This window comes from Cribrihabitans neustonicus, from assembly GCF_048820895.1.
In the GTDB taxonomy this organism is placed as follows: Bacteria; Pseudomonadota; Alphaproteobacteria; order Rhodobacterales; family Rhodobacteraceae; genus Cribrihabitans_A; species Cribrihabitans_A neustonicus.
The window spans coordinates 276,893-332,744 of record NZ_JBMERQ010000002.1 but is presented as its reverse complement, the minus strand read 5'-3'; the positions used below and the strand labels follow the sequence as shown (position 1 = coordinate 332,744).

Annotated in this window: 52 protein-coding genes (2 of these 52 cut by a window edge); 20 read left to right on the top strand and 32 right to left on the bottom strand. The window is 65.3% G+C overall.

The window, feature by feature from the left end:
- Positions 1–202, bottom strand: the 5' end (the start) of a protein-coding gene (gene cysQ, locus ACOHWE_RS06720) for a 3'(2'),5'-bisphosphate nucleotidase CysQ (protein WP_420665910.1). It extends 596 nt beyond the left edge of the window; 202 of the gene's 798 nt are visible here — the first part of the coding sequence; its start codon is at positions 200–202; the stop codon falls past the left edge of the window.
- A 132-nt stretch (positions 203–334) separates the two neighbouring features.
- Here cysQ and ACOHWE_RS06715 point away from each other — a divergent pair, with 132 nt between their 5' ends.
- Positions 335–1,156, top strand: a complete 822-nt coding sequence (locus ACOHWE_RS06715) for an ABC transporter permease (protein ID WP_420665161.1) — start codon at positions 335–337, stop codon at positions 1,154–1,156.
- 114 nt (positions 1,157–1,270) lie between these two features.
- Here the strand turns inward: ACOHWE_RS06715 and ACOHWE_RS06710 are convergent, their stop codons facing one another.
- Complete coding sequence (locus tag ACOHWE_RS06710; RefSeq protein ID WP_420665159.1) at positions 1,271–1,873, bottom strand: alpha-ketoglutarate-dependent dioxygenase AlkB family protein; 603 nt, start codon at positions 1,871–1,873, stop codon at positions 1,271–1,273.
- A 212-nt stretch (positions 1,874–2,085) separates the two neighbouring features.
- On the opposite strand from ACOHWE_RS06710, the gene dnaK reads away from it, so the two are divergent.
- The 3 genes from dnaK (at position 2,086) to radC (ending at position 6,302) form a co-directional block, all read left to right on the top strand.
- Entirely contained in the window at positions 2,086–4,011 is a 1,926-nt protein-coding gene (gene dnaK / locus ACOHWE_RS06705) for a molecular chaperone DnaK (protein WP_420665157.1), read from the top strand.
- A gap of 78 nt (positions 4,012–4,089) precedes the next feature.
- Positions 4,090–5,250, top strand: coding sequence for a molecular chaperone DnaJ (dnaJ, locus tag ACOHWE_RS06700; RefSeq protein ID WP_420665155.1), 1,161 nt, complete (start codon positions 4,090–4,092; stop codon positions 5,248–5,250).
- 287 nt (positions 5,251–5,537) lie between these two features.
- Positions 5,538–6,302, top strand: a complete 765-nt coding sequence (gene radC / locus ACOHWE_RS06695; protein WP_420665153.1) for a RadC family protein — start codon at positions 5,538–5,540, stop codon at positions 6,300–6,302.
- A gap of 164 nt (positions 6,303–6,466) precedes the next feature.
- Here radC and ACOHWE_RS06690 read toward each other — a convergent pair whose 3' ends face one another.
- The 3 genes from ACOHWE_RS06690 to secA all read right to left on the bottom strand — a co-directional run bounded on the left by ACOHWE_RS06690 (position 6,467) and on the right by secA (position 11,901).
- Positions 6,467–8,020 (bottom strand): phosphate ABC transporter substrate-binding/OmpA family protein, encoded by a 1,554-nt coding sequence (locus ACOHWE_RS06690; protein ID WP_420665152.1) that lies wholly within the window; start codon positions 8,018–8,020, stop codon positions 6,467–6,469.
- A gap of 24 nt (positions 8,021–8,044) precedes the next feature.
- Complete coding sequence (locus ACOHWE_RS06685) at positions 8,045–8,965, bottom strand: hypothetical protein (protein WP_420665151.1); 921 nt, start codon at positions 8,963–8,965, stop codon at positions 8,045–8,047.
- Positions 8,966–9,207: 242 nt separating this feature from the next.
- Positions 9,208–11,901, bottom strand: a complete 2,694-nt coding sequence (gene secA, locus ACOHWE_RS06680) for a preprotein translocase subunit SecA (RefSeq protein WP_420665150.1) — start codon at positions 11,899–11,901, stop codon at positions 9,208–9,210.
- A 177-nt stretch (positions 11,902–12,078) separates the two neighbouring features.
- On the opposite strand from secA, the gene ACOHWE_RS06675 reads away from it, so the two are divergent.
- From ACOHWE_RS06675 to ACOHWE_RS06660, 4 genes are all read left to right on the top strand, one after another.
- Positions 12,079–12,930, top strand: coding sequence for a peptidylprolyl isomerase (locus tag ACOHWE_RS06675; protein ID WP_420665148.1), 852 nt, complete (start codon positions 12,079–12,081; stop codon positions 12,928–12,930).
- 2 nt (positions 12,931–12,932) lie between these two features.
- Positions 12,933–14,159 carry a bifunctional glutamate N-acetyltransferase/amino-acid acetyltransferase ArgJ gene (argJ, locus tag ACOHWE_RS06670; RefSeq protein ID WP_420665147.1) on the top strand — a complete coding sequence of 409 codons (1,227 nt, stop codon included), beginning with the start codon at positions 12,933–12,935 and terminating at the stop codon, positions 14,157–14,159.
- 8 nt (positions 14,160–14,167) lie between these two features.
- Positions 14,168–14,566, top strand: coding sequence for an 8-oxo-dGTP diphosphatase MutT (mutT, locus tag ACOHWE_RS06665; RefSeq protein ID WP_420665908.1), 399 nt, complete (start codon positions 14,168–14,170; stop codon positions 14,564–14,566).
- Positions 14,567–14,707: 141 nt separating this feature from the next.
- Positions 14,708–15,439, top strand: coding sequence for a phosphatase PAP2 family protein (locus ACOHWE_RS06660; RefSeq protein ID WP_420665145.1), 732 nt, complete (start codon positions 14,708–14,710; stop codon positions 15,437–15,439).
- Positions 15,440–15,573: 134 nt separating this feature from the next.
- Here the strand turns inward: ACOHWE_RS06660 and infB are convergent, their stop codons facing one another.
- From infB to pip, 6 genes are all read right to left on the bottom strand, one after another.
- Positions 15,574–18,069 (bottom strand): translation initiation factor IF-2, encoded by a 2,496-nt coding sequence (infB, locus tag ACOHWE_RS06655; RefSeq protein ID WP_420665143.1) that lies wholly within the window; start codon positions 18,067–18,069, stop codon positions 15,574–15,576.
- An 8-nt stretch (positions 18,070–18,077) separates the two neighbouring features.
- Positions 18,078–18,698: an RNA-binding protein gene (locus ACOHWE_RS06650; protein ID WP_420665141.1), complete on the bottom strand. Its 621-nt coding sequence runs from the start codon at positions 18,696–18,698 to the stop codon at positions 18,078–18,080.
- Between the two features lie 24 nt (positions 18,699–18,722).
- Entirely contained in the window at positions 18,723–20,342 is a 1,620-nt protein-coding gene (gene nusA / locus ACOHWE_RS06645) for a transcription termination factor NusA (RefSeq protein ID WP_420665140.1), read from the bottom strand.
- Positions 20,342–20,932 carry a ribosome maturation factor RimP gene (gene rimP / locus ACOHWE_RS06640; protein ID WP_420665138.1) on the bottom strand — a complete coding sequence of 197 codons (591 nt, stop codon included), beginning with the start codon at positions 20,930–20,932 and terminating at the stop codon, positions 20,342–20,344. Before rimP ends, nusA begins: the two co-directional genes overlap by 1 nt.
- Positions 20,933–21,137: 205 nt before the next feature.
- A complete protein-coding gene (locus ACOHWE_RS06635; protein WP_420665137.1) occupies positions 21,138–21,983 on the bottom strand; it encodes an ABC transporter substrate-binding protein in 846 nt (281 codons plus the stop codon).
- Complete coding sequence (gene pip, locus ACOHWE_RS06630; protein ID WP_420665135.1) at positions 21,983–22,960, bottom strand: prolyl aminopeptidase; 978 nt, start codon at positions 22,958–22,960, stop codon at positions 21,983–21,985. Before pip ends, ACOHWE_RS06635 begins: the two co-directional genes overlap by 1 nt.
- A gap of 50 nt (positions 22,961–23,010) precedes the next feature.
- Here pip and ubiG point away from each other — a divergent pair, with 50 nt between their 5' ends.
- Positions 23,011–23,757, top strand: a complete 747-nt coding sequence (gene ubiG / locus ACOHWE_RS06625; protein ID WP_420665134.1) for a bifunctional 2-polyprenyl-6-hydroxyphenol methylase/3-demethylubiquinol 3-O-methyltransferase UbiG — start codon at positions 23,011–23,013, stop codon at positions 23,755–23,757.
- A 356-nt stretch (positions 23,758–24,113) separates the two neighbouring features.
- On the opposite strand, the gene ACOHWE_RS06620 is transcribed toward ubiG, so the two are convergent.
- The 4 genes from ACOHWE_RS06620 to ACOHWE_RS06605 form a co-directional block, all read right to left on the bottom strand.
- Entirely contained in the window at positions 24,114–24,566 is a 453-nt protein-coding gene (locus ACOHWE_RS06620; RefSeq protein WP_420665132.1) for a MarR family winged helix-turn-helix transcriptional regulator, read from the bottom strand.
- Positions 24,566–25,396, bottom strand: coding sequence for a carbon-nitrogen hydrolase family protein (locus tag ACOHWE_RS06615; protein ID WP_420665130.1), 831 nt, complete (start codon positions 25,394–25,396; stop codon positions 24,566–24,568). Before ACOHWE_RS06615 ends, ACOHWE_RS06620 begins: the two co-directional genes overlap by 1 nt.
- 16 nt (positions 25,397–25,412) lie before the next feature.
- A complete protein-coding gene (grxC, locus tag ACOHWE_RS06610; RefSeq protein WP_420665128.1) occupies positions 25,413–25,670 on the bottom strand; it encodes a glutaredoxin 3 in 258 nt (85 codons plus the stop codon).
- 80 nt (positions 25,671–25,750) lie between these two features.
- Complete coding sequence (locus ACOHWE_RS06605; protein ID WP_420665126.1) at positions 25,751–26,479, bottom strand: double zinc ribbon domain-containing protein; 729 nt, start codon at positions 26,477–26,479, stop codon at positions 25,751–25,753.
- Positions 26,480–26,492: 13 nt separating this feature from the next.
- On the opposite strand from ACOHWE_RS06605, the gene ACOHWE_RS06600 reads away from it, so the two are divergent.
- The 3 genes from ACOHWE_RS06600 to ACOHWE_RS06590 all read left to right on the top strand — a co-directional run bounded on the left by ACOHWE_RS06600 (position 26,493) and on the right by ACOHWE_RS06590 (position 31,558).
- On the top strand, positions 26,493–27,317 hold the full coding sequence (locus ACOHWE_RS06600; protein ID WP_420665125.1) for a methyltransferase domain-containing protein: 825 nt from the start codon (positions 26,493–26,495) through the stop codon (positions 27,315–27,317).
- Between the two features lie 106 nt (positions 27,318–27,423).
- Positions 27,424–28,485, top strand: coding sequence for a ferrochelatase (gene hemH / locus ACOHWE_RS06595; RefSeq protein WP_420665123.1), 1,062 nt, complete (start codon positions 27,424–27,426; stop codon positions 28,483–28,485).
- A 70-nt stretch (positions 28,486–28,555) separates the two neighbouring features.
- Positions 28,556–31,558, top strand: a complete 3,003-nt coding sequence (locus ACOHWE_RS06590) for an aminotransferase class III-fold pyridoxal phosphate-dependent enzyme (protein ID WP_420665121.1) — start codon at positions 28,556–28,558, stop codon at positions 31,556–31,558.
- Between the two features lie 96 nt (positions 31,559–31,654).
- Here ACOHWE_RS06590 and ACOHWE_RS06585 read toward each other — a convergent pair whose 3' ends face one another.
- Both ACOHWE_RS06585 and ACOHWE_RS06580 read right to left on the bottom strand, forming a co-directional pair.
- Positions 31,655–31,837 carry a hypothetical protein gene (locus ACOHWE_RS06585; RefSeq protein WP_420665120.1) on the bottom strand — a complete coding sequence of 61 codons (183 nt, stop codon included), beginning with the start codon at positions 31,835–31,837 and terminating at the stop codon, positions 31,655–31,657.
- A 140-nt stretch (positions 31,838–31,977) separates the two neighbouring features.
- The gene (locus tag ACOHWE_RS06580) at positions 31,978–32,592 is read right to left on the bottom strand and encodes a L,D-transpeptidase (RefSeq protein ID WP_420665118.1); all 615 of its coding nucleotides are present in this window, start codon (positions 32,590–32,592) and stop codon (positions 31,978–31,980) included.
- A 167-nt stretch (positions 32,593–32,759) separates the two neighbouring features.
- Here ACOHWE_RS06580 and dalA point away from each other — a divergent pair, with 167 nt between their 5' ends.
- The gene (gene dalA / locus ACOHWE_RS06575) at positions 32,760–33,254 is read left to right on the top strand and encodes a divisome-associated lipoprotein DalA (RefSeq protein ID WP_420665117.1); all 495 of its coding nucleotides are present in this window, start codon (positions 32,760–32,762) and stop codon (positions 33,252–33,254) included.
- A gap of 136 nt (positions 33,255–33,390) precedes the next feature.
- Here the strand turns inward: dalA and ACOHWE_RS06570 are convergent, their stop codons facing one another.
- The 8 genes from ACOHWE_RS06570 to hslO form a co-directional block, all read right to left on the bottom strand.
- Positions 33,391–33,918, bottom strand: a complete 528-nt coding sequence (locus ACOHWE_RS06570) for a L,D-transpeptidase family protein (RefSeq protein WP_420665116.1) — start codon at positions 33,916–33,918, stop codon at positions 33,391–33,393.
- Between the two features lie 66 nt (positions 33,919–33,984).
- Positions 33,985–34,794, bottom strand: coding sequence for an ion transporter (locus ACOHWE_RS06565; protein ID WP_420665115.1), 810 nt, complete (start codon positions 34,792–34,794; stop codon positions 33,985–33,987).
- Between the two features lie 2 nt (positions 34,795–34,796).
- The gene (locus ACOHWE_RS06560; protein WP_420665112.1) at positions 34,797–36,044 is read right to left on the bottom strand and encodes a class I SAM-dependent RNA methyltransferase; all 1,248 of its coding nucleotides are present in this window, start codon (positions 36,042–36,044) and stop codon (positions 34,797–34,799) included.
- A gap of 47 nt (positions 36,045–36,091) precedes the next feature.
- Complete coding sequence (locus tag ACOHWE_RS06555) at positions 36,092–37,939, bottom strand: ABC transporter ATP-binding protein (RefSeq protein ID WP_420665110.1); 1,848 nt, start codon at positions 37,937–37,939, stop codon at positions 36,092–36,094.
- On the bottom strand, positions 37,936–39,774 hold the full coding sequence (locus ACOHWE_RS06550) for an ABC transporter ATP-binding protein (RefSeq protein ID WP_420665108.1): 1,839 nt from the start codon (positions 39,772–39,774) through the stop codon (positions 37,936–37,938). The genes ACOHWE_RS06555 and ACOHWE_RS06550 overlap by 4 nt, the downstream gene beginning before the upstream one ends.
- A 206-nt stretch (positions 39,775–39,980) precedes the next feature.
- Complete coding sequence (locus ACOHWE_RS06545; RefSeq protein ID WP_420665107.1) at positions 39,981–41,141, bottom strand: CCA tRNA nucleotidyltransferase; 1,161 nt, start codon at positions 41,139–41,141, stop codon at positions 39,981–39,983.
- A complete protein-coding gene (locus tag ACOHWE_RS06540) occupies positions 41,141–41,749 on the bottom strand; it encodes a CoA pyrophosphatase (protein ID WP_420665105.1) in 609 nt (202 codons plus the stop codon). The genes ACOHWE_RS06545 and ACOHWE_RS06540 overlap by 1 nt, the downstream gene beginning before the upstream one ends.
- Positions 41,742–42,728, bottom strand: a complete 987-nt coding sequence (gene hslO, locus ACOHWE_RS06535; protein ID WP_420665103.1) for an Hsp33 family molecular chaperone HslO — start codon at positions 42,726–42,728, stop codon at positions 41,742–41,744. The genes ACOHWE_RS06540 and hslO overlap by 8 nt, the downstream gene beginning before the upstream one ends.
- 77 nt (positions 42,729–42,805) lie before the next feature.
- Between hslO and ACOHWE_RS06530 the strand changes: the two genes are divergently transcribed.
- The gene (locus ACOHWE_RS06530; protein WP_420665102.1) at positions 42,806–43,261 is read left to right on the top strand and encodes an NUDIX hydrolase; all 456 of its coding nucleotides are present in this window, start codon (positions 42,806–42,808) and stop codon (positions 43,259–43,261) included.
- 38 nt (positions 43,262–43,299) lie between these two features.
- On the opposite strand, the gene ACOHWE_RS06525 is transcribed toward ACOHWE_RS06530, so the two are convergent.
- Positions 43,300–44,556 (bottom strand): PP2C family protein-serine/threonine phosphatase, encoded by a 1,257-nt coding sequence (locus ACOHWE_RS06525; RefSeq protein WP_420665100.1) that lies wholly within the window; start codon positions 44,554–44,556, stop codon positions 43,300–43,302.
- Positions 44,557–44,744: 188 nt separating this feature from the next.
- On the opposite strand from ACOHWE_RS06525, the gene ACOHWE_RS06520 reads away from it, so the two are divergent.
- A complete protein-coding gene (locus ACOHWE_RS06520; protein ID WP_420665098.1) occupies positions 44,745–45,068 on the top strand; it encodes an Hpt domain-containing protein in 324 nt (107 codons plus the stop codon).
- Between the two features lie 32 nt (positions 45,069–45,100).
- On the opposite strand, the gene ilvA is transcribed toward ACOHWE_RS06520, so the two are convergent.
- Entirely contained in the window at positions 45,101–46,327 is a 1,227-nt protein-coding gene (gene ilvA / locus ACOHWE_RS06515; protein WP_420665096.1) for a threonine ammonia-lyase IlvA, read from the bottom strand.
- Between the two features lie 82 nt (positions 46,328–46,409).
- Positions 46,410–47,165 (bottom strand): hypothetical protein, encoded by a 756-nt coding sequence (locus tag ACOHWE_RS06510; RefSeq protein ID WP_420665095.1) that lies wholly within the window; start codon positions 47,163–47,165, stop codon positions 46,410–46,412.
- Positions 47,166–47,301: 136 nt separating this feature from the next.
- Here ACOHWE_RS06510 and ACOHWE_RS06505 point away from each other — a divergent pair, with 136 nt between their 5' ends.
- The 3 genes from ACOHWE_RS06505 to ACOHWE_RS06495 all read left to right on the top strand — a co-directional run bounded on the left by ACOHWE_RS06505 (position 47,302) and on the right by ACOHWE_RS06495 (position 49,353).
- Positions 47,302–48,528 carry an argininosuccinate synthase gene (locus tag ACOHWE_RS06505; protein WP_420665094.1) on the top strand — a complete coding sequence of 409 codons (1,227 nt, stop codon included), beginning with the start codon at positions 47,302–47,304 and terminating at the stop codon, positions 48,526–48,528.
- Positions 48,525–48,989 (top strand): DUF1810 domain-containing protein, encoded by a 465-nt coding sequence (locus ACOHWE_RS06500; RefSeq protein ID WP_420665092.1) that lies wholly within the window; start codon positions 48,525–48,527, stop codon positions 48,987–48,989. The genes ACOHWE_RS06505 and ACOHWE_RS06500 overlap by 4 nt, the downstream gene beginning before the upstream one ends.
- Before the next feature lie 79 nt (positions 48,990–49,068).
- Positions 49,069–49,353 carry an SCP2 sterol-binding domain-containing protein gene (locus ACOHWE_RS06495; protein ID WP_420665091.1) on the top strand — a complete coding sequence of 95 codons (285 nt, stop codon included), beginning with the start codon at positions 49,069–49,071 and terminating at the stop codon, positions 49,351–49,353.
- Positions 49,354–49,457: 104 nt separating this feature from the next.
- Here ACOHWE_RS06495 and ACOHWE_RS06490 read toward each other — a convergent pair whose 3' ends face one another.
- Both ACOHWE_RS06490 and ACOHWE_RS06485 read right to left on the bottom strand, forming a co-directional pair.
- The gene (locus ACOHWE_RS06490; protein ID WP_420665089.1) at positions 49,458–50,171 is read right to left on the bottom strand and encodes a sulfotransferase-like domain-containing protein; all 714 of its coding nucleotides are present in this window, start codon (positions 50,169–50,171) and stop codon (positions 49,458–49,460) included.
- Positions 50,171–51,079 (bottom strand): D-amino acid aminotransferase, encoded by a 909-nt coding sequence (locus ACOHWE_RS06485; RefSeq protein ID WP_420665088.1) that lies wholly within the window; start codon positions 51,077–51,079, stop codon positions 50,171–50,173. The genes ACOHWE_RS06490 and ACOHWE_RS06485 overlap by 1 nt, the downstream gene beginning before the upstream one ends.
- A 149-nt stretch (positions 51,080–51,228) precedes the next feature.
- Between ACOHWE_RS06485 and msrA the strand changes: the two genes are divergently transcribed.
- Positions 51,229–51,894 (top strand): peptide-methionine (S)-S-oxide reductase MsrA, encoded by a 666-nt coding sequence (msrA, locus tag ACOHWE_RS06480; protein ID WP_420665087.1) that lies wholly within the window; start codon positions 51,229–51,231, stop codon positions 51,892–51,894.
- A 72-nt stretch (positions 51,895–51,966) separates the two neighbouring features.
- On the opposite strand, the gene ACOHWE_RS06475 is transcribed toward msrA, so the two are convergent.
- Positions 51,967–52,839, bottom strand: a complete 873-nt coding sequence (locus ACOHWE_RS06475) for a ribokinase (RefSeq protein WP_420665085.1) — start codon at positions 52,837–52,839, stop codon at positions 51,967–51,969.
- 5 nt (positions 52,840–52,844) lie between these two features.
- Complete coding sequence (locus tag ACOHWE_RS06470; RefSeq protein WP_420665083.1) at positions 52,845–55,100, bottom strand: NADP-dependent malic enzyme; 2,256 nt, start codon at positions 55,098–55,100, stop codon at positions 52,845–52,847.
- 351 nt (positions 55,101–55,451) lie between these two features.
- Here ACOHWE_RS06470 and ACOHWE_RS06465 point away from each other — a divergent pair, with 351 nt between their 5' ends.
- On the top strand, positions 55,452–55,852 hold the 5' portion of the coding sequence (locus tag ACOHWE_RS06465) for a flagellin N-terminal helical domain-containing protein (protein WP_420665081.1). Its footprint extends 445 nt past the window's final position; 401 of the gene's 846 nt are visible here — the first part of the coding sequence; it begins with the start codon at positions 55,452–55,454; the stop codon falls past the right edge of the window.

Below are 55,852 nucleotides of genomic sequence, written 5' to 3'. Positions count from 1 at the left end.
CGGTCACCAGCATCACGTCCGGGAAAGCCGCCCGCAAGCCGTTTGAGATCAGCGCATCCGCCGCCTCATCCGCGGCGGTAACAGGGCTTTCGTCCGATTTCACCTTCACGCCGAAGTCCTCGGAATTGTAGATCTCCATGATGGCCTTGCCTGCCTCGATGGCAAGGCGGCGGATCACGGGCACCAGCTCTTCATATGTCACGCTTTTGGGCACGGTGGCTCTCCCCAAACCGGGTTTAATTGAAAATTTGCCTGGGCCCCCTTATGCTGCCCCGGCGGCCAAACGGCAAGAAGCCGCAGCATTCAGAGCAGAGATCACAGGCCCGCAGGTTTCATGTTTCAGCCCCGCCCCCAGCGCTCGCGCCTCTCCGGCCTCCTGATGATGGGGGAGGTTGTATTCCACGCGGTGGTGCGCAGCGTGCGATCCAAGCACAACAACGCACTCCTGGCGCTTGGGCTGAACCTGATGCAGGCGGTCCTCTTCGTGCTGGCCTTCTATGTGATGTTTGCGGTGCTGGGCTTGCGCGGTTCAGCCATCCGTGGCGACTTCCTGCTCTACGTAATGTCGGGCATCTTCCTGTTCCTGATCCACACCAAAACGGTGAGCGCGGTAGCCAGCGCCGAAGGGCCCAGCAGCCCGATGATGCAGCATGCGCCGATGAATACGGTGGTGGCGATCCTGTCGGCAGCGATCGGGGCGCTCTACATTCAGGTGCTGTCGCTGTTTATAATCCTCTTTGTCTACCACGTGGCCTTTACGCCCCTGCATATCGAGGAGCCCGTGGCAGCATTCGGCATGGTGCTTTTGTCCTGGTTCACCGGCGCGGCGGTGGGGCTGGTGTTCCTGGTACTGAAACCCTGGGCGCCCAGCGTGGTCGGAATCCTCACGATGATCTATCAGCGGGCCAACATGATTGCCTCGGGCAAAATGTTCCTGGCCAATACGCTGCCCAGCTTCATGCTGGCGATGTTCGACTGGAACCCGCTGTTCCACTGCATCGACCAGGCCCGCGGCTTTGTCTTCATCAATTACAACCCGCACTTCAGCTCCTGGCACTATGCAGTCTCGGTGGCGATGGTGCTCCTGATGATCGGCCTGATGGGCGAATTCTACACCCGCCGCCATGTCTCCATCAGCTGGAGCGCCAAGCGCTAGCGGCGTGCGCCGGAAGGGACAGCAGGACAGCCCCCTGGATCCAAGCGGTGAGCCGCGCCCCGCCGGCGAGATTCGGCAGCCTCACGCCCTTGTTCCGCGCGGGGGCCAGGCCTCTCAGGTCACCACTCGCAGGGTGAGGTTGATCCGCCCGCCCTTCGGCAGCAGCCGCGAGGACTTGAAGCGGATGCGGTCAACCCCGTGATAGGTGAGCCGTGCCCCGCCCCCCATCACCACCACATCTCCCGAGTTGAGCCAGACCGATTCCGTCTTGCCGCCACGGGTCCGGTTGCCGATGCGGAACAGCCCGTCGTCGCCCAGCGAGACCGAGACCACGGGATAGGAGAAATCCGCCTCGTCCTTGTCCTGGTGCAGCCCCATGCGGGCCCCTTCGCCATAGTAGTTCAACAGGCAGCACTCAGGCCGCCGCTCGAGCCCGGTCACCTCATCCCAGATTTCGAGCACCTCAGCCGGAATCTCCGGCCAGTCCTGCCCGGCCGGGTGCTGCTCGGCATAGCGGTAGCCCGTGGCATCCGCATACCAGCCGAAGCGGCCGGCCGAGGTCATCCGCACCGACATCTGCCCGCCCCCCGGCACCCGGGGCGAAAACAGCGGCGCGGCTTTGAGGACTGGCCGCAGCGCCTCGATCAAGGCGGCCTGCCGGGCCGGGTCCAGGCAGCCCTTATGTATCTCGAATCCGCGCACATTCAGAACAGGCATCACCATTCATCCGTTGTTAACCGTACCCCGTGCAAAAAAGCGCATTGAATCGCGGCTGGCGGCTCAATCTGGCGGTTGCAGGGGCGTTTTCTGCTCCCTATATACGCCGGGACGCGGGGAGGTGCAGGCCAAACCGCAACAGGATCGGGGCCGGAATGCCACAACGGGTTCACGCCTCGGGTAATCGCCTTGAAACGTAAAAGGGATCGAAAATGAGCAAAGTTATCGGGATCGACCTGGGTACGACGAACTCGTGCGTGGCCATCATGGACGGCTCGCAGCCCCGCGTGATCGAGAACGCCGAGGGCGCACGCACCACACCGTCGATTGTTGCCTTCACCGAGGACGAGCGCCTGGTGGGCCAGCCGGCCAAGCGCCAGGCCGTGACCAACCCCAACAACACCATCTTTGGCGTCAAGCGCCTGATCGGCCGGCGCATCGACGATGCGGCCGTAACCAAAGACAAGAAGATGGTGCCCTACTCCATCGTCGACGGCGGCAATGGCGACGCCTGGGTGGAAGCGCGCGGCGAGAAGTATTCGCCCTCGCAGATTTCTGCCTTCACCTTGGGCAAGATGAAGGAAACCGCGGAATCCTATCTGGGCGAGGAAGTCACCCAGGCGGTGATCACCGTGCCCGCCTACTTCAACGACGCCCAGCGTCAGGCCACCAAGGACGCGGGCAAGATCGCTGGCCTTGAAGTGCTGCGCATCATCAACGAGCCGACCGCAGCCGCGCTGGCCTATGGCCTCGACAAACAGGATACCCACACCATCGCGGTCTACGACCTCGGCGGCGGCACCTTCGATGTCACCATCCTGGAAATCGACGACGGCCTGTTCGAGGTGAAGTCGACCAACGGCGACACTTTCCTGGGCGGCGAAGACTTCGACATGCGCATCGTGAACTACCTTGCAGAGGAGTTCAAAAAGGAGAACGGTGTCGATCTGTCCAAGGACAAGATGGCCCTGCAGCGCCTGAAGGAAGCTGCCGAAAAAGCCAAGATTGAACTGTCGTCCACCTCTCAGACCGAGATCAACCAGCCGTTTATCTCGATGGGCGCCGACGGCCAGCCGCTGCACCTGGTGATGAAACTGACCCGTGCAAAGCTGGAAAGCCTGGTTGCAGACCTGATCAAGCGCTCGATGGATCCCTGCAAGGCGGCCCTGAAGGACGCAGGCCTCTCCGCCTCCGACATCGACGAGGTGGTGCTGGTCGGCGGCATGACCCGCATGCCCAAGGTCATCGAAGAGGTGACCAAGTTCTTCGGCAAGGAGCCGCACAAGGGCGTGAACCCGGATGAGGTGGTTGCCATGGGTGCCGCCATCCAGGCCGGCGTTCTGCAGGGCGACGTGAAAGACGTGGTGCTGCTCGACGTGACGCCGCTGTCGCTCGGGATCGAAACCCTGGGCGGTGTCTTCACCCGCCTGATCGACCGCAACACCACCATTCCGACCAAGAAGAGCCAGGTGTTCTCGACCGCAGAAGACAACCAGAACGCGGTGACCATCCGGGTCTTCCAGGGTGAGCGGGAAATGGCAGCCGACAACAAGATGCTGGGCCAGTTCAATCTGGAGAACATCCCGCCGGCGCCGCGCGGCATGCCGCAGATCGAAGTCACCTTCGACATCGACGCCAACGGCATCGTCTCGGTGTCCGCGAAGGACAAAGGCACCGGCAAGGAGCAGAAGATCACCATCCAGGCCTCCGGCGGTCTCACCGACGAGGATATCGAAAAGATGGTCAAGGACGCCGAAGCCAACGCCGAGGCGGACAAGGAGCGCCGCGAGCTGGTGGAAGCCAAGAACCAGGCCGAATCTCTCATTCACTCGACCGAGAAGTCGATCGAGGAGCACGGCGACAAGGTCGACCCCTCCACCATCGAGGCGATCGAGCTGGCCGTGGCCGCGCTGAAGGACGATCTGGAAAACGAAAAGGTCAAAGCCGACAAGATCAAGTCCGGCATCCAGAACGTGACCGAAGCCGCCATGAAGCTGGGTGAAGCGATCTACAAGGCCCAGGCCGATGAGGCCTCCGGCGAAGACGAGCCGGCCGCTGCCGACGAATCGGCAGCCGGTCCTGGCGACGATGACATCGTGGATGCTGAGTTCGAAGACCTGGACGACAGCAAGCGCTAACGCCTGAAACCAGGCCGCAGCGGGCCGGTCCGGACCCCGGACCGGCCCATTTTACGTTGAGGCTGATGGGGTTAACCGATGTCAAAACGCGACTACTACGATATTCTAGGGGTGTCCAAGGGCGCCTCTCCCGACGAGATCAAGAAGGCCTACCGCAAGAAGGCCAAGGAACTGCACCCCGACCGGAATAAGGACAACCCGGAATCGGAGGCGCAGTTCAAGGAGGCCAATGAGGCCTATGAAGTCCTGAAAGACGCGGACAAGAAAGCTGCCTACGACCGCTTCGGGCATGCGGCCTTCGAAAACGGCATGGGCGGCGCCCGTGGCGGGGCCGGCGGCAGCCAGGGCTTTGGCAGCGGCGACTTCTCCTCCGCCTTTTCAGATGTCTTCGACGATCTGTTCGGGGATTTCATGGGCGGCCGCGGTGGCGGCGGCGGGCGGCAGCGCGCCGCGCGGGGCGCCGACCTGCGCTATAACCTGCGCGTCACGCTGGAGGAAGCCTTCTCCGGCCTGCACAAAACCATCCGCGTGCCCACTTCGGTGGCCTGCGGCTCCTGCGAGGGCACCGGTGCCGAAGGCGGGGTCGAGCCCTCCACCTGCCCGACCTGTTCCGGCATGGGCAAGGTGCGGGCGCAGCAGGGGTTCTTTACCGTCGAACGCACCTGCCCGACCTGCTCGGGCCTGGGCCAGATCATCAAGAACCCGTGCAAGACCTGCCACGGCCACGGCCGCGTCGAGAAGGACCGCTCGCTGTCGGTGAACATCCCGGCAGGGGTGGAAACCGGGACCCGCATCCGTCTCGCCGGCGAGGGCGAAGCGGGGCTGCGCGGCGGTCCTCCGGGCGATCTCTACATCTTCGTGGAGGTGGCCGCGCACAAGCTGTTCGAGCGTGACGGCAACAACCTCTACTGCCGGGTTCCGGTGAGCATGGCCAAGGCCGCGCTTGGCGGCGCCATTGAGGTGCCCACGATCGACGGCGGCCGCGGCCGGGTGCAGATCCCCGAGGGCAGCCAGTCCGGCCGCCAGATGCGCCTGCGCGGCAAAGGCATGCCCGCCCTGCGCGGCGGTGCGCCCGGTGATATGTTCATCGAGCTGGCCGTGGAAACTCCGGTGAGCCTCACCGCGCGCCAGAAGGAGCTTCTGCGCGAGTTCGAGGACATTTCGGAAGACGCCACCAACCCCGAATCCCGCAGCTTCTTCTCCTCGGTGAAAAGCTTCTGGGATGGCATGAAGGGCTGAGCAAGCTTCCCGGGACGCTCCGGGGATCGTTTGGTCTGCAAACGGGCCAGCCTTGGGCCTTGCCTGCAATTAGCTAGATTAAAAAACGCCCCGCCCGGGGCGTTTTTCTTTTCCTCCCGCCTCGGAACCCGGGCCGGAGGCGTCTGGCTGGCAGCGACCAGGCGGCAATGGTGCGGCGCAATGGCTGCACGTATCGGCCAACTGGCGTGCAGGGAACGGTCGGCTTTTTACGCAGCCTTACCGCAGCGGTTAACCAGACGGAAACCATAGCGCAGCCACCCTGCCCCATGCCCAAGCATCGCGCCTTCGAGGAAGCCACCCTGCCGCTGTTTCCCGACAGTACCCCGGCCGCGCCGGTGCTCCCCGCCGGCAGCCGCCTGCCTTCCTACATCCGCGACCACCGCGCCCGCCTGCGCAGCCGCTTTATGCAGGGCGGTGCCACGGCGGTACCCGATTACGAGCTGCTGGAACTGGTTCTCTTCCGTTCCATCCCGCGGCAGGACGTGAAACCGATCGCCCGCCGGCTCATCGACGCCTTTGGCGATTTCAACCGCGTCATCACCGCGCCGCCGGAGCGGCTGGCCCAGGTAAAGGGCATTGGCGAGGCGGTGATTACCGACCTTAAGGTGCTGGAGGCCGCCGCCCACCGAATGGCCCGTGCGCGGATCATGAAACGGCAGGTGATCTCCAGCTGGGACGCCCTGCTTGACTACTGCCATACCACCATGGCGCACCGCGAGACGGAGCAATTCCGCATCCTGTTCCTGGACCGCAAGAACGTGCTGATTGCCGATGAGGAACAGGCCCGCGGCACAGTCGACCACGTGCCTGTCTACCCCCGCGAGGTCGCCAAACGCGCCCTGGAACTCAACGCTAGCGCCTTGATCCTGGTGCACAATCACCCTTCAGGCGACCCCACGCCTTCGGACAGCGACATCTCTATCACCGGCCAGATCCAAACCGCGCTCTCGGCCCTCGGTATCGTGCTGCACGACCATCTCATCATCGGCAAATCCGCCGAGCTGAGCTTCCGGGCGCAAGGCTATCTCTGACCTGCCGAGCCTCACTCGGCAAGCCGCGCAGTCCGCCCCCGCCTGCTGGTCCGCTGTCTGCGCTGGCGCTCCATGGACGCCTTGGGCAGCGTTGCCGCGCGCGGAAATACGGGCGCAGCCGCCTCAGTGCGGCGCACCCCGGGCGGAGAGCAATCGCTCACCGGTCATCGCACCCAGACCTCAACCCGGCGGTTGACTTGCCGGCCCCAGGCGCTGTCGTCGCAGGCCATCGGCAGCGCCTCGCCAAAGCCCTCGACGCGGATGTCCACCCGGCTCAGATCTGCCGTCTCCGCTGCCTCCAGCACCGCATCGCGCACTGCCCCCGCGCGCTCCAGCGCGATCTCGCGGTTACGCTCCGCGGGGCCTTCGCCGTCGGAGAAGCCGGCAAACACCAGCTCGCCCGCGTCAAATGCTCCCGTCTCCAGTGCCTGGGCCAGCTGATCGATATTGCCGCGGGACTGGGCATCCGGCCGGGAGGAACCGGGCTCGAAGCGGAACGACAGGCTGAGACGCTGCAGCCCGTCGAAGGCCCGCAAGAGCCGCTGCAATTCACCAAGCCCGCTTCCGCCCTCCGCGGCCAGAATCGCATTGGACAGCCGGCTCCCCTGTACCGACAGAGGGATCCGCTCTGCCGCCTGATCGATGAAGCCTGCACGCCGGATCACCAGCTGCGCTGCAGGCCCGCGCGCATAAGAAAGGAAATCCCGCGCCACTTTCGGCAAACGCCGGGCCGGCAGATAGAGGAACATCGGCGCGTTCAGCGGGTAATCTTCGGTTTTCACCGCACGCCGCCCCGCCTTCAGAGCAAATCCGCAAGGCCCCGCCAGGGTCAGCACCCGGGCGGTGCCGGTCTCGGCAAAGCTGCCCACGCCAATGGCAAAGGGGTCGGTCGCCACCGCCCGCACCAGCGCGCTGCTTCGGTCATGGCGGCGGGCCGCGGAGGAGAGCCGTGCGCCATAGGGTGTCATCAGCCGGTCCTCTATGGTCTGCGCCAGGCCTGAACCGGCAACCGGCAGGTGCAGCGCCACCGGCGCGTCCGGCCCGCCAAGGTGCTTCCAGTTCGCGATCTCCCCCGACAGAACCGCCGCCAGCTGCGGCAGGGAGATCTCCCGCACGGGGTTCGCGGGCGCCACCACCGGCACCAGCGCATCCAGCGCGAGCACACGGCTTCGGCCTGGACCGGTCAGATCGCCCAGCCCGGCCCCGCGCGCCATCGCCTGCTCCTGCACCCGGATCTCGCGCAGCGCCATCACGATATCGGCCTGATCCGCCAGCAGCGAGGCGAAGCCTTCGTCGGTGGTGCTGATGTCGAAGGTGAAACGCGCGGCGGGCGCACCGTCGCGCAGGAGGACATAGCTGAAATTGCCGCCCGAAAGCGTCTCCCGCTCGGTCTTGTAGCCGTTGCGCAGGGCAAAGCCCTCGATCAGCGCGGGCAGCAGCACTTCCGCCATCGCCGAGGCGCCGGCGAAGGTGAGCTCCGCCACAAAATCCGACAAGCTGGGGCAGCCCGGCCCCTCGCAGCTTACTCCCGAGCCATCCACCGTCAGCTCGCCAAACTGCGTATGTACCCGATAGAACTCACCGTCAAAGCCCAGAAGATCGCCAGTGATCTCCACCGTCCCGTCCGGCGAGGACAAGGTCACGTCCTGTGCCGCAAGCGGACGGCCCAGCGCGGTCATGAAAAGTGCGGCACAGAGGGCCGCACGCAGAAAGGTCATGGGATTACCTGAGTTTGCCGCAATTCAATTGGCGGCGAGTTTCAGGTTTTCGGCCAGATTATTCAACACCAGAAAGCTACCAGACGCCTCGCAGCCGGGCACCGCCAGAGACAGCTCGCGGCTTTGGAGGCGGCCGCCCTGCAAGTGCAGCGCTTCGGCAAAAATCTCGCGGCCGCAATTGCCGGGCGTCACTTCGGCTTCGGCGGTGAGGGCGGTGCCGGCGGCATTCGCCGCGCTCCGGGTGTAAACCTCGCTGATGCGCGCGCCCGGCTGGCTGCTGCTGCCGAGGCGAATCAGACGCGGCGGAGCATCGCTCGCCCCCGCCTGGTCCGCGCCGTGCCAAAGATGCCCCGCGCTGCCATACGCTGCGCCGTTCTCGCGGGCGTGCATTTCGAACCCGCTGCCGGCCCGCCATTGCAGCACGATGCGCTCGACGCTGTCCACATCCGGGACCTGCACGCGCGCTGTGGCTCCATCGCCACTGCCAGTTTCGACGACAAACACCGCGCGCCCGGCCAGCGCAGGTACCCGCGCCTGGTAGCGGCCGGAGCCGTCTAGCGCGGCAGTGAACATCATACCCCGGTGGTGGACGGTGAACGTTTCGCCCGCGCGGCAAGGCGCTTCCACCGACAGATCAACGGAGGCGCCGGCAGCAGGAGCCGCCGCCGCCATGAATGCACAGGCGGGTTTCAGGGCCGCGAGCGGCTCCGCCGCGCGCGCATGCCGGTCCGCGGGGGCGCTCATTCCAGGCCCGGGCGGCACGGAGGTCAGGGTGATGTTCTCGATGGTGAGAGCGGCAGGGCCGGCTTCCGCAGGCAGAAGCGGCACCGCGGGGCGGCTCTGCTCGCGCGCGGTCCCGGCCCCGGCAAACTGCATGAAGGCGCCGATTCCCAGGGCACAGACGAGGGTCGCGGCACCGCTCAAGAGCACGTGTTTGTTCAGCATCATGGCCTCCTGTCCCAAGGGTGGTCGAGGCATCCTCGCACAAAATTCCGGCCAGACTGTGGCCAAGGACGGGTGTGTTTCGGGCAAATTCGGCGGCCAGCCCCGTTTTGTCCCCGATTTGGAAACAACGCCAGCCCGCGCGCAGTGCGCATCAGCGCAGCGGGAACCGGGCGCAAAGTGCTTGGGTGACGGGCGGAAAGGCCCCGGCGCGGCGGGCGCGCCAGAGCCTCATCCGAACAAATTCAGACCAGGCTGCCGTGGCAGTGCTTGAACTTCTTGCCGGAGCCGCAGGGGCATTTGTCATTGCGCGAGGGGTTGCCCCAGGTGGAGGGGTCGTTTTCGACAAAGCCCGGAGCGGGTTCCTCGGCTGCTGGGGCTGCCCGGGCGGCCGCCATCTGCTGCATTGCGGCCTGGCGCGCGGCCATCTCGTGCAGCATCTGCTGCTGCTCTTCCTCGGTCATCGGGCGCACGCGGCTGAGCTGCTGGGTAACCTCTTCGCGCAGGCTGTCCAGCATGCCTTCGAACAGCTGGAAGCTTTCATTCTTATACTCGTTGAGCGGATCGCGCTGCGCATAGCCGCGGAAGCCCACGACCGAGCGCAGGTGCTCCAGCGTCAAAAGGTGCTCGCGCCACTTTTTGTCGATGGTCTGCAAGAGAACCTGCTTTTCGATATTCCGCATGTTCTCGGGCCCGAAGGCCTCGGTCTTCTCCGCCATCAGCTTGTCGGAGGCCTCGACCAGGCGTTCCCGGATCTGCTCGTCATCGACGCCTTCCTCCGCGGCCCACTCTGCCACCGGCAGGTCGAGGCCCAGCTTCTCGCGCACCTGCTCCTGAAGCCCCGCGGTGTCCCACTGGTCGGCGTAGGTCTTGGGCGGCATGAAGGTGTCGGTCAGTTCGTCGATCACGTCATGGCGCATGTCGCCGACGATCTCGGACAGGTCCTCGGCCGCCATGATTTCGCGGCGCTGGCCAAAGATCACCTTGCGCTGGTCGTTCATCACGTCATCGAACTTCAGCACGTTCTTACGCATGTCGAAGTTGCGGCCCTCGACCTTGGCCTGGGCGCGCTCCAGCGACTTGTTCACCCAGGGGTGAATGATCGCCTCGCCCTCTTTCATGCCGAGCGAAGAAAGCAGCTTGTCCAGCCGCTCGGAGCCGAAGATCCGCATCAGATCGTCTTCGAGGCTAAGGTAGAAGCGGGTGCGGCCCGGGTCGCCCTGACGGCCCGAGCGGCCGCGCAGCTGGTTGTCGATGCGGCGGCTTTCGTGACGTTCGGAGGCCATCACGAACAGGCCTCCCGCCTCCAGCACCTTCTGCTTTTCCTCGGCGTGCTTGGCTTCTTCCTCAGCGCGCAGGGCGGCCGGGTCGGCATCCGGGTTCTCGGCCAGGCGTTCCAGTACCCGCATCTCGACATTGCCGCCAAGCTGGATGTCGGTGCCGCGGCCAGCCATGTTGGTGGCGATGGTGACCGCGCCAAGGCGCCCGGCTTCGGCGACGATCTGGGCTTCCTGCTCATGGTGGCGCGCATTCAGCACGTTATGCGGGATGCCCTCTTTCTGCAGCATCTCGCTCAGCAGTTCCGACTTTTCGATCGAGGTGGTGCCCAGAAGGACCGGCTGGCCCTTCTCATGCGCCTTCTTGGCCTCGGCGATCATCGCCTCGTATTTTTCGCGCGCGGTGCGGTAGACCTGGTCGTCCTCGTCGACGCGGGCAATCGGCCGGTTGGTCGGCACTTCAACCACGCCAAGCCCATAGATTTCCTGGAACTCCTCGGCCTCGGTCATCGCAGTGCCGGTCATGCCGGACAGCTTGTCGTAGAGGCGGAAGTAATTCTGGAAGGTCACCGAAGCCAGCGTGGTGTTTTCCGGCTGGATGGTCACCTCTTCCTTGGCTTCGATGGCCTGGTGCAGGCCTTCGGACAGGCGGCGGCCCGGCATCATGCGGCCGGTGAACTCGTCGATCAGCACCACTTCGCCGTTGCGCACGATATAGTCCTTATCGCGCTGAAACAGCTTGTGCGCGCGCAGCGCCTGATTCACGTGGTGCACCACAGTGGTGCTTTCCGGATCGTAGAGCGAGGCGTCCTCTTCCAAGAGCCCCTGCTCCTGCAGAAGCTGCTCGAGAAACTCGTTGCCGTCTTCGGTGAAGGTGACACCGCGGGTCTTTTCGTCGATCTCGTAGTGGTCCTCGGCCAGATGGGGGATCACCTTGTCGATGGTGGCATAAAGCTCCGAGCGGTCTTCCGCCGGGCCGGAGATGATCAGCGGCGTGCGCGCCTCGTCGATCAGGATCGAGTCCACTTCATCGACGATGGCAAAGTTGTGCTGCTTCTGGAACACCTGGTCGAGCGACGGCTTCATGTTGTCGCGGAGGTAGTCGAAGCCCAGCTCGTTGTTGGTGGCATAGGTAACGTCGCAGGCATAAGCGGCCTGCTTTTCCGGGTCGGGCTGGCCGGACCAGATCACGCCGGTGGTCATGCCCAGCTGGTGAAACACCTTGCCCATCCACTCGCTGTCGCGCCTGGCCAGGTATTCGTTCACCGTGACCACATGCACGCCCTTGCCGGTGAGCGCGTTGAGATAAGCCGGGAAAGTCGCCACAAGGGTCTTGCCCTCGCCGGTCTTCATTTCCGCGATATTGCCCTGATGCAGGAACACGCCGCCCATCAGCTGGGTGTCGAATGCGCGCAGCCCCAGCGCGCGTTTGGCAGCCTCGCGCACGTTGGCAAAGGCTTCGGGCAGCAAGTCGTCCAGCCGGGCCCCGTCCAGCGCGCGTTTGCGCAGCTCTTCAGTCTTTCCGATCAGGCCCTCATCGCTCAGCTTCGCGAACTCTTCCTCCAGCGCGTTGATCTGTGCGATCAGCGGCCGCGTCGCCTTGATCTTCCGGTCATTCGGCGTGCCGAAGACCTTTTTGGCGAGTGTTCCGATACCCAGCATGTTTTCTCCAACGGTCCTGTCTGCGGCCCCTGTTCGGGGCAGGCTTGCCCGCCCTGCCCGCAACCCATAAACAATGGGGGAAAGACGGTCCTGCCAAAGGCCTCAAGGCGATGTAAGGGGCAGGGTATAGAGTGTCAACGCCGCGCCCCTCCGCGGCTCAGGAATAGGAAGATTTCAATGCCCAAAGGTCTCACTTTTCTGCGCGGCATGGCCGTGGCGGCCTGTGCCGCCCTGCCGATGGCCGCGGCGGCAGCGCCCCATGCCAACACCGTGGTGGCCACGGTGAACGGCGAGGACATCACTATCGGGCACATGATCATGGCCCGGGAAACCCTGCCCCAGCAGTATAAACAGCTGCCCGACGACGTGCTCTACAACGCGATCCTCGACCAGCTGGTGCAGCAGACCGCGCTGAAGCAGGAGCTGCATGGCGAGGTGCCGCATGACGTGCAGCTGTCGCTCGACAACGAGCGCCGCGCGCTCTTGGCGGCCAAGGTGATCGGCACCGTGATGGAGGCCGCCACCAGCGAGGAAGACCTGCGCGCGGCCTATGAGGAGAAGTATGCCACCGGCGAGGGCGGCGACGAGTTCAAGGCGGCGCATATCCTGGTGGAAACCAAAGAAGCCGCGGAGGAGATCGTGGCCGATCTGCAGGATGGCGCCGATTTTGCCACCCTGGCCAAGCAGAAATCCACCGGCCCCTCGGGCCCGAGCGGCGGCGAGCTGGGCTGGTTCGAGACCGGCCGCATGGTGCCCGAGTTCGAAGCCGCGGTGATGGAGCTGCGCCCGGGTGAGATCTCCGAACCATTGCAGACCCAGTTCGGCTGGCACGTGATCCTGCTGCACGAGCGCCGCAAGACCGAAGCGCCCGAGTTCGAGGAAGTGCGCGGTGACATCGCGGAGGAACTGCGGGTAACGGCGGTTGAAAACCGCGTGAGCGAGCTTACTGCCTCTGCCAAGATCGAGCGGCCGGAAATCAAGGATCTGGATCCGGCCATTCTCAAAGACCTCAGCCTGGTAGGAAACTGATCATGGGCGAACCGCTCCCCGTCTCCCCGCTGGCGCCTGCCAGCTTCCCGGAACTGCCGCAGATCGGCGGCGTGCGCTTTGCCGCCGCCTCGGCCGGGATCAAGTACCAGGGCCGCACCGACGTGATGCTCGCGGTGATGGATGCCGGCACCGCGGTAGCCGGCGTATACACCCGCTCCAAGACTCGCTCCGCACCGGTGCTGGACTGCCAGGAGAAGCTGGGCGGCGATGCGTCCGAGGGCGCGGCAATCCTGGTGAATTCGGGCAATTCCAATGCCTTTACCGGCCACTACGGACAGACCTCGGTGGCGGAGATCACCGCTGCGGTGGCGGATGCCGCGGGCGTGCCGGCCGCGCGGGTATTTACCGCCTCCACCGGGGTGATCGGCGAGCCGCTGCCGCATGGCCGCATCCTCGCCAAGCTGGAGGAGTTGACCGGCGCGCTGGACAGCGACGGTATCGCCAGCGCCGCAAAGGCGATCATGACCACCGACACCTTCCCCAAGGGTGCCAGCGCCGAGGTGCAGATCGGCGGCAAGACCGTGCGCATCGCGGGCATCGCCAAGGGCTCCGGCATGATCGCGCCCGACATGGCGACGATGCTGGTCTACATCTTCACCGACGCCAAAGTGGAACAGGGCGCGCTGCAGCGTCTGCTGGGAGAAACGTGCGACCGCACATTCAACTGCATTACCGTGGACAGCGACACCTCGACCTCGGACAGCCTGATGCTCTGCGCAACCGGTGCCTCCGGCGTTGATGCCACTGGCGATGCGGGCTTTGCGGAAGCCTTGGAAGGCGTGATGCTGGATCTCGCGCACCAGGTGGTGCGCGACGGCGAGGGCGCGACAAAGTTCGTGACCATTGACGTTACCGGCGCGGCCTCCGACGCGGAGGCCAAGGTGCACGGGCTGGCAATTGCCAACTCGCCGCTGGTCAAGACCGCCATTGCCGGCGAAGACCCGAACTGGGGCCGCATCGTGATGGCAATCGGAAAATCGGGCGCCGCAGCGGACCGGGACCTGCTGTCGATCTCCTTCGGCGATGTGCTGGTGGCGGAAAAGGGCTGGGTCTCCCCGGACTACCGCGAAGAGTTGGGCGCGGCGGAGATGAAGAAGCAGGAAATCACCATCAAGGTGGACCTCGGCCTGGGCGCAGGAAAAGCCACGGTGTGGACCTGCGACCTCACGCATCAGTACATCTCGATCAACGCGGACTACCGCTCGTGAGCGGTCCGGTGAAGACAGTACTGGTTTCCGCCGTCGCGCTGATCGACACTGACGGCCGGGTGCTGCTCGCGCAGCGCCCGGAGGGAAAGTCCATGGCCGGGCTCTGGGAGTTCCCCGGCGGCAAGGTTGAGCCGGGCGAGACGCCCGAGTCGGCGCTGATCCGCGAGCTGCACGAGGAGCTGGGCATCGGCACTTGGGCGTCATGCCTTGCTCCGCTGACCTTTGCCAGCCACAGCTACGAAGGCTTCCACCTGCTGATGCCGCTATTCGCCTGCCGAAAGTGGGAGGGCATCCCCCATGGCAAGGAAGGCCAGGTCCTGAAGTGGGCCAAGCCTCAGGACCTGCGCGACTACCCGATGCCGCCTGCCGACATCCCACTGATCCCGATCCTGCGCGATTGGCTGTAGCGCACGCGTTGCCCCCGGAAATCGAGTGCGCAGTCTGTGGCGGACCGATGCGGCGGCGGGGCCGGAACTTGCAGGCCAGGAGCCAGTTCCGTACCCAAGGCGCAGCTGCGGAACATTCCGGTCCGGCTGACGTTAGACCGTATGAACTATGATCGTATATCCGCTTTGCTGCGCTGGAGCCGGCGTCATATCGAGTTGACGACCCTGGCCCTTCTAAGCGTCACCGTTGCAGCAGTCTGGACGCTGGCCGAGCTGATTGACGAAGTTGCCGAAGGTTCCACCCGCAGCCTCGATAGCAGCATTCTTCTGCTTCTGCGGACCCCTGGCGACTTGTCGGATCCGATCGGCCCCTGGTGGCTGGAGGAAATGGGGCGGGATCTGACCGCACTGGGCGGGGTAGTCGTGCTTGCGATCACGACCTTCGTTGTGGCGGTCTTTTTTCTGCTGCGGCAGCGCTGGATGTCGATGCTCTATATCCTGGTGACAGTCGGCGGCGGTATCGTGCTCAGCAGCGTGGCAAAAGAGGTCTTCGACCGTCCCCGGCCCGACCTGGTGCCGCATGGGTCCCTTGTCCACACAGCCAGCTTTCCATCGGGGCATTCGATGATGGCGGCGGTGGCATATCTGACGCTCGGCGCTCTCGTTGCCCGGCTGCAGACAAGACTGTTCCTCAAGGTCTACATCATGACGGTGGCCGTTCTGGTGACCGTGCTGGTCGGGATAAGCCGGGTTTACATGGGTGTGCACTGGCCGTCGGATGTGGCGGCCGGCTGGCTCGCAGGCGGGGCGTGGGCGATCATCTGCCTGCTTGCCGCCCGCAGGCTGGAAGGACGCGGCCATCTGGACGACGGGGCTGACGAAGACGCGCCCTGATCCTCCGCCCCAAGTTTCGTCGGCCTTGCTGACTGCTGCGCCGAAAGCCGACGCGGTTCTACTGCACCCATCCCGCCAAACAAAAAAACCCCCGGCGCAGGCCGGGGGTCCTATTAACTTCGCCAATCACCGGATCAGTCCAGCGTGCGGGTCACTTCCTCGCGCTCGAAGATCTCGATCACATCGCCCTTGCGGATATCGTCGTAGTTCTCGAACGCCATACCGCATTCCTGGCCGGACTGCACTTCGGAGACCTCGTCCTTGAAACGCTTCAGGGTCTTCAGCGTGCCTTCGTGGATCACAACGTTGTCGCGCAGCAGGCGCACACCGGCAGAGCGGCGGGCAACGCCTTCGGTCACCAGACAGCCAGCAACCTTGCCGACATTGGACACCTTGAAGACATCCTTGATCTCGGCGTAGCCGATGAAGTTCTCGCGGATCTCGGCCGACAGGAGGCCCGACGCCGCCGCCTTCACGTCATCCACCAGGTCGTAGATCACCGAGTAGTAGCGGATTTCCACGCCCTTCTGGTTGGCGGTGTTGCGGGCCGAGGCATTGGCACGGACGTTGAAGCCCATGATCGGCGCTCCGGAAGCTTCTGCGAGGCCCACATCGGTTTCGGTGATCGCACCGACGCCCGAGTGCAGCACGCGCACGCGCACTTCCTCGTTGCCGATCTTCTCCATCGCCTGAACGATGGCCTCCGCAGAGCCCTGCACGTCGGCCTTCACCAGGATCGGCAGCTCTGAGACGTTTTCGTCTTCCTTGGCCTTGGCCATCAGCTGTTCCAGCGTGGTGGCGGCACCGGCGGCAGCACGTTTGTCCTTGGCGGCCTGGGCGCGGTATTCCGCGATCTCGCGGGCCTGCGCTTCGGTTTCGGTAACGTTCAGAACGTCACCGGCTTCCGGCGTGCCGTTCAGGCCCAGAACCTCAACCGGAACCGACGGGCCGGCTTCCTGCACCCGCTCACCCTTGTCGTTGATGAGGGCGCGGACCTTACCGTACTGCTCACCCACAACAAAGATGTCGCCCTGGCGCAGGGTCCCGTTCTGAACCAGAACGGTAGCCACGGGGCCGCGGCCGACGTCCAGCTGCGCCTCGATCACGGCGCCTTGCGCGGCACGGTTGGGGTTCGCCTTCAGCTCCAGGATTTCCGCCTGCAGCGCAATGGCTTCCAGCAGTTCGTCCAGGCCCTGACCGGTGACGGCGGAGACTTCCACGTCCTGCACTTCGCCGGACATGGCTTCCACGATCACCTCGTGCTGCAAGAGGTCGGTGCGGACCTTGTTCGGGTCTGCGGCCGGCTTGTCGATCTTGTTGATCGCCACGATCATCGGCACCTTCGCCGCCTTGGCGTGGTTAATCGCCTCGATAGTCTGCGGCATCACCGCGTCATCCGCGGCCACCACCAGCACCACGATGTCCGTCACCTGGGCGCCGCGGGAGCGCATCGAGGTGAAGGCCGCGTGGCCGGGAGTGTCGAGGAAGCTCAGCACCGCGCCGCTGTCGGTCGTGACCTGATAGGCACCGATATGCTGGGTGATCCCGCCGGCTTCGCCGGCCACGACGCGGGCGTCGCGGATCGCGTCCAGCAGCGAGGTCTTGCCGTGGTCGACGTGGCCCATGATGGTGATCACCGGCGGACGCGGCTGCAGATCCTCTTCTTTGTCCTCGGCCTCCTTGATCACGTCCTCAACGTCGGCATCCGACACGCGGGTGACCTTGTGCCCGAACTCCTCGATGATCAGCTCGGCGGTGTCGGCGTCGATGGTCTGGTTCTGCGTGACCATCATGCCCATGTTCATCAGCGACTTCACCACATCGGCAACGCGTTCGGCCATGCGGTTGGCCAGCTCGGAGACCAGGATGGCTTCCGGCAGCTGAACGTCGCGAATCACCTTTTCACGCTCGACCGCGCCGCCCATGGCCTTTTGGCGGGCGCGCTCCTGCTTGCGCTTCATCGCCGCCATCGACCGCTGCCGGCCGCCTTCGCCGCCGGTCGCCTGACCCAGGGTCAGCTTGCCGGAGCGGCGGCCGCCGTCGCCACGGCCCTTGGTGCTGCGGCCGCGCTCTTCGCGCTCGCGGTCGGCTTTGCGCGGGGCCGCGGCAGGCGCTGCCTTGGCGGCGCCGCGCTCGGCGGCGGCGGCGGGGGCTGGGGCGGATTTCTGCTTTTCGGCATCAGCCGCGGCGCGTTTCGCGGCCTCGGCTTCCTGAGCGCGTTTGCGCTCTTCTTCCTCGGCCTTCTGGCGCGCGCGTTCTTCGGCCTCGCGCTGCTCGCGCTCCTTGGCCTCCTGCTCAGCGCGGCGGCGTTCCCGCTCCTCGGCGCGGGCCTTCTCCTCGGCCTCGCGCTGCGCGGCTTCCTCCGCTTCACGGGCCTTTGCGGCCTGCAGCGCCTTCAGGCGGCGCTCCATTTCAGCGTCACTAATGCCGGCAGGCCGGCGCGCTCCGGACGTGGCGGGCGAGGCGCCGCTGCCACCTTTGGCCGCGCCCGGCTTGGGAACCACAACGCGTTTGCGCTTGGTCTCCACCACGACATTCTTGGTCCGCCCATGGCTGAAACTCTGTTTCACGTTCCCCGGACGGGAACCCCCACGCAGACCCAGTGTCTTTTTGCCGTCACTATCGCTCATAAAGCTACTTATCCTTCCGTGCGGCCCTTGCCGCCCACCATTTCGCGCAAACCTTGCAGTCGTTGCGCCTCATCTACAACACGTTTGCTGAGTCCGCCAGAGGCGAGGGCGGCATGTATCACAGTTTGCCGTCCAAATGCCATTCCCAGCTCGTCCGCCGTGAGGCAGCCGATGAATTTGCCCTTGTAGGGCGTGCTCAGCTTCGACTTGCCGCGCCCGGAGCCGTCGGAGGCCTGGATCAGGACCCGCGCCTCCTCCTTGCCCAGCCAGTCCTTCACTTTTTCGAAACCGGCCACCGCATCGCCCGATTTCCGGGCGAGGCTGATCAGCTCCACGATGCGGCGCACGACCTGGCGCTCGACCTCTTCAGGGAGGTTCTCAGGCACCGAGACCTGCGCCTTGAAGCCGCGGGCAAAGGCCTTCTTTTTCACTGCGGCTTCCAGCGCGGCGCGGCTCGCCGCGACATAAACGCCACGGCCGGGCAGCTTGCCGCGCACATCAGGCACGACGCTGCCGTCAGGCCCCATCACGAAACGGATGAGGCCCTGCTTGGGCTCGGTCTCGCCGGTGGCGATGCATTTACGCTCGCTGCCTTCGGACCGGTCTTTGATTGCGCCGCCGCGTGTCATCGCGCTCTCCTGCCTCTAGTGGCTTCAGGCTTCGCTTTCCGCGCCGCCCTCTTCCGCCTCACCTTCGGCCTCTTCCTGCTCAAGCTCGGCCGGATCGACCCAGCCCAGCGAAATCCGCGCGGTCATAACCATGTCCTGGGCTTCCTCCAGCGAGACGCCGAAGGGTTCCAGGATACCGTCGTCCTTGACGCGCTCACCGCCATCGGTGGTCCAGCCGCCGGCCAGCTCCCAGTCGGCGCAGGTGGCGAAATCTTCCAGCGATTTCACGCCATCCTTGGCCAGGGCCTCGACCATCTGCGGGGTCAGCCCGTCAAACCCGATCAGACTGTCCTCAGCGCCGAGTTCGCGGGCGGCATCCAGCGCCGCCTTGGCCTGGGCTTCCAGGTAGTCGCGGGCGCGGGCCTGCAGCTCTTCGGCAGTGCCTTCGTCCACGCCGTCGATCACCAGCAGCTCGTCGAGCTCGACATAGGCGACCTCTTCCAGGTTGGTAAACCCTTCAGACACCAGAAGCTGGGCAAAGAACTCGTCCAGATCAAGAGTCTCCATGAACAATTTTGTGCGTGCCTCGAATTCCTTCTGGCGGCGGGCGGATTCTTCTTCCTCGGTCATGATGTCGATATCGAGACCGGTAAGCTGCGACGCCAGCCGCACGTTCTGGCCGCGGCGGCCGATGGCGAGGGACAACTGCTCTTCCGGCACCACAACTTCGATCTTGCCGGCTTCCTCGTCCAGCACCACTTTGGTCACCTCAGCGGGCTGCAGCGCGTTCACCAGGAAGGTCGGCTGATCCTCGTTCCACGGGATGATGTCGATCTTCTCGCCCTGCAGCTCGTTCACCACGGCCTGCACGCGGGAGCCGCGCATACCCACACAGGCGCCGACCGGGTCGATCGAGCCGTCATAGGAGACCACGGCGATTTTCGCGCGCGAGCCGGGGTCGCGGGCCACCGCCTTGATCTCGATAATGCCGTCATAGATTTCCGGCACTTCCATCTTGAACAGCTCGGCCATGAACTCGGGCGCGGTGCGCGACAGGAAGATCTGCGGGCCGCGCGGCTCGCGGCGGACGTCCTTGATGTAGCAGCGCACGCGGTCGTTCGGGCGGTAGCTTTCGCGGCCGATCTTCTCGTTGCGGCGCAGGATCGCTTCGCCGGCACCCACGTCGACGATGACGTTGCCGTATTCCTCGCGCTTGACCAGGCCGTTGATGATGGTGCCGGCGCGGTCCTTGAACTCTTCGTACTGGCGGTCGCGCTCGGCTTCGCGCACCTTCTGCAGGATCACCTGCTTGGCCGACTGGGCGGCGATGCGGCCCATCTCGACCGGGGGCACTTCCTCGACGTAGGTGTCGCCCACTTCCGGTTCGGACATGTACTGGCGCGCCTGTTCGACGGTCATCTCCGCCTGATAGTTCTCCAGCTCGTCATCGGCGACCACGGTGCGCACGCGGGTAAAGGTGGCGCGGCCGGTCTTCCGGTCGATGGAGACGCGGATGTCCATTTCGGCGCCGTAGCGGCTCTTGGCGGCACGGGCGAGGCTCTCTTCCATCGCCTCGATGACCAGTCCCGGGTCGATCATCTTTTCCCGCGCAACGGCCTCGGCGGTTTGCAAAAGCTCCAGCTGGTTAGCAGAGGTGATCGCCATTAGTTCTTCTCCTGTTCGGACTCTTCGGTCTCGATTTGGTCAAATGCGTCTTCGTTCAGCGTGCCGGCCGCCTTGCGCTGGCGCAGCATTTCCTGGATCAGGCCGTCGGTGAGCACCAGCTTGGCGTCGCTCAGCCAGTCAAACTTCAGGCCGATGGTCACGGTCTCGCCCTGATCCTCAATGTTAATCAGCACCTCGTCGCCCTCGGTGCCCGCCAGTTCGCCCTTGAAGCGGCGGCGGCCGCCGACCAGTTCGGCGGTCTCCAGCTTGGCCTCGTAGCCCTCGAACATCTCGAAGTCCTTCAGGCGGGTGAGCGGGCGGTCGATGCCGGGGCTCGACACCTCCAGGCTGTAGGCGTCCAGGATCGGATCCTCGACGTCCAGCACCGCGCTCACCGCGTTGGAGATGGCGGCGCAGTCATCCACTTCAATGCCGCCGTCGGGCTTGTCAGCCATGATCTGCAGGGTGGTCGCCTTGCCGGACATCAGCCGGATGCGGACCAGCTCATAGCCCAGATCCTCGATCACCGGGGCGACGATCTCGGCCAGGCGCCGGTCGATGGCGGCTTTGGCAATAAGGTCGTTGGTCATCTGACCTCCAATTCGGGCGGGCAGGGCTCCGCCTGCGGGCACAAAAAAACGGGCGCGCGGCCCGTTGATCATTCCCGGTGGAGCCTTGAACCAGGGGTTCAACGCGCCGCTGTTGTGCAAGGCATATAGGGCGGATCCGGCTAAACTGCAAGGCTTGAGTTGCGGAGGTGCCCTGCCCGCACATCGGCGAGCGCGGCCGACTGCCTCAGATGCGCCACCAGCGTTCGGCGATGCGGAAATCATCGAGCGGCGCCCGGCGGCCGATTTTGCGCGGAATGCCAACGTCCTGGCGCGCGGCGAGCGCCATCTCGCCCGCCGAGGGGTGGTAGTGGAAGCGGCCGCGCTTCAAGAGGCCGCGCGGCTCCGGCAAAGCAGCAATATCGACATAGCCGTCGCGCAGCGCTTCGGCCCGTACACTGGCGTCGGGAATCACGATGATCTCCACCGCGTCCACCCAGCCGGCGCTGCCGGACTTGTAATGGCCCTCCGCCCGCGCGGCGCGGAAATGGCGGCCCTCCTGCGCGCGCTCCACCCTGTAGCAGCCGACGCCGACCGTGCTGCCCAGCAGCACCTCCACCGCGCCCCCGGGCGCGACATAAAGGCCGGGCGCGGCCAGCAGGTAGGGCAATTGCGGGTTGGGTGCAGAAAGCTCCACCGCCAGACGGTGCGGGCCCAGCGCTTCGGCCGTGCGCAGGTCTGCGCCGGGTACACCCAGCGACAGCAGCGAAAGCGCCGCGTCCCCGGCAGTCAGGGCGCGGCCATCGTGGAAGTGCGCATCGGGGCGCAGATCGAAGGTCCAGCGTGCGCCGTCCGCGTCGGACTGCCAGCCCCGCGCCAGATCGCCGCGAAGCACCCCGTCCGGCGCCACTTCAGTGAGAGTCGCATGCAGGGCGCCGCGGGCGGCCTGCTCCAACATATTGCCTTCCCGCGGGACCGCCAGGCGCAGCACGCCGCCCGCACGCGCACCTGCGCCTACCGGCCCGCCGGCGGCGGCCAGCAGGGCAGCAGCAGCACCCGATGTGAACAGCGCGCGGCGGTCGATACGCGGCATCAGAGAAACTCCCCTGCGATCCGGTCCATCGCCCGCACCAGCTCGGCGCTGATGCCGGGCTCCGAGAGCGCGTGGCCTGCATCGCGCACCATGCGCAACTCGCTCTTCGGCCACAGATCACTCAGCCGCCAAGCCGAGGCAGGCGGGCAAATCATGTCATAGCGGCCCTGAACGATCACCCCCGGAATGTGCGAGATCCGGTCCAAATTGGCAAGAATCTGCCCGTCGTAATCGAGGAAGCCGCCGTTGATAAAGTAATGATTCTCCAGCCGGGCAAAGGCGCGGGCATAGTCGCCGGGGCTCTCGCCGCCGTGCCCGTTCGAATTGACCGAGGCCAGCGCATTCTCCCAGGCAGACCAGGCGCGGCCGTAGCGCACCTCTTCTTCGAGATTGCCGGAAAACAAGCGCTTGTGATAGGCGCCGATCATGTCGCCGCGCTCCGCGTCCGGGATCAGCGACGTGAAGCGGGCCCAGGTTTCCGGCCAGAACTTGCCTGCCCCGCCGCCGTAGAACCAGTCGAGCTCACCCTTCGTCATCAGAAACACGCCGCGCAGCACGATCCGCCGCACCCGGTCCGGGTGCGACTGGGCATAAACCAGCGACAGCGTCGCCCCCCAGCTGCCGCCAAAGACGATCCAGTCCTCGATCCCCAGCTGGCGGCGAATCAATTCCATATCCGCGACCAGGTGCCAGGTGGTGTTGTCCTCGCAGGAGGCGTGCGGGCGCGACCGGCCGCAACCGCGCTGGTCGAACAGGATGATCCGGTAGACCTCGGGGTCGAAGTAGCGCCGCATCGCCGGGCTGCAGCCGCCGCCGGGGCCGCCGTGGCACACCACTACAGGTATTCCCTGCGGATTACCGCTCTGCTCAGCGTAGATCCGGTGGCCCTGGCCCGCGTCCAGCATCCGCTGGTCAAATGGTTCGACCGGCGGGTAAAGGTAATGCACTGCGCGCTTTTGGTCGGTGTATTTGTCCATTAGTGACCTAAGTGAGATATCAGCCTACAAAAGAGCACACGGAGACAGGAATGCAAGCGCCTCAGTCCACGGTCGACCCGGCGGAAATCGCCAAATTTGAGGCCATGGCCGCGGAGTGGTGGGACCCGCAGGGCAAGTTCAAGCCGCTGCATATGCTGAACCCCTGCCGTCTGGACTACATCTCGCGGCAGGTCGCAGCGGAATTTGGCCGCGACCTGACGTCACAGCGCCCGTTCGAGGGGCTGCGGCTACTCGACATCGGCTGCGGCGGCGGGCTCCTGAGCGAGCCAATGGCGCGGCTCGGGGCCACGGTCGTGGGAGCTGATGCCGCCGCGGGCAATATCCCCGTGGCGCGTATCCACGCCGAACAGTCAGGCCTGGAGATCGACTACCGCCACACCACTGCCGAGGCGCTGGCGGAAGCGGGAGAGCGGTTCGACGTCGTCCTGAATATGGAGGTGGTGGAACATGTGGCCGATCCGCTTGGCTACCTCACCGCCACGCAGACCCTCCTGAAACCCGGCGGCTTGCAAATCTGCTCCACCCTCAACCGGAACGCGAAGAGTTACGCGATGGCGATTGTCGGCGCCGAGGTCATCATGCGCTGGCTGCCGCGCGGCACCCACGAGTGGTCCAAGTTCATCACTCCCGATGAGCTGTACGAGCTCTTGCGCAAGGCGGGACTGAACCCGGTGGACCGGAAGGGCTTTGTGTTCAACCCGGTCACCTGGAACTGGTCGGTCTCGGAGCGTGATCTCTCGGTGAATTATGTCACTGCCAGCGTGAAACCCTCGTAAAATATCAGCCGATTTGTACGAATACGGCCAGCATTCTATCCTAAAGGATAGGGCTTACCTCTTTTGCACCGTTGGGCCCCGGCCCGGGCTTTGCTAGGATCGGCTTACGGGACGCAATTACGCGACTCTGGAAGGGTTCCTGCCCTTTTCACCGAGTGAATGCCCGCCGCAGTTGCCGGCGGCATAGCCCAGAAGTTGCCAACCACCGCTCACGGGGTTGACGGGGGGACTGATGGGGAAGATGGGGCGCTCGATTTGCCGGGCGTCCCTTTCTCGTGGGAAGCCGGCCCGGGGTTGCGCCGGCCCACGATGCCCCGGCATTCCCCGGCGCCAAGTGCCGGACACGAGAGCCGGCCTCAGCCGCCTTCCTTGCCGCCGGTTTCCAGCTTGCCGCGCAACTCGCGCAGGATCGGCAGCGCCGCCCGCACCCGGCCGCTGCCAAGTTCCTCCACCACTTCCGAGATCATCGGGATGATCCCGGCCAGCGCCGCGTCCCGCGCACGCAGGCCCGCGGGGCTGATCGCCACCATCTTGCGCCGGGCGTCGTCCCAATCCGGGCGGACGTGGATATAGCCCGCAACTTCCAGCTTGCTCAGCGTGTTGGTCATCGCGCCGCGGGTGACATGGAAGGATTTCGCAAGCTGTGCAGGCGACCGCTCCAGCCCGGCCCGCGCCAGGTGGTTCAGCACCGAGAAATGCGACAGCTCCATGCCTTTGGGCAGGACCTTGCTCAGCCGCGTGCGCGCCAGCTGGTCCGCCATCAGGATTTCGCTGAACAGGGAAACCGCGAGGGAATGGGTCTCGTCCATCAGGGCCCGTCGAACTCCCGGTCATGGGTCAGCGCGGGCACCCGGCCGCGGGCGTCCTGCACCTTGTCGAGATCGATATCGGCAAAGACCACACCCGGCTCGGTGCCGCCATCGGCCAGAACCTCCCCCCAGGGCGCCACCACCAGTGAATGGCCATAGGTGCGCCGGTTCTGCCCTTTGGAAGCCGAGTGTTTGCCGGTTTGGGCGGGCGCCAGCACGAAACAGCCCGTCTCGATCGCGCGGGCACGCAGCAGCACGTGCCAATGCGCGGCTCCGGTCACATGGGAAAACGCGGCCGGAACGGTCAGGATCTGCGCCCCGCCCTTGGCCAGCGCGCGGTGCAGATGCGGGAAGCGGACGTCGTAGCAGATGGTCATGCCGATCCGGCCCAGCGGCGTCTGCGCCAGCACCGCCTCGGTCCCCGGGCGGAAACCGTCGGATTCGCGGTAGGTTTCCTCCGGCGTCACCTCGACGTCGAACATGTGGATCTTGTCATAGCGCGCCTGGATACTGCCGTCGGGCGCGATCAGGAACTGCCGGTTGGCAAAGCGCCCGTCGGGGCCTTGCGTCTTCAGCGCCAGCGAGCCGATCAGCAGCCAGACCTCGTGCCGCGCCGCCTCGGCCCTCAGGCCAGCGAGAACGGGATCGTCATCCTCGTGGCAGAGCACGGCGTTCTGGTGGCTGCGGCTGGTGGAGACGCAATTGGTCACCTCCGGCGTCAGCACCAGCTCCGCGCCGCCGCGCACGGCCTCCTCCATCATCCGCTTCACCATTTCCAGGTTCTCGGCTGGATCGTCGGAGGAGGTCATCTGCAGCAGGGCAGCGCGCATCACCTTGCCTCCAGCGTCAGGCCGCCAGCAGCGGATCGAGCTTGCCGTCCTGCTCCAGCGCGTAGAGGTCATCGCAGCCGCCCACATGAGTGCCGCCGATGAAGATCTGCGGCACCGTCCGGCCGCCGTTGGCGCGCTGGATCATCTCCGCCTTGCGCTCGGGCTCCTGCAGCACGTTGATTTCCGAGAAGGCAACGCCCTTCTTGTTCAACAGCCGCTTGGCGGCGTGGCAAAAGCCGCAAAGCGGCGACGTGTAGATTTCCACCGGTTTCATTCAGAACCCCATCTTTGGTTAGCGTGTTCTGGAGGAATTGGGCATTCAATGCAAGAATTGCCAGTACCAGGCCGGCGCGCTCACGCCCGCGTGACCCGCGCCAGGACCACCACCCGCACCTCCCCCGCTCCGGCCGCCAGACAGGCCTCGGCACAGGCGCCCAAGGTGGCGCCCGAGGTCATCACGTCATCGACGATCAGCGCCGCCCGCCCTTCGAGCCGCCCACTGTGGCGCGGATGCGCGGCGATGGCATCGCCAAGGAGGCGGTGGCGCTCGGCGCGGGTCTTGCCCTCCAGCGCAGGCGTCAGCCGGCGGCGGCGCAACAGGTCCGGGCAATGCGGCAGCCCCGCCCGCCGCGCCAGCGCCGCCGCGAGCAGCGCCGACTGGTTGTACTTGCGCTTGACCAGCCGGGTCCAGTGCAGCGGCACCGGGCACAGCAGCGGCCTGCCCTCCAGCAACGGCTGCGCGGCGCGGTAGAGCCACTGCGCCGCCATTTCCGCCAGTTCCGTCCGGTCGCCGTGTTTCAGCGCCAGCACCAGCTTGCGCCCGCGCCCCTCGTACAGAAGCGCGCTGCGGCCGCGGGCCCAGGGCCGCGGGTGCGCCATGCAGCCGTCGCACTCCAGCAGGTATCCGTCTGCCTCCCCCGGAAGTGGCGCGCCGCAGCTCTCGCAAACGGTGCCGGTGATGAACCGCGTTTCCGGCCAGCAGCTTGCGCAAAGCCCGCCGGGCGCATCGGTGAGGGCGCCGCAGCCCATGCATTGCGGCGGAAAGACAAGCGAAACAGCGGTTTGAATCTGGCGGTGCAGCATCTAAATAGCTCCCATGACGCATGCACCTGCCTCCCAGCCGCAACTTGTTGACCGCCGCGCACTGGCTGCCCGCCGCGCCCGCCGCCGGGCGGACGCGCTGTTCCTGCACCAAATGGCGCGGGACGAGGCTGAGGATCGCCTGAGCATGGTTAACCGGAGGTTTACGGCCCCGGCCGTGGTGACTCCTTTCCCCGAGGTCTGGGAAGGGGCCCTGCCCGGCGCCAACTTGGTGCCGGACGACGACACGCTGGCGCTGGAGCCCGGCGCGCATGACGTGGTGATACATGCGATGGGCCTGCATTGGGCCAATGACCCGGTCGGCCAGCTGATCCAGTGCCGCCGCGCCCTGAAGGAAGACGGGCTGATGCTGGTGGTGATGCTGGGCGGGCAGACCCTGCGGGAGCTGCGTGCGGCCCTAGCCGAGGCCGAAACCCGCGTGACCGGCGGCCTATCCCCGCGCATTGCCCCGATGGGAGAGGTCCGCGACCTCGGCGGGCTGCTGCAGCGGGCAGGCTTCGCGCTGCCGGTTGCGGATGTGGTGCCGCTCACTGCCGAATACCGCGATCTTGCGCATCTGGTCCGCGACCTGCGTGGCATGGGAGAAACCAACGCGCTCGCGCAGCGCCTCAAACGCACGCCGCCGCGGGCTCTGTTTGCCGAGGCCGAGCGGCTTTACCGCGCGCATTTCGCCACCGCCGAAGGCCGCCTCCCTGCCACCTTCGAGCTGGTCTGCCTCACCGGCTGGACCCCTTCGCAGACGCAGCAGAAACCGCTGCGGCCGGGTTCCGCGCAAATGCGGCTCGCCGATGCGCTGAAGGTGCCGGAGGGCAAACTCTGATCCGATAAGGGCGCCCTATCTCTGCGGCAAAGCGATCCAATTGGCCTTTGCCCCCGTATCGGATTACACCCGAGTGAAACTGAAGAAGCCGCACAGGACCGTACCCATGCTGGATGCCACCCCGAAAGCCACCTGCCCCGTCCACGCACCGGCCGGCCATCCGGAAATCCCGGCCGAAAAGGTGGGGATCCTGCTGGCCAACCTCGGCACGCCGGACAACTACACCTACTGGCCGATGCGGCGCTACCTGAACGAGTTCCTGTCCGACAAGCGGGTGATCGACTACCCGTCGTGGAAATGGCAGCCGCTCTTGCAGCTCATCATCCTTGCCAAGCGGCCGTTTTCCTCCGGCGCGGCCTACAAGTCGATCTGGAACCACGACAAGGGCGAAAGCCCGCTGATGACGATCACCAAGGACCAGACCGCCAGGATGGCTGAAGTGCTCAAGGCGCGCTACGGCGACAAGGTGATGGTCGATTTCTGCATGCGCTACGGCAACCCCTCGACCAAGTCCAAGGTCCGGGAGATGGTCGAAGCGGGCTGCCAGAAGATCCTGTTTGTGCCGCTCTACCCGCAGTACGCCGGCGCCACCTCCGCCACCGCGAACGACCAGTTCTTCCGCGCGCTGATGGAGGAAGCCTGGCAGCCCGCCGCCCGCACCATCGCGCCCTATTTCGACGAGCCCGCCTATATCGACGCACTCGCCCGCTCGGTGGAAAGCGCCTATGCCAAGGCGGAGAAGCGCCCCGACATCCTGGTGGTCTCCTACCACGGGATGCCGAAACGCTACCTGATGCAGGGCGACCCCTACCATTGCCAGTGCCAGAAAACGACGCGCTTGCTGAAAGAGCGGCTGGGCTGGGACGACACCGAGATCACCACCACCTTCCAGTCGGTCTTCGGGCCGGAGGAATGGCTGAAGCCCTACACCGTCGATCACGTCGCGGCGCTCGCCAAGGAGGGCAAGAAGAACATCGCGGTGGTCGCGCCCGCCTTCTCCGCCGACTGCATCGAGACGCTGGAGGAGATCAACGAGGAGATCCGCGAAAGCTTCGAAGAGGCCGGCGGCGAGGAGTTCCTCTACATCCCCTGTCTCAACGATGACGGCGGCCACATTGATGCGCTGGCCGGGGTGATCGGCGAAAACCTCAAGGGCTGGCTGGACTAACCTCCCGCACCGCGCCAATGATGGCGCGGATTTGCAGCGCCGGGCCTGGCCCGGCCGGGGAGGATTTGTTTTGGCACATGGGCATTGGGCAACCGCGCTGCACGCGCATTGGGGGATCACCGCGGAGCTGCAGCAGCTGGACGGGGAATATGATCTCAACTTCCTGGCCGAGGGGGCGGACGGCAGCGGCTATATCCTGAAAGCCATGCGCCCCGGCTGCGACCCAGCTCTGGTCGATATGCAGATCGCCGCGCTGGACCACATCCGCGCCCGCAACGCTGCCCTGCCCCTGCCGCGGGTGATCCGGACCCTGGACGGCACGGCCATGGCCGAACTGCAGGACGAAGACGGCCAGCCCCGGCTGGTCTGGGTGCAAAGCCGCCTGCCCGGCCGCTGCTATGCCAAGGCCGCGCCAAAAACGCTTGCGTTGATCCGCGAAGCGGGCGCGGTCCTGGGCGGCACCACCGCGGCGCTGGCGGATTTCCGGCACGAAGGGCTCGCGCGCGAGTTCAAATGGGACCTGATGCAGGCAGGCTGGATCAACGACCGGGCGGAATGTATCGCGGACCCCGCCCGACAGGGCATCATCGAGCGCATCTGCGCCGATTTCGCCAAGTTAGAGCCTGTTTTGGCTGCGCTCCGCAAGCAGGCGATCCACAATGACGCCAATGACTACAACCTGCTGGTCACCGGAGAACTGAGCGAGCCGCTCCATATTTCCGGGCTCATCGACCTCGGCGACATGTGCGCCGCACCGCGCGTCTGCGACCTTGCCATTGCAGCGGCCTATGCCGTGCTCGACCACCCCGAACCGGAGGCGGCACTGGCGGCGCTGGTGGCTGGGTATCACGACGCCTATCCGCTGACGGCTGCGGAAGTAGACCTGATCTGGCCGCTTTTGCGGATGCGGCTGGCGGTGAGCGTGGTGAACTCCACCCTGATGGCGGCGGAGACTCTGGACGACCCTTACGTGACCATTTCGCAAGCCCCGGCCTGGCGGTTCCTCGAAGAGGACAGTGTCAACACAGGGCTGATCAACGCCCGCCTGCGCGCCGCTTGCGGACTGCCGGTGGCGGAAGGCGCGGACCGCGTTTTAGCCTTCTTAGAGACTGAACGCGGCAACTTCGCTCCGCTCATGGGCCAGGATCTGAGCGACGTGCCCATGGGCTCGCTTTCGGTTGAAAACGCCACCTGGCCGCAGAACCCGTTCCACATGCCGCTGGAGGAAGCCGCCCGGGTGGGCGAGGAGTTCGGCACCGGCGTCTGGCTTGGCTACTACAACGAGCCGCGGCTGATCTACGCGGAACCCGCCTTCCGCAAGGGGCCATGGAAGGCCAGCAGCCGGCGCACCGTGCATATCGCAGTCGACGGCTTTGCCCCCGCCGGCACACCGCTCCACGCGCCGCTGGAGGGCACCGTTTTTGCGGTGGAGAACCGCGACAGCCATCTCGACTACGGCGGCGTCATCATTCTGCACCATGAAACCCCGGACGGCGATGCCTTCTTCACGCTCTATGGCCATCTCGACCCGGAGTGCTGCACGCGGCTTGCCCCCGGAGACCGCATGGCCAAGGGCGCGGCCTTCTGCCGGCTCGGCGATGCCACGCAGAACGGCGGCTGGGCGCCGCATGTGCACTTCCAGCTCGCCCTCAGCACCGAGGGCATGGAGGCCGACTGGCCCGGCGTTGCCGACCCCGACGAGCTGGAGCTTTGGCACGCGCTCTGCCCCAACCCGGCGCCGCTCTTGAACCTGCCGGATGCAAAGACCCGCTACCAGCCCGCGGACAAAACCGCCGTGATGGAGGGCCGCCGAGCGCATTTTGCCGCCAACCTCAGCCTCACCTACAGCGACCCGGTGATGCTGCTGCGCGGCTGGAAACATCACCTGTTCGACGAATGGGGAAGGCCCTATCTCGACGCATACAACAACGTCCCCCACGTGGGCCACGCCCACCCGCGCATTCAGGCGGTAGCCGCGGACCAGCTGAAACGGATGAACTCCAACACCCGCTACCTGCACCCGGCGCAGGTGGCGTTTGCAGAGAAGATCCTGTCGAAAATGCCGGATCATCTGGAGGTCTGCTTCTTCGTCAACTCAGGCACCGAGGCCAACGAGCTCGCCCTGCGCCTCGCCCGCGCCCACACCGGCGCCAAGGGCATGGTGGCGCCGGACCACGGCTACCACGGCAATACCACCGGCGCGGTCGATATCTCCGCCTACAAGTTCAACCAGCCCGGCGGGCCGGGGCAGCCCGATTGGGTCGAACTGGTGGAGGTGGCGGACGACTACCGGGGCAGTTTCCGCCGCGATGACCCGGCGCGCGCGCAGAAATTCGCGGACTTCGTGGACCCGGCCATCGCCAGGCTGCAGGCAAAGGGCCACGGCGTTGCGGGTTTCATCGCCGAGACCTTCCCCTCGGTCGGCGGCCAGATCATCCCGCCCAAGGGCTACCTGCCCGCCGTCTACCAGAAAATCCGCGCAGCCGGCGGTGTCTGCATCGCCGACGAAGTGCAGACCGGGCTGGGACGGCTGGGAGAGTATTACTTCGGCTTCGAGCACCAGGGCGCCAGCCCCGACATCGTGGTGCTGGGCAAACCCATCGGCAACGGCCACCCGATCGGCGTGCTGGTCACCACCCGCGCCATCGCGGAGAGCTTCGCGAAGGGCCCGGAGTTCTTCTCCACCTTTGGCGGCTCCACCCTTTCCTGCCGCATCGGCAAGGAGGTGCTGGACATTGTCGATGATGAATGTTTGCAGGACAACGCCCGCAGGCAGGGGAAGGCGCTGCTTGAGGGGCTGAAGGAACTGCAGGCCCGCCACCGCGCCATCGGCGACGTGCGCGGCATGGGACTGTTCCTCGGTGTGGAGCTGATCGAATCGGATGGGAGCGAAGCCACCACCCTCTGTTTCTACGTGAAAAACCGCATGCGCGAGCACCGCATCCTGATCGGCAGCGAAGGCCCCAAGGACAACATCCTCAAGATCCGCCCGCCGCTCACCATCGAATCAGCGGATACGGAGATGCTTCTGGAGGTGCTGGGCCGCGTACTGTCCGAGGCAGAAGCGGGCTGAATCGGCAAGTTCCTGCTGCCAGGTGCCGCCAAGGCCCCAACTGCAAAAAAAGGCGGTGGAACCCCACCGCCTTTTCCGTAATCCTTAATGCAGGACTTAGTTGGACGCGACTGCGGCGCCAACCAGAACCAGCAGCAGCAGGGGCAGCAGGATGCCTGCCGAGGAGCCCTGTGCTTCTTCAACGATGACCGGTGCTTCCACAACCGGCTCGGCAAGGTTGCCTGCCGAAGCGGTCGAAGCAGCAGCAGTCAGAGCAGCGGCGATAACGAGTTTTTTCATGTTAACCTCCAGAATTTGCGTGGGACACACCAAAATGGACCACGCACCCAAGACTTACCTCGTTATTTTGTCTAAGCAGCAAAACCGCGCCATTGCAATTACTTGTTCGCTGCCGCGCAGCCGCCACCGGCGCGATGTCGTCAAATTAGCAACACCTGCGTGCCGATTTTTGCGAGGCTGAAAAGACGCGCGATGTGCTCGTTGTAGAGCCCGATGCAGCCGTTCGAGGATTTCCGCCCGATCTTGCGCGTATCGTGGGTGCCGTGGATGCGGTAGTACTGCCAGCTGAGATAAAGCGCGTGCGTTCCCAATGGGTTGTCTGGACCCGGCGGGATATAGGCGGGCCATTCCGGGTTGCGCTTGCGCATGTTGGGCGTCGGCGCCCAGCCCGGGCCTTCGACCTTGCGGATCACCCGCGTGCGGCCGCGGCGGGTCAGATCCTCCGACAGCGGCACAGAGGATGGGAACAGCAGATAGGTGGTTCCGTCCTCGGACCAGTAGTGCAGCGCGCGGCTGTCGATGTCGACCAGCACCGCGCCGTTCTTCAGGTGGTCGAAAAAGGGCCGCCAGGACTTGGCGCGGAAGGCCGATATATTGCGCGGCACCGGAGGTTCCGCAACCGGCGGCGGGCGCAACGGGTCATAGGCGGCATCATTCCCGTTTGAAATTTGCGCCCAGGCCGGCGCGGCGGTCGCTGCGGCGGCGCCCGCAAGGAACTGCCGCCTGTTGAAACGGTTAGATCTGTATCTATACATAAAAAGTCCAGCCTCCGCATTCCGGTGGGGGTGCCGGGAGTTTATGGCGGGAATGCCGCAGTCGCAATTCAAACCGGGCGCTGCAGCTGCCAAATGCCCCGGCCCGGTTTGCACCCGTGCCACAGGAGGGCTAAGTGCTTGGGCAATTCATGGAGCAAGAGTGCAAGATGACGCGTGTTTTCCTGTTCGCCGCCGCAGCCGCGATGGCACTGGCCACCGCCTGTACGCCGGTCACCGAAACCGGCATCGGCGGCGGCAACATCTACCGGATCCGCAACGAGGACCAGGTCCAGCTGCGGATGCTTGATTCGGTCAACGCCCTGCGCCAGGCCGCAGGAGCGCCCTCGGTGCAGCTCAATGCCCAGCTGAACGCAGCCGCCGCCACCCATTCGCGGGATATGTCGGTGCAGAACCGGCCCTGGCATTTCGGGTCTGACGGCTCGTCGCCGCTGCAGCGGGTTGCGCGCGCCGGTTATCCTGGCACGCTTCTAGGGGAGAATATCTCCGAAACCTACGAGAACGAGCAGCAGACCCTGGCCGCCTGGCTGGAAAGGCCCGAAACCCGTGCAGTTATCCTCGACCCCAAGGCGGCCAATATGGGATTCTCCTGGTTCCAGGAGCCAAACGGCAAGATCTGGTGGACTATGATCATGGCCAATTGAGCCATTCCGGCGGCTCCGGGTCGGGGCCGCGCGTCCGCGGGGCGCCCGGCCCGAGACCGCCAGGCGCTGCCGTCGCTGCCAAAGCCGCGGCCTCAGGAGCGCCTTCCCCCTCGGTCCTGCGGTAGGGCAGCCCCGCTCAGGGCCGCAGCGTAATCGTGGTGCCGTCCTGCACCATCGCGTAAATCTCCTCGATCTCCTCGTTGCTGACTGCAATGCACCCCGCGGTCCAGTCATCGACCCGGGCGGCGCGCCGGCGCTCTCGGGCGTTGACCGGCTGGCCGTGGATGAAGATGTCACCGCCCGGCCTTTTGCCGATCGCCGCCGCCCGGGCCCGGTCCTCCTGGCTCGGATAGGAGATCCCCACCGACAGGTGATAGCGGCTGTTGGGGTTTCGCCGGTCGATCAGGTAGGTGCCTTCCGGGGTGCGGCCGTCGCCCTCGGCCAGCTTGGTGCCGAGCGGAGCAAAGCCGAGGTCGACCTTGTATTCGCGCAGGATCTCGTCGTGATGCAGGAGGTACATCTTGCGCGCCCCCTTGTTCACCACAATAGAGGTCACCTCGGGCCCGTCATAGGCCTGGAACCTGCTCACTCCCGCACCGCCGCCACTGCAGCCCGCCAGCAAAATGCCTGCGGCCGCGCTTAATCCAAACGCCCTTCTGTCCATCGCTGAGCCTGTATTTTTTGTTTGCCTCTGTATGTCCGCTTACCGCGGAACGGCGGCAAATCAAAATCACAACTTGTTTTTGGGATCGCGCAGCCCCGCAATTTGCTGCTCGATTGCCTCAAGCCGGCTCAGTACCTCGTCCCGGTAGGCATCGGTGCGCACGCCTTCCTCCTCGTGATGCGCATCCTGCATCGAGTTTACGATCAGACCGACCAGCAGGTTCACGACCGCAAAGGTGGTGACCATGATGAAGGGAACAAAAAAAGCCCAGGCATAGGGGTAATCCTCCATTACCGGGCGCACGATGCCCATTGACCAGCTTTCCAGAGTCATGATCTGGAACAGCGAATAGGCGCTGCGGCCAAGGTCGCCGAACCACTCCGGGAAGGTGTCGCCGAACAGTTTCGTCGCCATAACCGCGCCGATGTAGAAGATGATCGCCATCAGCAGGAACACCGAACCCATGCCGGGCAGCGCGGTGATGAAGCCCTCGACCACGCGGCGCAGGCGCGGCGCCACCGAGATGACGCGAAGCACCCGGAGGATCCTCAGCGCCCGCAAGACCGAGAACCCCTGCGCGCCCGGCACCAGCGCGATGCCGACGATCAGGAAGTCAAAGACGTTCCAGCCGCTGGCAAAGAAGCGCAGCCGCCGCACCACCAGCTTTGCCAGGATCTCGGCCACGAAGATCGCCAGGCAGATCTGGTCGATCAGCAGGATCAGTCCGCCTGCCACGGCCATCGCCTCGGGCGAGGTCTCGAGACCCAGGGTCACCGCATTGAGCAGGATGACCCCCGTAATGAAGCGGCTGAAACTCTGGCTGTCCAGGATGGCGGCCAGGCGGCGGAGCGGGGGGTTTGTCTGCGCGTTCGTCATCGTCACTGTTCCAGGGAGAATCGGGCAACCAGCTCGGTATGGGGCGACCAGCGGAACTGGTCAACGGGCTGCACCCAATCGAGGGTATAACCCGCCGATACCAGGGCCTTGGCGTCGCGGGCAAAGCTCACCGGGTTGCAGGACACATAGGCGATCACCGGCACCTGCGCCTTGGCAAGCTCGGCCACCTGGGCCTCGGCTCCGGCCCGGGGCGGGTCGATCACGGCGGCGTCGAAGGCGGCGCCGAAGGGCGTGAACTCCTCCGCAAGGAGCGGGTTGCGGAACAGGTCGCGGGTCTCGGTGGTGAGTTTCTTCACGCCCTTGGCCCGGCGCCAGCCGGCCTCCAGCGCCTCGATCATCGCCCGCTCTCCCTCGGCTGCATGCACCTCGGCGCCCAGCGCCAGCGGCAGGGCAAAGGTGCCGCAGCCGGCAAACAGGTCCACGATGCGCTTCGCGCCGCGGGTAATCTCCTGCACCGCCGCCACCAGCGCCGCCTCGCCGTCGCGGGTGGCCTGCAGGAAGGCTCCGGGTGGCGGGCTCACAGGCGCGGGGCCGAAGTGTAGCACCGGCGGCTGCTCCATCGCCACGGGCTCATCGTCCCAGGTCAACCGCGCGATGCGGTGGCGTTCGGCAAGCTGCGCGAGCGCAATACGCAGCGGCCCGTCCAGCGGCTTGCCGTTCGTGACCAGCACGTCGAGCCCGCTGTCCGTGGCAGTGACCGTCACCGACAGCGGCGTCTTGCGGCTGGCACCCGCCATCGCCAGCGCCTCCGCCACGGGAAGCGCGGCCATCAGCGCAGGCTCCAGCAGCTGGCAATCGGGGATTTCGGTGATCACGTCCGAGGCGCGGCCGTAGAAACCCGCCATCGCGCCCTTCTTGGTGCGCCTCACGGCAAAAGTGGCGCGGCGGCGCGACTGCGCGGGCGAAGTATGAACCGGGCGGAACTCCGTCTCCAGGCCCTGCGCTCCCAGCGCGCTGCGGATCACCTCCGCCTTCCACCCGGCCACGAACGCATCGCTCGCGTGCTGCAGCTGGCAGCCGCCGCAGGCCTTGTAGTGGCGGCAGGGCGGCTGCACCCGCTGGTCCGAGGGCGCCTCGATGCGGATGTCCTGCAGGCGGCTGCCCTCGGCAATGCCGCTGACGGTCTCCCCCGGCAGGGTGCGGGGCGCAAACAGCGGCCCCTCGGCAATCCCGTCGCCCTGATGGCCAAGACGGGTGATCGTAGCTGTGGTTCTGGCTGCATCTGTCATGGCGGCTGAATAGCGCGGGCCGGGGCGGGGCAAAAGGAAAATGCGCTCTATTCCGCGGCCTCGGTCGTCTCCTCGCCGGTTCCGATGAAGCCGCCGGACTGGCGCGCCCAGAAATTCGCATAAAGCCCGCCCTTGGCGAGCAGCGCCTCGTGGCTGCCGGATTCGGCGATGCGGCCCTTCTCCATCACGATGATCCGGTCCATCTCGCTCAGCGTCGACAGGCGGTGCGCGATGGCAAGCACGGTCTTGCCCTCCATCACCCGGTGCAGCGCCGCCTGGATTGCCGCCTCCACTTCGGAATCGAGCGCCGAGGTCGCCTCGTCCAGCACCAGGATCGGCGCGTCCTTCAGGATCGCCCGGGCAAGCGCAATGCGCTGCCGCTGCCCGCCCGAAAGCTTCACCCCGCGCTCGCCGAGGAAGGCGTCATAGCCGGTCCGGCCCTTCCCGTCCTCCAGCTCGGTGATGAACTCATGCGCCTCGGCCTTCTTGGCGGCGGCGAGCAGCTCCTCCTCCGAGGCATCGGGGCGGCCATAAAGGATGTTGTCGCGGGCGGAGCGGTTGAACATCGCGGTTTCCTGCGTGACCATGCCGATCTGGCCGCGGAGCGAGTCCTGCGTCACATCCGCAATGTCCTGCCCGTCGATCAGGATACGCCCGCCTTCGCCGTCATAGAGCCTGAGCAGCAGCGACACGAGCGTCGACTTCCCTGCACCCGAGGCGCCGACGATGCCCAGCTTCTCCCCGGGATGGACGGTGAGGTTCAGTCCCTGCACACCGCCCGCGTCGCGGCCATAGGCAAACTCCACATCGTCAAAGACGATCTCCCCCGCGGTGACCTCCAGCGGGCGCGCGTCCGGCCTGTCCTCGACCCTGTCGGGGACCGACAGCGTGCGCATGCCGTTCTCCACCTCGCCGATGTTGGAGTAGATCGCCATCAGGGTGAAGCTGACCCAGCCGGTCATCTGGGCAATCCGGATCGAAACCGCACCGGCCGCGACGATGTCGCCCTCGGAGGCCGTGCCGTTCCGCCACAACAGCAGCGTCGCCCCGATCAGCAGCACCGGCAGAATGCCGGCCAGGCACATCAGCAAGAAGCGGAAGCTCGCGGCGAGGTAACCAAAATCCAGCGCCTTCTGCCGGAAGGATACCATCGCGTCCTGCGCCGTGCGCTCCTCATGGTCGGCGTGGGCAAACAGTTTCACCGTCTTGATGTTGGTGATCGAGTCCACCACCTGACCGGTCACCATCGCCCGCGCCCCGGCCCGCGCCCCGGAGCGTTTGCGGATGCGCGGCAGGAACCAGCGGATCAGGGCGAAATAGCCGACCAGCCAGACAAGGAAGACCAGCGTGATGCGCAGGTCGATAGAGCCTAACAGGACCAAAGCGCCCGCCAGCGAGGCGAGCGCAAAGGCCACCACGTTGATCATCTCGCTCGCGACCGAGGTCACCGCGCTGGCAGTCTGCATCTGCTTCTGGGCGATGCGGCCCGCGAAGTCCTCGTCGAAGAACCGCACCGACTGGCCCAGCGTCCAGCTGTTGAGCCGCGACAAGACCAGCGGGCTCACGTTGGGCTGAACGATGATCGCGTTGGACGCCGCCGAAAGCCCGAACAGCAGCGGGCGGATAAGCAGGAAGAAGGCCAGCGCCCCAGCAATCACCGCGAGGTTGCGGGGCGCAAAGAACTGCCCCGGCCCGCTGGCAATCGCCGTGTCAATCACCAGTCCCAGGATATAGGCAGTGCCCGCTTCCATGCCGCCTGCAAGCGCCGAGAACAGCGCCGCTACCCAGAGCATCGGCCAGGCGCCCGACAGGCACCAGCGCAGGAAGGCCCCCAGATGCTGCGGCGGCGGGCCTTCGGCGGGGCGGAAAGCGTCGATCAGATTGCCAATGTTCATTCTGCTGCCTCGACATTCAGGAAACCGCCGGACTGGCGCGCCCAGAGCTGGGCGTAGAGCCCCTGCGCCTGCAACAGCACCTCATGCGTGCCTTCCTCGACGATACGGCCCTCGTCCAGAACGAGGATGCGGTCCATTTGTGCAATGGTCGACAGCCGGTGCGCAATCGCGATCACGGTCTTGCCTTGCATCATGCCGTAGAGCGTCTCCTGGACTGCTGCCTCGACCTCGGAATCGAGCGCCGAGGTCGCCTCGTCCAGCACCAGGATCGGCGCGTCCTTGAGGATCACCCGCGCGAGCGTGACCCGCTGGCGCTGCCCGCCGGAGAGCTTCACGCCGCGCTCACCGACATGGGCATCATAGCCCGTCCGCCCCTGCGGGTCTTCGAGGTCAAGGATGAACTCATGCGCCTGGGCCTGTTTGGCGGCGGCGATCATTTGCTCTTCGCTGGCATCCGGACGGCCATAGAGCAGGTTTTCCCGCACCGATCGGTGCAGGAGCGCGCTGTCCTGCTGCACCATACCGATGTGGCTGCGCAGGCTGTCCTGGGTCACCGTGCGGATGTCCTGCCCGTCGATCAGGATCTGGCCGCTGTCGGCGTCGTAGAACCGCAGCAAAAGCTTCACCAGGGTCGATTTTCCCGCGCCCGAACGGCCGATCAGCCCGATCTTCTCACCGGGGCGGATGGTGAGGCTGATCCGGTCGAGCCCGCCCGCCCCGCGCCCGTAGTGGTGCGAGAGATTGCGGAACTCGATCTCACCCTTGCCCATCCGCAGCGGCCTGGCGCTGGCGGCATCGGCGAGCCTGATCGGCTGGGCAATGGTCTCCATCCCCTCGGCCACCACGCCGAGCTGGCGGAAGAAGGAGGTGAGCGCCCACATGATCCATCCGGTCATCGCGTTGAGCCGCAGGGTCAGTGCCGTGGCCGCAGCCACCACCCCGACCGAAGCGGAGCCCTGCATCCAAAGCATCACCGCCCAGCCCACGACGCCAGCGATCAGCAGGCCGTTAAGCGTCACCAGCGCGGCATCCATAACGGTGAAGATCCGCATCTCCACCTGGAACGTCTGCCGCGTCCTTTCGATGGCATCGCGCGCATAGCTCAGCTCGCGGTCGTGATGGGCAAACATCTTTACCGAATGGATGTTGGAATAGCTGTCCACCACCCGGCCGGTGACTTCCGAGCGCGCGTCCGACGCCGCCTGGCTGGCCGGCCCCACCCGCTTCACCGTCCAGCGCACGAGCAGCGCGTAAAGCACCAGCCAGACCGCCAGCGGCAGCATCAGGCGCACGTCGGCCACCCACAGGAGCACCGCCGCCCCCGCAAAGTAGGCCAGCGAGAAGGTGATGGCGTCAAACACCTGGAACACCACCTCTCCGGCGGCGGGCGGGGTCTGCATGATGCGGTTGGCGATGCGGCCGGCAAAATCATTCTCGAACCAGCCGACCGACTGGCGCAGCACGTGCTTGTGCGCCCGCCAGCGGATCAGCGTGCCGAAGTTCGGCAGGATCGCGTTGTTCAGGAGCAGCACGTCGAAAAGCTGGATGACCGGCCGCAGAAGCAGAATGAACAGCGCCACCAGGATCAGCTCGGTGCCATGTTCCTGCCAGACCTCTTCGGGTGTGCCCGTCAGCAGGTCCACCACCCGGCCCATGTAGTAGATCAGCCCGACCTCGATGGCGGCGACCACCACCGACATCAGCGCAGTCAGGACAAAGACGGTTTTGAAGGGTTTTGCGTAGCCGCGCAGGAAGGGCCAGAGCCGCGTGGGTGGCGTGTTGGTCTCGGGATAGGCGCAATAAGGGTCAATGAGGTTCTCGAAAAAGCGAAACATGCGGGGGCGCTCCGGGCGGTTGAGCAAACAGGTATGCGGATGCAGACAGCGGGCAGCCCAAGGCCGCCGCGCGGATACGGGCAGGGTCTCAGGCGTTAGTGAAACCAGATCCCGTAATACATCAGCATTCCTCCCGACATGTGGTGCCTTCCCCATGGGTAGGCAAGATCCGGGCGTTTGTCACCCCTAAAGGTTGCGGCAGACGGTCACTCGCTGCCCTTCAGCGAGTCGAGCAGGTCTTCACGGTCAAGCGTGAAGCCCGAGGCGATCCACTCGGCTTCCAGTCTTTTCAAAGCCCTGCCCAGCGCGGGGCCCTTGAAGCCGGGCATCAAGTCGCGCGCGGTGAGCGGGAATTCGGCCGCGCCGCCGCGGGCAATGTCGGTCTCTGACCCGGGCGGAAGTGGCTGTTCCAGGAGCGCTGCTCGCAGCAGAAGCGCGTCCGCCGCCGCTGCCGCGCCAAGCCGGTAGCCAAGCTCAGCCGCAGTCATCGTGCCTGCGGCGGCCTCGCGCAGACGGGTGAGCTCCCTTGCCTGCGCCTTGGAAAGCCGCAACGCCTCCTGCATATCCCCGCCGCCCAGCGCCGCCAGCCGCCGCAGCGCCGCGGGCGGGCGGCTGCCTTCAAGGTGGACCAGCGGCGCCAGCGCGCGGTCGTCCGCGCCGGGCAGTATCTCTGCAAGCACTCCGGCCTGCCGCATCGCCGCAACCGAAGGCGCCGGGTCGGGCGCGGCCAGCAGTTTCAGCATCTCGCTGCCCACCCGCTCCCGCGAGAGGGTTTGCAGCCCGTCCAGATTGGCGGCAATCGCGGCGAGCGCGTCGGCGTCAAAGCCCTGAGCCGCATCGCCGTACCAGGCGTGAAAGCGGAAATAGCGCAGCGAGCGCAGGTAGTCCTCGCGAATGCGGTGCTCCGCAGTGCCGATGAACCGCACCCGGCGCGCTTGCAGGTCGGCAATCCCGCCAAGCGGGTCGACCACCGTGCCGTCCGGCCGGGCATAGAGCGCGTTCATGGTGAAATCGCGCCGGCGCGCATCCTCGGCAATGCCGCTGGCAAAAGACACTACTGCGCGGCGGCCGTCGGTGGCGACATCCTTCCGGAAGGTGGTGACCTCATGCGGGATGCCGGACTTGATGAGCGTGACGGTGCCATGCTCGATACCCGTCGGCACCGCCTTGATGCCTGCCTTCGCCGCCAGCTCCAGCACGGTTTCGGGGTGCGCATCTGTTGCGATGTCCATGTCCGAAACCGGCGCACCCAGCAGCGCATTGCGCACGCAGCCGCCCACGAACAGCGCCTGCGCGCCCTCCGCTGTAAGCGCCGCGCAGACGGCCTGCGTGGCCGGGTCTTGCAGCCAAGGCTGAGTGATCCGCATTATTCTTCCATCAGTGCCGCAAAGGCGCGCAGCATGCGCGCGGTGGCGCCCCAGATATAATAGGGGCCGTAGGGAACGGTATAGTACCGCCGCCGCGTCCCGCGCCAGCGCCGGGCTTCGATCAGGTAATTCGCAGGATCAAGCAGATGCCCCAGCGGCACCTGGAAGACCTCCGCCACCTCCCCCGCCTCGGGGCGCGCGGTGAAGCCCTCGCGGATCAACGCCACCAGCGGAGTTACGGTGAAGCCGGTAACGGTTTCATGCGGAGGCAGGGAACCTAAAACCTCGGGCAATTCGCGCGGCAGGCCGATCTCTTCCCAGGCTTCGCGCAGAGCGGCATCGCAAGCGTCACGATCGCCCGGATCCACCTTGCCGCCGGGAAACGCGATCTGGCCCGGGTGGTGTTTCAGAACCGAAGACCGCTTGGTCAGGATCACCTGCGGCGCGCCACAGGCGAGGGTGATCGGCACCAGAACCCCCGCCGGGCGCAGCTTGCGCCTTTCGGGCAGCACCGTGCCGGGGTTCAGGTCGAAGTCGGAGGAGCCGCCGCCCGGCCTCGCCAGGGCGGCGGTGATACGGTGGGCGAGATCCTCGGCAGGATCACGCACTTGGCGGATTTTCCGCATCAAACCCAACAGTTGCCGGGTCCAAATCGTAATGCGCGCCGCAGAACTGGCAGTCGGCAGTGACGCGGCCGTCATCGGTCGTCATCTTCTCGATATCCTTGGCCGAGTAGATCGACAGGCTCTGGCGCACGCGGTCCTCCGAGCAGGTGCAGCCAAAGCGCACCGGCTGGAAATCGAAGACCCGCGGCTGTTCCTCGTGAAACAATCGCACCAGCAGGTCCGCCGGGGTGACCGAGGGGCCGATCAGCTCCAGGTCCTCCACCGTGCTCAACAGGGTGGTCACGCGGTTCCAGTTTTCCTCCTGCTCGCCCGAGACCAGGTCGTTCGCCTGCAGGGTTTCGCCGGTTCCTTGGGACTGTGCCGCAAAGGGCGAGGCTTTGGGCATGTGCTGCAGCATGATGCCGCCCGCCCGCCAGCGCTCGCCGATGCCAGGTTCCGACGACTTGCCGAAACTGAGCTTGAACATGGTCGGGAGCTGCTCGGACTGCGCGAAATAGGTCTCTGCGCATTCGCTGAGCGACCCCCCGGCCAGCGGCGTGATGCCCTGGTAGGGCTGCGTTCCGTTGCCCTGGTCAATCAGGATGGCGAAATACCCCTCGCCGACCTGATCGAACGGGCTGCCTTCGGTCAGCCGCTCGCGGTCAAAGCTCGCATAAGCGCGGATGCGGCCGATCTCGCCTTCCTTCTGCGGGGCGTAGTAATCGGTGGCGATCATCCGCACCGCGCCCTTGGTCTGCACCTGCAGCGACAATTTCCAGCGCAGAGAGATGGTCTGCCCGATCAGTGCCGTCAGCAGCGCCATCTCGGCGACCAGAGCCTCTACCGCGGGCGGGTAATCGTGCTGTTTCAAAATCCCGTCCAATACGCCGTCCAGCCGCGCAACACGGCCGCGCATGTCCGATACGTCAAGCTGGAAAGGCAGGACAGTATCGTCCCACGCGATTTTCGAACCAAGAGTCATGGGGTTTCCTTAAGCGCCGGGGGTTGGCATACCGGGGCTATATAGGCGATTTGCCGCTGGAGTGAAGGGGCCGGTTCGTGATCAGACGTTTTGGAAACGCGCCGCAGAAGGAACGGCGCTACCGGATGCGGCCGGGCGCCTATGCCCTGCTGCCGCGCGGCGGCTGCCTGCTGGTGACCCGCCAGGCCGACCCGGGGCCGGAGCTGCAGCTTCCCGGCGGCGGCATTGATCCCGGGGAATCGCCGCTGCCGGCGCTGCATCGCGAGGTCTACGAGGAAACCGGATGGCGCATTTCCGCGCCGCGGCGGCTGGGGGCGTTCCGCCGCTATACCTACATGCCGGAATACGATCTCTGGGCCGAGAAGCTCTGCCATATCTATGTGGCCCGCCCTTTGCGCCGGATCGGTCCGCCGCTGGAGGACGGGCACGAGGCGATCTGGCTGCCGGCAGAGGACGCCGCTGCGCAGCTCGGGAACGCGGGCGACAGGCATTTTGCGGCGCAGCTGGCGCAGCGGCTGACAGTTCGCGGCTAGATCCAGCGCCAGCCAGGCCGCAAGAGGGGCCGCAGCAGTCAGGGGCCGTTGTATTCGAACAGCGTGGCGGAGACGTCGTCTTCCAGCCCGTGTTCCTTGCTCATCATCTGGGTCAGGTTCCAATAGAGATCGTCGAGAAATTCCTTGCCGCTCTGGTTGCCATCGCAATTCCGGACCAGCTCGATGAGCCCCTCGGCCTCCAGCATGGAGCCATCCTCCAGCCGCGCTTCGGTAAAGCCGTCGGAATAGAGCAGCAGCCGGTCGCCGCGTTTCATCACCACTTCCTCCTGGCTGTAGCTCACGCCCGAGATCAGCCCGACGGGCACCCCGCCTTTGCCGATGAACTCGGCGGAGCCATCCTTACGCAGGAGCAGCGGATGCGGGTGGCCGGCCTGCACCATCTTCAGGACACCGCTGCGCAGGTCCGCGATGCAATAGGCCATGGTGAAATATTCCTCGATCCCGGTGTCGGCAATGAGGCGGGCATTCAGCAGGCTCGCCACCTCCTCCGGCTGGCGCAGCGCATAAAAGCGGTTGAACCGCTTCTCCATCCCCACGTTCTGATCGAAGTAATTCGACGACAGGTATCCGCCCAGCCGCGCCGTCATCATCGCGGAGGTAATGCCGTGACCCGAAACGTCAATCGAGTAGAAGCCGATGCGGTTCACCCCCGGGGAAAACATGCCGACCAGGTCGCCGCCGATATGGCCGCAGGGCTTGAGGAGCAGCGACACGGTGGAAGAGCCGAAGTCCTTGGACAGCTCCGGCACCAGCGATTCCTGAATTTTGCGGGCTTGGATCAAGTCCTTGTCGATGGCGTCATAGACCCGCTGCAGCTCGTCCAGGGTCTCCGAGACGATGCGGTTCTTCTGCGACAGCTCGCGCTGCATACGCAGAATCCGCTCCCCGGCGGAGATCCGCGCCCGCAGCTCGTCCGAGCTGACCGGCTTGGTCAGGAAGTCGTCGGCGCCAGCATCCAGGCCCTCGGCAACCTCGTTTTTCTCGCTCTTGGAGGTAAGCAGGATGAAATAGGCGTAGTCATCCTTCGACTGCGCCCGGAAGCTGCGGCAGAACTCCAGCCCGTTCATACCCGGCATCATCCAGTCGCTGAGAATCAGGTCTGGCGGCTCATTGGCGCAGATCTCCATCGCTTCCTCGCCGCTCTCCGCCTCTGTGACGGTGAAACCCCATTTTTTCAGGGACGCCACCAGAATCCGGCGCTGGAGACGGCTGTCATCGACGACGAGCACGCGGCGAATCGATCCGGCCACTGTGTGGTCCTCGTTGTCCGTCAAACTTTCTGGCAGCACCGAAGGCACCTCACAGGAAAAGGGCGTTATCAGATGATCGCTTGGTACTATCTGGTCAGATATTTAACAGGTGGTGAAATTTAAAGTTTTAGCTTGTTCCTCTCTTTCACTATATTTTTGCACCTTTCAACTCTAAGAACGCCCGCAAAGGCAGTGAAAGAAGGACAAGACGCATGATTGATTGGCCGCGCGTGAAAGAGCTGCGCGAAGAGGTCGGTCCGGAAGATTTCGGAGAAGTGGTGGAAATTTTCCTGGAGGAAGTGGAATCTGCGCTGGAAAAACTGAGGGCGGGCAACCGCAGCCAGCTGGAGCAGGATCTGCATTTCCTCAAGGGCAGCGCGCTGAACCTCGGCTTCGAGCAATTCTCCGCGCTGTGTCTCGAAGGCGAGCGCGAAGCGGCCGTAGGCAATGCCGACGGCGTGAACCTGCAGGCTATCCTGGCCAGTTTCGAGGCCTCCAAGACCAGATTCCTAAAGGATTTGCCTGCCCGGTTCTGAGACCCGCGCAGGCAGGCGGGCCCAGCGGCGCTTCAGATCACGAATTGCGCCAGGGTCTCATCCCGGGTGATGTCGGTATAGGTCATCCCCGCCGCATCCAGGCGCGCAAACAGCTCGGCAAAATTCTCCGGCCGCTTGGTCTCGATCCCGATCAGAACCGAGCCGAAGTTGCGGGCGGATTTCTTCATGTACTCGAACCGTGCGATGTCATCCTCGGGGCCGAGGATGTTGAGGAACTCCTTCAGCGCGCCAGGGCGCTGCGGCAGCCGCAGAATGAAGTATTTCTTTACCCCCGAATACCGCTGCGCCCGTTCCTTCACCTCCGGCAGCCGTTCAAAATCGAAGTTGCCGCCAGAGGTCACGCAGACCACGGTGCGCCCGCGGATCCAGGAGCGCACGTCGTTGAGCGCCTCCACCGCCAGGGCGCCCGCGGGCTCCAGCACGATGCCCTCGACGTTCAGCATCTCGATGATGGTGGTGCAGATGCGGTCCTCGGAGATCGTGAGCACGTCCGGCAGCGGCACGTCTTTCAAGATATCAAAAGTCTTCTCGCCGATCCGCCCCACCGCGGCGCCATCGACGAAGGTATCGACACGGCCCAGCGCCACCGGCCGCTTGGCAGTAAGCGCCGCGCGCAGGCAGGCGCCGCCCTCGGGCTCGGCAAAGAGGCAGTGCACCTTCTCGCCGAACCAGCTGTAGACGCCCGAAGACATGCCGCCGCCGCCCACTGGCAGGATCACATGATCGGGAACCTTGCCGAGCTGGCTTTCGATCTCCGCCGCGATCGAGGCCTGGCCTTCGATCACATCCGCATCGTCGAAGGGCGACAGGAAATGCCCGCCCTCCTTGGCGCACCAATCCTGCGCCGCCGCGAGGCAGTCGTCGAAATAGTCGCCGGTCAGGTGGATCTCGACATTGTCGCCGCCGAACATCCGGGTCTTCTGGATCTTCTGCTGCGGCGTGGTCACCGGCATGAAGATCACCCCGCGCTTGCCCATGTGGCGGCACATGAAGGCCACGCCCTGGGCATGGTTGCCGGCCGAGGCGCAGACAAACAGCTCCTGATCCGGCTGCTTGCGCATCGCATTGAGCGCGCCGCGGATCTTGTAGGAACGCACCGGGCTCAGGTCTTCGCGCTTGAGGTAGATGTCGGCCCCGTAGCGCTCGGACAGGTGCACGTTGCGCTGCAGGGGCGTCGCGGGAAACACATCGCGCATGGCCTGTTCGGCAGCGCGGGCCTGGGTACGGAAATCGCTCATGCCTCTTCAGTGGCGCATGGCTGCCCCCAAGGCAAGGGGCAGGCACGAGGCATGGGGAAGAATACCGGTGTTCAGCCTGCGCTCAGACCGGACGGCCCTCGACATAGTGGCCGTAGAGCGTGGTGAGGATGCTCACATTGACCAGCGACAGCACGAGGCTTGCCGCGAAAGTCACCATCGGCCCCAGCACAGGCACCGCTGCCACCGGAACGGAGGCCAGCTGAACCAGTGTGCCGAACAGGAACCCGATGATGACCAGTCCCAGAATAGTGCCATTGGCCCCGGAGGTCGCGGCCCAGGCCTCTCTAAGCTTCAAGGGTTTGCCAATCGCGGCGGCGGGCAGCGCCGGCAGAAGCCGGTGCATCACGACGGCCATTGCGGCAAAGACGGCTAGAAAAACGGCAACCATCAGCACCTGGGAGCCGCTTTGCGCAACTATGGCAACAATCAGGCCCACCGGGACCGCCGCAACGATGCCCAGGAGAACGATCTTCGCACCATGCCCGAAGTAAGACAGCATGCGGTCAAAACGGAAGGGCGGCACCCAGCCCTGCGGGTACTCCTCCAGCAGAACGAAGCGGTGCCAGGAGACCACGATCCACAGCATCGAAAGAACGAAGGCAAGCATCACCACCACGAAGGCCAGCCCGAAGCCGCCGATGTCGCCCGAGCTGATCTGCCCGCCGCCCAGCACCTCCAGCGGCTGGCCCGCAAAGGTCAGCGCCGCAGCGCTCACGCCAAAGGCAATCAGCACCGGCACCAGCCCGATCTGCACCGCCTGCTGAAAATTGCGCAGCACCATGCCAATGGAATGGCTGAAGATGGACCAGGATTTCATGGGGGGCTTTCTCCAAAGGATCTTTCAAAACTGACGCGCACGTTAAGCGTGTTTCACGGGGCGGGAAACCCCCGGAAACCTTGCTCTTGCGCGAAAAACCCGCTACGCGACGGACGTTCTGACTGAGAGGAAAGCCATGTCCGCGCCCAAGAAAGTTGTTCTGGCCTATTCAGGTGGTCTCGATACCTCGATCATCCTGAAATGGCTGCAGACCGAATACGGCTGCGAAGTTGTCACCTTCACCGCCGATCTCGGCCAGGGTGAGGAGCTGGATCCGGCCCGCAAGAAGGCGGAAATGCTGGGCATCAAGCCCGAGAACATCTTCATCGAGGACATCCGCGAGGAGTTCGTGCGCGACTTCGTCTTCCCGATGTTCCGCGCCAATGCGGTCTATGAAGGCCTCTACCTGCTCGGCACCTCCATCGCCCGCCCGCTGATCTCCAAGCGCCTGATCGAGATCGCCGAGGAAACCGGCGCCGACGCGGTCGCCCATGGCGCCACCGGCAAGGGCAACGACCAGGTGCGCTTCGAGCTCGCGGCCTATGCGCTGAACCCCGACATCAAGGTGATCGCGCCCTGGCGCGAATGGGACCTGACCTCGCGCACCAAGCTCCTGGAGTTTGCCGAGGAGCACCAGATCCCGGTTGCCAAGGACAAGCGCGGCGAAGCCCCCTTCTCGGTCGATGCCAACCTCCTGCACACCTCCTCCGAAGGCAAGGTGCTGGAAGACCCGGCGCAGGAAGCGCCCGATTACGTCTACCAGCGTACCGTCCACCCCGAGGACGCGCCGGATACCCCCGAATACATCGAGATCGGCTTCGAGAAAGGCGATGCGGTCAGCATCAACGGCGAGGCGATGTCGCCTGCCACCATCCTCACCGCGCTCAACGAATACGGCCGCAAGCACGGCATCGGCCGGCTCGACCTGGTCGAGGGCCGCTTCGTCGGCATGAAGTCCCGCGGCATCTACGAGACCCCGGGCGGCACCATCCTGCTGGAAGCCCACCGCGGCATCGAGTCGATCACCATGGACCGCGGCGCGATGCACCTGAAGGACCAGCTGATGCCGCAATATGCGGAGCTGATCTACAACGGCTTCTGGTACAGCCCGGAGCGCGAGATGCTGCAGGCGGCGATCGACAAGAGCCAGGAGCACGTGACCGGCACCGTGCGGGTGAAGCTCTACAAGGGCCATGCCTCCACCGTCGGCCGCTGGTCGGAAAACTCGCTCTACTCCGAGGCCCACGTGACATTCGAGGACGACGCAGGCGCCTACGACCAGAAAGACGCGGCCGGCTTCATCCAGCTGAACGCCCTGCGCCTCAAGCTGCTGGCCGCGCGCGACCGCCGCAATAAGAAGTGAGCGGCAACGGCGATATCGACGGCGACTTCGAGGATGATTTCGCGGAAGAGCTGGACATGTTCGTCGAGGCTCAGGACACCGTATGGCCGGCTGTCCTGAGCGAACTCTCTCAAGGACAGAAGACGAGCCACTGGATGTGGTTCGTCTTTCCCCAGCTGGCCGAGCTTGGCCGCTCCCACATGGCGCAGCTCTACGGTATCGAGGACCTCGCCGAGGCGAAGGCCTATCTGAACCACGACAAACTGCGCGCCCGCCTGGTCGAGGTGAGCCGGCTGATGCTGTCCCACCAGGACAAGGCGCCGGAGCAGATCCTCGGCGGTATCGACGCCAAGAAACTGCGTTCCTCGATGACCCTCTTCGCCGCCGTCCCCGGCGCGCCGTCAGAGTTCAGCCAAGTGCTCGATGCTTTTTATGGCGGGGAACCCTGCCCGCTGACCATCAAAGCGCTGGCCCGCGGGTAATTCCCCGGCCTCCCCCAAGGTCAGCATTGCCCGGACCGCATCCTCCGCCTAACGCTTGCGTCAAGCGAGGGAGGATCACATGGCGCTTCAGGACATTGCAGACGGCATCCAGGCAGGCCTTGCCGGCAAGAGCTTCGACGGCTCGCTGAAATTCGACTGCGGCGACGATGGCGTGATCGTGCTCGCCGATGGCAGCGCCGCCACCCTTGACCGCGATACCGACTGCACCCTGCGGCTCTCCACCGAGAACCTGCAGAAGCTGCTCGCCGGCAAGCTCAACCCGATGACCGCGGTGATGATGGGGAAAATCAGGATCTCCGGCGACATGGGCGTGGCGATGAAACTCAGCAAACTGATCGGCTGAGCCGCCCGCTCCCGTCATCTTTCCAGAAATACTCTGGGGTGAATTGCCCCTCTACAAGGGGCAAGAGGGGCAACGCCCCTCCCCCCTTTACCTCTCCGCGTGTGTCAGATCTTCGCGGCCTTCATCTCTTCATAATAAGGCATCGCCGCGTCCAGCACCGGCTGAAGCGCCTCCGGCACCTCCGGCAGCGGGCCTTCGGGGCCTGCGAACCCCGTAGAGTTCCATACCGCGCCGTACCAATGCGCGGCCCAGACGCCGTCATCCTTGTGGCCGCCCCTAGGCCAGCTCAGCATCTTCGGTGAAAACGGCAGACCAACCACCTCGCAAAGCTGTTCCAGCCGCGCGTGGGGATCTTCGCGGATGTCGTGGCTGTCGATCACCACGGGCGCCTGCCCCCAGCTTTTTACCAGCGCATAAAGCTCGGCCTGCTGGCGGAAGCCGATGTCTTCCAGCGTGGGGTTCTCGCGCTTGGCGGCATAAGACGCGATCACCCGCGCGGGGTGGCGGATCAGGAACACGTTGGCGGTCTCGCGCATCCACTCCCGTGGCACGCCCGGGATCATGTGCTGGGTCATGTGCTTCTGGTAGAAGAAGGGCTTTGCCGCCGGCACCGGCCCGAGCAGCATCCGCGCGACCTCTTCCGGGTCCTGGCTCTGGCTCTCCATTATCTCATGCCGGAGCGGATGCTCCAGCCCGGTCATCTTCAGATAGGCCGCGTAGAAGGGCTCATCCACCACCGCGCAATCGCCGCGGTTGCCAAAGGCATACATCATCGCCGTGGACAGGTTCCGCGGCCCGGACCACATCGCAATCCGCATCAGGCAGACTCCCTCTCGATAAGTTCCTTGTAGAGCGCCCGGATGCGCTCCGTCACCGGACCAAGTGTCCCATCGCCGATCTGGCGCCCGTCGATCACCCCAACCGGGGTTTGCGCGCCGAATGTCCCGGTAAGGAAAGCCTCATCCGCGCCGTAGGTATCGACCAGCGAGTAATTGCGCTCATAAACGGCGATGCCGTTTTCGCGGCACAGATCGATCACCTTCTGCCGGGTGATGCCGTTCATGCAGTAATCCCCGGTCGAGGTCCAAACCTCGCCCTTGCGCACGATGAAGAAGTTGCAGGCGTTGGTGGTGTTCACGAAGCCGTTCACATCCAGCATCAGCGCCTCGTCCGCTCCGGCCTTCTCGGCCGCGATACAGGCGAGGATGCAGTTCAGCTTGGAGTGCGAATTGAGCTTCGGGTCCTGGGTCATCGGCAGGCCGCGGATATGCGGCACCGTGGCAAGCCGGATTGGCCGGGGAAGCGCGGGGCGCGAATGTTCCATGATGATAGTGAAGGTCGGCCCCTGCTGCGACAGCGAGGGGTGCTGGAAGGGCCGCGTCTTCACCCCGCGCGTGACCATCAGCCGGGCATGCGCATCCGTGGTCATTCCGTTGGCCTTCTGTGTGTCGTAAAGCGCAGCACGCACTCCATCCCGGTCCATCCCGAGATCCAGATCGATGGCCTTGGCGGCTTCGAACAGGCGGTTCAGATGCTCGTCCAGAAAGGCCCAGGTGCCATTGTAGAGCCGCATTCCCTCCCAGACGCCGTCGCCCAGCATAAAGCCGCTGTCATAGACGCTGACCTTGGCCTCTGCCTTGGGGACAATCCGGCCGTTCAGGTAGATAAGTATCTCCCCGTTGCGCGCATCTTCCTCCGCCTGGTGGGTGCTCATCTTCTCGGTCATGGGGTCCTCCTCCGCCGTGCACGCTAAAAGGGAGTTCGGGGTTTTCCAAGCGGTAACTTGCTGTCACCACTGCGTGAAGGTGCGGCCTGACGGCTTGAGGCGCAGCCTCGCGCGCGGCACGCTGAAGTCTATCCGGAACGGAGGGCGAAATGCGCGTTGGCGAAACTCTGAAACCCGCCCTGCTGGCCGCGCTGATAGCGCTGGCGGCGCTGGTGCAAGCGCGGCAGGCAAAGTCACAGGAACAGGCGGTACTCACCGTGGCCGGCGGCTGTTTCTGGTGCGTGGAGGCCGATTTCGAGCGTGTGCCCGGCGTGATCGAAGCAATCTCCGGCTATACCGGCGGCACGGTGGCAAACCCCACCTACAAGCAGGTGACCGGCGGCAATACCGGCCATTATGAGGCGGTGCAAATCCGCTTCGACCCCTCAAAGGTGTCGCGCCGGCAGCTGCTGGAGCTCTTCGTGCGTTCGATCGACCCGACAGACGCGGGCGGGCAGTTCTGCGACCGAGGCGACAGCTACCGCAGCGCGGTGTTTGCCCAGGACGCCGGCGAAGCGGCGCTGGCGCGTCAGGTGCTGAAGGAGGCGCAGAAGGCCCTCGGCCGGAAGGTGGTGACACCGGTTATGGAGGCGCGCCCGTTCTTCCGGGCCGAGGACTACCACCAGGATTACTACAAGGGCACGGACCTTGTGTTCACCCGGTACGGCCCGAAGCGGCAGGCGGCGGCCTACAAGCGCTACCGCGAGGCCTGCGGGCGGGATACGCGGGTGACCGAGCTCTGGGGCGATGCGGCGCCGTTTGCGGCCGGGCATTGAGAGTTCAGGGAGAGGCTCCAAGGGGGGCGCTGCCCCCTTGGCCTGCGGCCAATTCCCCCGGGGTATTTCGGGTCAGAAAGTGGCGGCTGTGACCTCGTTGCGGGTGGGGATCACGTCGGCGGTGCCGGGGCGGGTCACCATCAGCGCGGCGGCGCGGCTGGCAAGCGCCATGGCTTCCGGCATCGCGAGGCCCTCGTCGAGGCCTGCCAGCACGTAGCCGGTGAAGGTGTCGCCGGCGCCGGTGGTGTCGACGGCGGTCACCGGCAGCGCGGGCACCTCGAGCGTGGCGCCGGTATGGCCGTCGATATGGCGCGCGCCCTTGGCGCCCAGCGTGATCACCACATCGCGCACGCCCAGCGCCGCCGGGCCTTTGCCGGTGGCCTCCTCCAGCTGGCGGGCCTCGACCTCGTTCAGGAACAGAAGATCGAGCAGCGGCAGCACCGCTTGTACTGCGGCGGCTTCGAAAGGCGCGGCGGCGTAGCAGACCCGGAGGCCCTTCGCGCGCGCGGCTTCCGCAGCTTTGACCTGGAGGTTGGTTTCGTTCTGGAACACCAGGATGCCGCCGGGCGTGGCCCCGTCCAGCGCGCGGTCCAGCTGCTCAGGGGAAAGTTCCCGGTTGGCGCCGGGGAAGAGGATAATCTGGTTCTCCCCGCCGGGGTCGACGGCGATAATGGCATGGCCGGTAGCGGTCTCCACCCGGGCAACGTGCTGTGTATCCACGCCATAGTCCCGCAGCCGCTCCGCCGCCCAGCCCCCGTCCGGGCCGACCGCGCCGATGTGGCAAACCTGGCTGCCCGCGCGCGCCGCCGCCACCGACATGTTGGCGCCCTTGCCGCCCAGGAAGCGGCTCAGGCTTTCCGCGGCCAGCGTCTCCCCCGGGGCGGGGAGATGCGGCAGCGCGTAGACCATGTCGGCATTGATTGAACCCAGGTTGTAAATCGCCATGGCGCCTATCCGATGTTGCAGGCCGCCAGGACGGCCATGTTGAGGATGTCGTTTGCGGTCGAGGTGGTCGAACAGATCTGGATCGGCTTGTCGACGCCCGAGAGGATCGGTCCGACCACGGTGGCGCCGCCCATCTCCTGCATCAGCTTCACGGAAATCGAGGCCGAATGGCGGGCCGGCACGATCAGGATGTTGGCCGGGCCGGAGAGGCGCTGGAACGGGTAGGCCTCCTGTGCGGCGGCATTCAGCGCCACGTCCACGGTCATCTCGCCCTCGTATTCAAAATCCACCCCGCGCTGGTCCAGAACGGCCGGGGCCCGATGCATCTTCTCGGCGCGTTCGGAGACCGGGTAGCCGAAGGTGGAGAAGCTGACGAAGGCGACCCGCGGCTCCAGCCCCATGTGGCGGGCAACGCCAGCGGCGCGTTCAGCCACGTTGGCGAGATCGTTCTCGTCCGGCCATTCATGCACCAGCGTGTCGCCGATCAGCACGATGCGGCCCTTATGAAGCAGCGCGGTAACGCCCGCGGCGCCATGGGCGGCGTCGGCGTCGAAGACATGGTTGATGCGGTCCAGCACATGCGCCGACTTGCGTGTGGCGCCGGTGACCAGCCCGTCGCCATGGCCATGCGCCAGCATCAGCGCGGAGAACACGTGCCGGTCTCGGCCGACCAGGCGGTGGATGTCCTTGCGGTCGTGGCCCCTGCGGTTCAGGCGGTTGTAGAGGAATTCCTTGTAGGTCTCGAAATGCTGGGTGTTGGCGGCGTTCACCACCTCCAGCTCGCGTACGGCATCGCCGAGGCCTGCATCTTCCAGCTTGGCCTTCACGTCGTCGGGACGGCCCACCACCAGCGCCTTGCCGAAGCCCGAGCGCTGATAGGTGACGGCCGCACGCAGCACCCGCGGATCATCGCCTTCGGCAAAGATCATCCGCGACTGCGCAGCGCGGGCGCGGGCATTGAGGCCGCGCAGCACCGATTGCGTCGGGTCCATGCGGCCGCGCAGCCCGTGCTCGTAGGTATCCATGTCGATGATCGGGCGGCGGGCGGCGCCGGTGTCCATGCCGGCCTTGGCAACCGCCGGCGGGATGCGGTGGATCAGCCGCGGGTCAAACGGCGTCGGGATGATGTAGTCGCGCCCGAAGGAGAGCGACTTGCCGTAGGCCAGCGCCACCTCGTCCGGCACGTCCTCGCGCGCGAGCGCGGCCAGCGCGTGGGCGCAGGCGATCTTCATCTCGTCGTTGATGGCGCGGGCGTGGATGTCGAGCGCGCCGCGGAACAGGTAGGGGAAGCCCAGGACGTTGTTGACCTGGTTCGGATAGTCCGAGCGGCCGGTGGCAACGATGGCATCGACTCGGACCTCGTGGGCCTCTTCCGGAGTGATCTCCGGATCCGGGTTGGCCATGGCGAAGATCACCGGGTTGTCGGCCATCGACTTCACCATCTCCTGCGTCACCGCACCCTTCACGGAGACACCGAGGAAGACGTCAGCGCCGCGCATCGCTTCCTCCAGCGTGCGCAGGTCGGTGGCAACCGCATGGGCCGACTTCCACTGGTTCATGCCCGCGGTGCGGCCCTGGTAGATCACGCCCTTGGTGTCGCAGACGATGCAGTTCTCGTGCCGGGCGCCCATCGCCTTCAGCAGTTCGATACAGGCGATACCCGCGGCCCCGGCCCCGTTGAGCACGATCTTCACGTCCTCGATCTTCTTGCCCGACAGATGCAGCGCGTTGATCAGGCCGGCCGCACAGATCACCGCGGTGCCGTGCTGGTCGTCGTGGAAGACCGGGATGTCCATCTCTTCCTTAAGGCGCTGCTCGATGATGAAGCATTCGGGCGCCTTGATATCCTCGAGGTTGATGCCGCCGAAGGTGGGGCCCATCAGCCGCACCGCCTTGATGAACTCCTCCGGGTCCTCGGTGTCGAGCTCGATATCGATGGAATTCACGTCGGCAAAACGCTTGAACAGCACCGACTTGCCCTCCATCACCGGCTTGGAGCCCAGCGCGCCGAGGTTGCCGAGACCCAGCACCGCAGTGCCGTTGGAGATCACCGCCACCAGGTTGCCCTTGTTGGTGTAGTCATAGGCGGTTTCGGGATTGGCGGCGATCGCCTCACAAGGCACTGCTACGCCGGGGGAATAGGCCAGTGACAGGTCCCGCTGGGTTGTCATCGGCACGGTTGCCTGCACTTCCCATTTGCCGGGCGAGGGCTCCAGATGGAACGCTAGCGCCTCTTCGTTGGTGATCTTCGCTTTGGGCATCGGGGTCCTGTCCTCTTTTGCTGGCACCTGTCATATCCCAGCCCTTCGCGGCTCTCAATCCGGGCTGCACAGAAACTGGGCACCGGCGCCCGGGCTCCGGCGCTCCTCTCCGTGTGCCTGGCTGCCGCAAGGTCTGCGTAAATTCGCCCGCCCGCCGCATTTCTGCCGCAATTCAGACCCGGCAGCGCTGCAATTATTAAGTAGGTGTCAACCAGCGCCCGCTGCCCGGGTGGCGATGAGGGCGGAAACCCATGTCCCGCCAGCACGGTGCCAGAACAGTATTCACCGGTTTCGCAAGACGCCGCTATCAGAGCTTGACCAAGCCCTAACGAGTTTGAGGAATACAGACCGATGTTTAGTATCAACACGAACACAGGCGCGATGACCGCGCTGCAGATGCTGGGGGGCACCACCCGGCAGCTGGACAACGTGCAGGACGACGTGGCCACCGGCCGCGAGGTGGACACCGCCAAGGACAATGCCGCACTTTGGGCGATCTCGCAGATGATGGACAGCGACACTGCGGGCTATCGAGGTGTATCCAATGCGCTGTCGCTGGGCGAAGCCACGGCTGCCGTGGCTTTGGCGGGCGCGGAGCAGATCACCGACACCCTGATGGACATGAAGAAGCTCGCCATCTCCGCCGCCAGCGGCTTGATCGACTACTCCAAGGTCGAAGCGCAGATGCAGCAGAAGGCCGAGCAAATCAATTCGATCATCTCCGCCTCACAATTCAACGGCATCAACCTGCT

Bases quoted from the DNA above. Each gene is read 5' to 3' on its own strand.
- ACOHWE_RS06675 (WP_420665148.1), top strand. From the start codon at position 12,079: ATGCCCAAAGGTCTCACTTTTCTGCGCGGCATGGCCGTGGCGGCCTGT.
- ACOHWE_RS06485 (WP_420665088.1), bottom strand. From the start codon at position 51,079: ATGACCGAGAAGATGAGCACCCACCAGGCGGAGGAAGATGCGCGCAAC.
- ACOHWE_RS06570 (WP_420665116.1), bottom strand. From the start codon at position 33,918: ATGGACAGAAGGGCGTTTGGATTAAGCGCGGCCGCAGGCATTTTGCTG.
- hslO (WP_420665103.1), bottom strand. From the start codon at position 42,728: ATGACTCTTGGTTCGAAAATCGCGTGGGACGATACTGTCCTGCCTTTC.
- ACOHWE_RS06550 (WP_420665108.1), bottom strand. From the start codon at position 39,774: ATGTTTCGCTTTTTCGAGAACCTCATTGACCCTTATTGCGCCTATCCC.
- hemH (WP_420665123.1), top strand. From the start codon at position 27,424: ATGCTGGATGCCACCCCGAAAGCCACCTGCCCCGTCCACGCACCGGCC.
- argJ (WP_420665147.1), top strand. From the start codon at position 12,933: ATGGGCGAACCGCTCCCCGTCTCCCCGCTGGCGCCTGCCAGCTTCCCG.
- ACOHWE_RS06555 (WP_420665110.1), bottom strand. From the start codon at position 37,939: ATGAACATTGGCAATCTGATCGACGCTTTCCGCCCCGCCGAAGGCCCG.
- ACOHWE_RS06520 (WP_420665098.1), top strand. From the start codon at position 44,745: ATGATTGATTGGCCGCGCGTGAAAGAGCTGCGCGAAGAGGTCGGTCCG.
- radC (WP_420665153.1), top strand. From the start codon at position 5,538: ATGCCCAAGCATCGCGCCTTCGAGGAAGCCACCCTGCCGCTGTTTCCC.
- ubiG (WP_420665134.1), top strand. From the start codon at position 23,011: ATGCAAGCGCCTCAGTCCACGGTCGACCCGGCGGAAATCGCCAAATTT.
- pip (WP_420665135.1), bottom strand. From the start codon at position 22,960: ATGGACAAATACACCGACCAAAAGCGCGCAGTGCATTACCTTTACCCG.
- ACOHWE_RS06560 (WP_420665112.1), bottom strand. From the start codon at position 36,044: ATGACAGATGCAGCCAGAACCACAGCTACGATCACCCGTCTTGGCCAT.
- ACOHWE_RS06490 (WP_420665089.1), bottom strand. From the start codon at position 50,171: ATGCGGATTGCGATGTGGTCCGGGCCGCGGAACCTGTCCACGGCGATG.
- ACOHWE_RS06600 (WP_420665125.1), top strand. From the start codon at position 26,493: ATGACGCATGCACCTGCCTCCCAGCCGCAACTTGTTGACCGCCGCGCA.
- ACOHWE_RS06565 (WP_420665115.1), bottom strand. From the start codon at position 34,794: ATGACGAACGCGCAGACAAACCCCCCGCTCCGCCGCCTGGCCGCCATC.
- ACOHWE_RS06580 (WP_420665118.1), bottom strand. From the start codon at position 32,592: ATGTATAGATACAGATCTAACCGTTTCAACAGGCGGCAGTTCCTTGCG.
- ACOHWE_RS06615 (WP_420665130.1), bottom strand. From the start codon at position 25,396: ATGCGCGCTGCCCTGCTGCAGATGACCTCCTCCGACGATCCAGCCGAG.
- msrA (WP_420665087.1), top strand. From the start codon at position 51,229: ATGCGCGTTGGCGAAACTCTGAAACCCGCCCTGCTGGCCGCGCTGATA.
- dnaJ (WP_420665155.1), top strand. From the start codon at position 4,090: ATGTCAAAACGCGACTACTACGATATTCTAGGGGTGTCCAAGGGCGCC.
- ACOHWE_RS06715 (WP_420665161.1), top strand. From the start codon at position 335: ATGTTTCAGCCCCGCCCCCAGCGCTCGCGCCTCTCCGGCCTCCTGATG.
- grxC (WP_420665128.1), bottom strand. From the start codon at position 25,670: ATGAAACCGGTGGAAATCTACACGTCGCCGCTTTGCGGCTTTTGCCAC.
- ACOHWE_RS06635 (WP_420665137.1), bottom strand. From the start codon at position 21,983: ATGCCGCGTATCGACCGCCGCGCGCTGTTCACATCGGGTGCTGCTGCT.
- ACOHWE_RS06685 (WP_420665151.1), bottom strand. From the start codon at position 8,965: ATGCTGAACAAACACGTGCTCTTGAGCGGTGCCGCGACCCTCGTCTGT.
- ACOHWE_RS06710 (WP_420665159.1), bottom strand. From the start codon at position 1,873: ATGCCTGTTCTGAATGTGCGCGGATTCGAGATACATAAGGGCTGCCTG.
- ACOHWE_RS06620 (WP_420665132.1), bottom strand. From the start codon at position 24,566: ATGGACGAGACCCATTCCCTCGCGGTTTCCCTGTTCAGCGAAATCCTG.
- ACOHWE_RS06660 (WP_420665145.1), top strand. From the start codon at position 14,708: ATGAACTATGATCGTATATCCGCTTTGCTGCGCTGGAGCCGGCGTCAT.
- nusA (WP_420665140.1), bottom strand. From the start codon at position 20,342: ATGGCGATCACCTCTGCTAACCAGCTGGAGCTTTTGCAAACCGCCGAG.
- ACOHWE_RS06585 (WP_420665120.1), bottom strand. From the start codon at position 31,837: ATGAAAAAACTCGTTATCGCCGCTGCTCTGACTGCTGCTGCTTCGACC.
- ACOHWE_RS06470 (WP_420665083.1), bottom strand. From the start codon at position 55,100: ATGCCCAAAGCGAAGATCACCAACGAAGAGGCGCTAGCGTTCCATCTG.
- ACOHWE_RS06495 (WP_420665091.1), top strand. From the start codon at position 49,069: ATGGCGCTTCAGGACATTGCAGACGGCATCCAGGCAGGCCTTGCCGGC.
- ACOHWE_RS06510 (WP_420665095.1), bottom strand. From the start codon at position 47,165: ATGAAATCCTGGTCCATCTTCAGCCATTCCATTGGCATGGTGCTGCGC.
- dnaK (WP_420665157.1), top strand. From the start codon at position 2,086: ATGAGCAAAGTTATCGGGATCGACCTGGGTACGACGAACTCGTGCGTG.
- infB (WP_420665143.1), bottom strand. From the start codon at position 18,069: ATGAGCGATAGTGACGGCAAAAAGACACTGGGTCTGCGTGGGGGTTCC.
- rimP (WP_420665138.1), bottom strand. From the start codon at position 20,932: ATGACCAACGACCTTATTGCCAAAGCCGCCATCGACCGGCGCCTGGCC.
- ACOHWE_RS06605 (WP_420665126.1), bottom strand. From the start codon at position 26,479: ATGCTGCACCGCCAGATTCAAACCGCTGTTTCGCTTGTCTTTCCGCCG.
- ACOHWE_RS06690 (WP_420665152.1), bottom strand. From the start codon at position 8,020: ATGACCTTTCTGCGTGCGGCCCTCTGTGCCGCACTTTTCATGACCGCG.
- ACOHWE_RS06475 (WP_420665085.1), bottom strand. From the start codon at position 52,839: ATGGCGATTTACAACCTGGGTTCAATCAATGCCGACATGGTCTACGCG.
- ACOHWE_RS06650 (WP_420665141.1), bottom strand. From the start codon at position 18,698: ATGACACGCGGCGGCGCAATCAAAGACCGGTCCGAAGGCAGCGAGCGT.
- ACOHWE_RS06505 (WP_420665094.1), top strand. From the start codon at position 47,302: ATGTCCGCGCCCAAGAAAGTTGTTCTGGCCTATTCAGGTGGTCTCGAT.
- secA (WP_420665150.1), bottom strand. From the start codon at position 11,901: ATGCTGGGTATCGGAACACTCGCCAAAAAGGTCTTCGGCACGCCGAAT.
- ACOHWE_RS06545 (WP_420665107.1), bottom strand. From the start codon at position 41,141: ATGCGGATCACTCAGCCTTGGCTGCAAGACCCGGCCACGCAGGCCGTC.
- ilvA (WP_420665096.1), bottom strand. From the start codon at position 46,327: ATGAGCGATTTCCGTACCCAGGCCCGCGCTGCCGAACAGGCCATGCGC.
- dalA (WP_420665117.1), top strand. From the start codon at position 32,760: ATGACGCGTGTTTTCCTGTTCGCCGCCGCAGCCGCGATGGCACTGGCC.